The 56,545-nt window shown below is 74.5% G+C and carries 49 protein-coding genes (2 of these 49 running past the window's edge); 29 read left to right on the top strand and 20 right to left on the bottom strand.

Annotated features, from left to right (window positions below):
- Positions 1 to 236 carry the 3' portion of a ferredoxin gene (gene fdxA / locus ACH4J0_RS28700; RefSeq protein ID WP_030287402.1) on the top strand. 91 nt of this gene lie to the left of the window's left edge, so the window shows 236 of its 327 coding nt (coding positions 92-327); its start codon lies off the left edge, out of view; the stop codon is at positions 234 to 236.
- A 20-nt stretch (positions 237 to 256) separates the two neighbouring features.
- Positions 257 to 1,405: a succinyldiaminopimelate transaminase gene (dapC, locus tag ACH4J0_RS28705; RefSeq protein ID WP_396243519.1), complete on the top strand. Its 1,149-nt coding sequence runs from the start codon at positions 257 to 259 to the stop codon at positions 1,403 to 1,405.
- 58 nt (positions 1,406 to 1,463) lie between these two features.
- Here dapC and ACH4J0_RS28710 read toward each other — a convergent pair whose 3' ends face one another.
- Both ACH4J0_RS28710 and ACH4J0_RS28715 read right to left on the bottom strand, forming a co-directional pair.
- Positions 1,464 to 2,261, bottom strand: a complete 798-nt coding sequence (locus tag ACH4J0_RS28710) for a hypothetical protein (RefSeq protein WP_396243521.1) — start codon at positions 2,259 to 2,261, stop codon at positions 1,464 to 1,466.
- A 307-nt stretch (positions 2,262 to 2,568) separates the two neighbouring features.
- On the bottom strand, positions 2,569 to 3,651 hold the full coding sequence (locus ACH4J0_RS28715) for a hypothetical protein (RefSeq protein WP_396243522.1): 1,083 nt from the start codon (positions 3,649 to 3,651) through the stop codon (positions 2,569 to 2,571).
- A 130-nt stretch (positions 3,652 to 3,781) separates the two neighbouring features.
- Between ACH4J0_RS28715 and dapE the strand changes: the two genes are divergently transcribed.
- Both dapE and ACH4J0_RS28725 read left to right on the top strand, forming a co-directional pair.
- Positions 3,782 to 4,858 (top strand): succinyl-diaminopimelate desuccinylase, encoded by a 1,077-nt coding sequence (gene dapE, locus ACH4J0_RS28720; RefSeq protein ID WP_396243523.1) that lies wholly within the window; start codon positions 3,782 to 3,784, stop codon positions 4,856 to 4,858.
- 124 nt (positions 4,859 to 4,982) lie between these two features.
- A complete protein-coding gene (locus tag ACH4J0_RS28725; RefSeq protein WP_396243524.1) occupies positions 4,983 to 5,792 on the top strand; it encodes a TIGR00730 family Rossman fold protein in 810 nt (269 codons plus the stop codon).
- Positions 5,793 to 5,853: 61 nt separating this feature from the next.
- Here the strand turns inward: ACH4J0_RS28725 and folP are convergent, their stop codons facing one another.
- Positions 5,854 to 6,666: a dihydropteroate synthase gene (gene folP, locus ACH4J0_RS28730; RefSeq protein WP_396243571.1), complete on the bottom strand. Its 813-nt coding sequence runs from the start codon at positions 6,664 to 6,666 to the stop codon at positions 5,854 to 5,856.
- Between the two features lie 180 nt (positions 6,667 to 6,846).
- Between folP and ACH4J0_RS28735 the strand changes: the two genes are divergently transcribed.
- Together ACH4J0_RS28735 and ACH4J0_RS28740 are read left to right on the top strand one after the other, a co-directional pair.
- Positions 6,847 to 7,275 (top strand): DivIVA domain-containing protein, encoded by a 429-nt coding sequence (locus tag ACH4J0_RS28735; protein WP_396243525.1) that lies wholly within the window; start codon positions 6,847 to 6,849, stop codon positions 7,273 to 7,275.
- A complete protein-coding gene (locus ACH4J0_RS28740; protein ID WP_396243526.1) occupies positions 7,272 to 7,886 on the top strand; it encodes a DNA-3-methyladenine glycosylase I in 615 nt (204 codons plus the stop codon). Before ACH4J0_RS28735 ends, ACH4J0_RS28740 begins: the two co-directional genes overlap by 4 nt.
- Positions 7,887 to 7,889: 3 nt before the next feature.
- Here ACH4J0_RS28740 and ACH4J0_RS28745 read toward each other — a convergent pair whose 3' ends face one another.
- Positions 7,890 to 8,690 carry an enoyl-CoA hydratase/isomerase family protein gene (locus ACH4J0_RS28745; RefSeq protein ID WP_396243527.1) on the bottom strand — a complete coding sequence of 267 codons (801 nt, stop codon included), beginning with the start codon at positions 8,688 to 8,690 and terminating at the stop codon, positions 7,890 to 7,892.
- A 296-nt stretch (positions 8,691 to 8,986) separates the two neighbouring features.
- Between ACH4J0_RS28745 and ACH4J0_RS28750 the strand changes: the two genes are divergently transcribed.
- Positions 8,987 to 9,154 (top strand): DUF3117 domain-containing protein, encoded by a 168-nt coding sequence (locus ACH4J0_RS28750; RefSeq protein ID WP_070043274.1) that lies wholly within the window; start codon positions 8,987 to 8,989, stop codon positions 9,152 to 9,154.
- 121 nt (positions 9,155 to 9,275) lie between these two features.
- On the opposite strand, the gene ACH4J0_RS28755 is transcribed toward ACH4J0_RS28750, so the two are convergent.
- The gene (locus tag ACH4J0_RS28755; protein ID WP_207809516.1) at positions 9,276 to 9,908 is read right to left on the bottom strand and encodes an O-methyltransferase; all 633 of its coding nucleotides are present in this window, start codon (positions 9,906 to 9,908) and stop codon (positions 9,276 to 9,278) included.
- Positions 9,909 to 10,196: 288 nt separating this feature from the next.
- Between ACH4J0_RS28755 and sigE the strand changes: the two genes are divergently transcribed.
- The 4 genes from sigE (at position 10,197) to ACH4J0_RS28775 (ending at position 13,411) form a co-directional block, all read left to right on the top strand.
- Positions 10,197 to 10,925, top strand: coding sequence for an RNA polymerase sigma factor SigE (gene sigE, locus ACH4J0_RS28760; protein ID WP_396243528.1), 729 nt, complete (start codon positions 10,197 to 10,199; stop codon positions 10,923 to 10,925).
- Positions 10,922 to 11,935 (top strand): anti-sigma factor family protein, encoded by a 1,014-nt coding sequence (locus ACH4J0_RS28765; RefSeq protein WP_396243529.1) that lies wholly within the window; start codon positions 10,922 to 10,924, stop codon positions 11,933 to 11,935. The genes sigE and ACH4J0_RS28765 overlap by 4 nt, the downstream gene beginning before the upstream one ends.
- 156 nt (positions 11,936 to 12,091) lie before the next feature.
- The gene (locus ACH4J0_RS28770) at positions 12,092 to 12,526 is read left to right on the top strand and encodes a sec-independent translocase (protein WP_396243530.1); all 435 of its coding nucleotides are present in this window, start codon (positions 12,092 to 12,094) and stop codon (positions 12,524 to 12,526) included.
- Between the two features lie 210 nt (positions 12,527 to 12,736).
- Positions 12,737 to 13,411, top strand: a complete 675-nt coding sequence (locus ACH4J0_RS28775; RefSeq protein WP_396243531.1) for a hypothetical protein — start codon at positions 12,737 to 12,739, stop codon at positions 13,409 to 13,411.
- 61 nt (positions 13,412 to 13,472) lie between these two features.
- Here ACH4J0_RS28775 and ACH4J0_RS28780 read toward each other — a convergent pair whose 3' ends face one another.
- The 4 genes from ACH4J0_RS28780 to ACH4J0_RS28795 form a co-directional block, all read right to left on the bottom strand.
- On the bottom strand, positions 13,473 to 14,633 hold the full coding sequence (locus ACH4J0_RS28780) for an Mrp/NBP35 family ATP-binding protein (protein WP_270144365.1): 1,161 nt from the start codon (positions 14,631 to 14,633) through the stop codon (positions 13,473 to 13,475).
- A 56-nt stretch (positions 14,634 to 14,689) separates the two neighbouring features.
- Positions 14,690 to 15,238, bottom strand: a complete 549-nt coding sequence (locus tag ACH4J0_RS28785; RefSeq protein ID WP_396243572.1) for a DUF1003 domain-containing protein — start codon at positions 15,236 to 15,238, stop codon at positions 14,690 to 14,692.
- Positions 15,239 to 15,314: 76 nt separating this feature from the next.
- Positions 15,315 to 16,601 carry a magnesium transporter MgtE N-terminal domain-containing protein gene (locus tag ACH4J0_RS28790; protein WP_396243532.1) on the bottom strand — a complete coding sequence of 429 codons (1,287 nt, stop codon included), beginning with the start codon at positions 16,599 to 16,601 and terminating at the stop codon, positions 15,315 to 15,317.
- A 129-nt stretch (positions 16,602 to 16,730) separates the two neighbouring features.
- Positions 16,731 to 17,270 carry a hypothetical protein gene (locus ACH4J0_RS28795; protein WP_396243533.1) on the bottom strand — a complete coding sequence of 180 codons (540 nt, stop codon included), beginning with the start codon at positions 17,268 to 17,270 and terminating at the stop codon, positions 16,731 to 16,733.
- A gap of 153 nt (positions 17,271 to 17,423) precedes the next feature.
- Here ACH4J0_RS28795 and ACH4J0_RS28800 point away from each other — a divergent pair, with 153 nt between their 5' ends.
- Positions 17,424 to 18,353, top strand: a complete 930-nt coding sequence (locus ACH4J0_RS28800; RefSeq protein WP_396243534.1) for a DMT family transporter — start codon at positions 17,424 to 17,426, stop codon at positions 18,351 to 18,353.
- 52 nt (positions 18,354 to 18,405) lie between these two features.
- On the opposite strand, the gene ACH4J0_RS28805 is transcribed toward ACH4J0_RS28800, so the two are convergent.
- Positions 18,406 to 19,527 (bottom strand): magnesium and cobalt transport protein CorA, encoded by a 1,122-nt coding sequence (locus ACH4J0_RS28805; RefSeq protein WP_396243535.1) that lies wholly within the window; start codon positions 19,525 to 19,527, stop codon positions 18,406 to 18,408.
- A 403-nt stretch (positions 19,528 to 19,930) separates the two neighbouring features.
- On the opposite strand from ACH4J0_RS28805, the gene ACH4J0_RS28810 reads away from it, so the two are divergent.
- The gene (locus ACH4J0_RS28810; RefSeq protein ID WP_396243536.1) at positions 19,931 to 20,572 is read left to right on the top strand and encodes a suppressor of fused domain protein; all 642 of its coding nucleotides are present in this window, start codon (positions 19,931 to 19,933) and stop codon (positions 20,570 to 20,572) included.
- A 101-nt stretch (positions 20,573 to 20,673) separates the two neighbouring features.
- Here the strand turns inward: ACH4J0_RS28810 and ACH4J0_RS28815 are convergent, their stop codons facing one another.
- From ACH4J0_RS28815 to ACH4J0_RS28835, 5 genes are all read right to left on the bottom strand, one after another.
- On the bottom strand, positions 20,674 to 21,534 hold the full coding sequence (locus ACH4J0_RS28815; protein ID WP_396243537.1) for a PHP domain-containing protein: 861 nt from the start codon (positions 21,532 to 21,534) through the stop codon (positions 20,674 to 20,676).
- A 61-nt stretch (positions 21,535 to 21,595) separates the two neighbouring features.
- Positions 21,596 to 22,234: a DUF6758 family protein gene (locus ACH4J0_RS28820; RefSeq protein ID WP_396243538.1), complete on the bottom strand. Its 639-nt coding sequence runs from the start codon at positions 22,232 to 22,234 to the stop codon at positions 21,596 to 21,598.
- Positions 22,235 to 22,591: 357 nt separating this feature from the next.
- Complete coding sequence (locus tag ACH4J0_RS28825; protein ID WP_188305309.1) at positions 22,592 to 22,750, bottom strand: hypothetical protein; 159 nt, start codon at positions 22,748 to 22,750, stop codon at positions 22,592 to 22,594.
- Positions 22,751 to 23,129: 379 nt separating this feature from the next.
- Positions 23,130 to 24,014, bottom strand: coding sequence for an alpha/beta fold hydrolase (locus ACH4J0_RS28830; RefSeq protein ID WP_396243539.1), 885 nt, complete (start codon positions 24,012 to 24,014; stop codon positions 23,130 to 23,132).
- A gap of 326 nt (positions 24,015 to 24,340) precedes the next feature.
- The gene (locus ACH4J0_RS28835; RefSeq protein WP_396243540.1) at positions 24,341 to 26,305 is read right to left on the bottom strand and encodes a DEAD/DEAH box helicase; all 1,965 of its coding nucleotides are present in this window, start codon (positions 26,303 to 26,305) and stop codon (positions 24,341 to 24,343) included.
- A gap of 701 nt (positions 26,306 to 27,006) precedes the next feature.
- Between ACH4J0_RS28835 and ACH4J0_RS28840 the strand changes: the two genes are divergently transcribed.
- Entirely contained in the window at positions 27,007 to 27,732 is a 726-nt protein-coding gene (locus ACH4J0_RS28840) for a ferritin-like fold-containing protein (protein WP_396243541.1), read from the top strand.
- A 19-nt stretch (positions 27,733 to 27,751) separates the two neighbouring features.
- Here ACH4J0_RS28840 and ACH4J0_RS28845 read toward each other — a convergent pair whose 3' ends face one another.
- The 3 genes from ACH4J0_RS28845 to ACH4J0_RS28855 form a co-directional block, all read right to left on the bottom strand.
- A complete protein-coding gene (locus ACH4J0_RS28845; protein ID WP_396243542.1) occupies positions 27,752 to 28,078 on the bottom strand; it encodes a hypothetical protein in 327 nt (108 codons plus the stop codon).
- Between the two features lie 132 nt (positions 28,079 to 28,210).
- Entirely contained in the window at positions 28,211 to 28,438 is a 228-nt protein-coding gene (locus tag ACH4J0_RS28850; RefSeq protein WP_396243543.1) for a DUF3107 domain-containing protein, read from the bottom strand.
- 134 nt (positions 28,439 to 28,572) lie between these two features.
- Positions 28,573 to 29,232 carry a TetR/AcrR family transcriptional regulator gene (locus ACH4J0_RS28855; protein WP_396243544.1) on the bottom strand — a complete coding sequence of 220 codons (660 nt, stop codon included), beginning with the start codon at positions 29,230 to 29,232 and terminating at the stop codon, positions 28,573 to 28,575.
- A 222-nt stretch (positions 29,233 to 29,454) separates the two neighbouring features.
- Here ACH4J0_RS28855 and ACH4J0_RS28860 point away from each other — a divergent pair, with 222 nt between their 5' ends.
- The 5 genes from ACH4J0_RS28860 (at position 29,455) to moeZ (ending at position 35,917) form a co-directional block, all read left to right on the top strand.
- Positions 29,455 to 30,372, top strand: a complete 918-nt coding sequence (locus ACH4J0_RS28860) for an alpha/beta fold hydrolase (RefSeq protein ID WP_396243545.1) — start codon at positions 29,455 to 29,457, stop codon at positions 30,370 to 30,372.
- Between the two features lie 269 nt (positions 30,373 to 30,641).
- Positions 30,642 to 32,333 (top strand): DUF3492 domain-containing protein, encoded by a 1,692-nt coding sequence (locus ACH4J0_RS28865; RefSeq protein WP_396243546.1) that lies wholly within the window; start codon positions 30,642 to 30,644, stop codon positions 32,331 to 32,333.
- Positions 32,333 to 33,427 carry a hypothetical protein gene (locus ACH4J0_RS28870; RefSeq protein ID WP_396243547.1) on the top strand — a complete coding sequence of 365 codons (1,095 nt, stop codon included), beginning with the start codon at positions 32,333 to 32,335 and terminating at the stop codon, positions 33,425 to 33,427. The genes ACH4J0_RS28865 and ACH4J0_RS28870 overlap by 1 nt, the downstream gene beginning before the upstream one ends.
- 90 nt (positions 33,428 to 33,517) lie before the next feature.
- On the top strand, positions 33,518 to 34,507 hold the full coding sequence (locus tag ACH4J0_RS28875) for an NAD-dependent epimerase/dehydratase family protein (protein ID WP_396243548.1): 990 nt from the start codon (positions 33,518 to 33,520) through the stop codon (positions 34,505 to 34,507).
- Between the two features lie 231 nt (positions 34,508 to 34,738).
- On the top strand, positions 34,739 to 35,917 hold the full coding sequence (moeZ, locus tag ACH4J0_RS28880; protein ID WP_396243549.1) for an adenylyltransferase/sulfurtransferase MoeZ: 1,179 nt from the start codon (positions 34,739 to 34,741) through the stop codon (positions 35,915 to 35,917).
- A gap of 59 nt (positions 35,918 to 35,976) precedes the next feature.
- Here moeZ and ACH4J0_RS28885 read toward each other — a convergent pair whose 3' ends face one another.
- Positions 35,977 to 38,691 (bottom strand): flippase-like domain-containing protein, encoded by a 2,715-nt coding sequence (locus tag ACH4J0_RS28885; protein WP_396243550.1) that lies wholly within the window; start codon positions 38,689 to 38,691, stop codon positions 35,977 to 35,979.
- 134 nt (positions 38,692 to 38,825) lie between these two features.
- On the opposite strand from ACH4J0_RS28885, the gene ACH4J0_RS28890 reads away from it, so the two are divergent.
- From ACH4J0_RS28890 to ACH4J0_RS28905, 4 genes are all read left to right on the top strand, one after another.
- Positions 38,826 to 39,203, top strand: a complete 378-nt coding sequence (locus ACH4J0_RS28890) for an MGMT family protein (protein ID WP_396243551.1) — start codon at positions 38,826 to 38,828, stop codon at positions 39,201 to 39,203.
- Positions 39,204 to 39,361: 158 nt separating this feature from the next.
- Positions 39,362 to 42,712: an ATP-dependent helicase gene (locus ACH4J0_RS28895; protein WP_396243552.1), complete on the top strand. Its 3,351-nt coding sequence runs from the start codon at positions 39,362 to 39,364 to the stop codon at positions 42,710 to 42,712.
- Positions 42,713 to 43,025: 313 nt separating this feature from the next.
- On the top strand, positions 43,026 to 46,235 hold the full coding sequence (locus ACH4J0_RS28900; protein ID WP_396243553.1) for a UvrD-helicase domain-containing protein: 3,210 nt from the start codon (positions 43,026 to 43,028) through the stop codon (positions 46,233 to 46,235).
- Between the two features lie 194 nt (positions 46,236 to 46,429).
- Positions 46,430 to 47,614, top strand: coding sequence for a PP2C family protein-serine/threonine phosphatase (locus ACH4J0_RS28905; RefSeq protein ID WP_396243554.1), 1,185 nt, complete (start codon positions 46,430 to 46,432; stop codon positions 47,612 to 47,614).
- A 3-nt stretch (positions 47,615 to 47,617) separates the two neighbouring features.
- Here the strand turns inward: ACH4J0_RS28905 and ACH4J0_RS28910 are convergent, their stop codons facing one another.
- Positions 47,618 to 48,589, bottom strand: coding sequence for an endonuclease/exonuclease/phosphatase family protein (locus ACH4J0_RS28910; protein WP_396243555.1), 972 nt, complete (start codon positions 48,587 to 48,589; stop codon positions 47,618 to 47,620).
- 67 nt (positions 48,590 to 48,656) lie between these two features.
- Here ACH4J0_RS28910 and ACH4J0_RS28915 point away from each other — a divergent pair, with 67 nt between their 5' ends.
- From ACH4J0_RS28915 to ACH4J0_RS28940, 6 genes are all read left to right on the top strand, one after another.
- Entirely contained in the window at positions 48,657 to 49,289 is a 633-nt protein-coding gene (locus tag ACH4J0_RS28915) for a PadR family transcriptional regulator (RefSeq protein ID WP_396243556.1), read from the top strand.
- A gap of 114 nt (positions 49,290 to 49,403) precedes the next feature.
- Positions 49,404 to 50,168, top strand: a complete 765-nt coding sequence (locus ACH4J0_RS28920) for an ABC transporter ATP-binding protein (protein ID WP_396243557.1) — start codon at positions 49,404 to 49,406, stop codon at positions 50,166 to 50,168.
- On the top strand, positions 50,165 to 53,095 hold the full coding sequence (locus tag ACH4J0_RS28925; protein WP_396243558.1) for an FtsX-like permease family protein: 2,931 nt from the start codon (positions 50,165 to 50,167) through the stop codon (positions 53,093 to 53,095). The genes ACH4J0_RS28920 and ACH4J0_RS28925 overlap by 4 nt, the downstream gene beginning before the upstream one ends.
- Before the next feature lie 210 nt (positions 53,096 to 53,305).
- The gene (locus ACH4J0_RS28930; RefSeq protein WP_396243559.1) at positions 53,306 to 54,709 is read left to right on the top strand and encodes a dipeptidase; all 1,404 of its coding nucleotides are present in this window, start codon (positions 53,306 to 53,308) and stop codon (positions 54,707 to 54,709) included.
- Between the two features lie 67 nt (positions 54,710 to 54,776).
- Positions 54,777 to 55,718: an NAD(+) diphosphatase gene (gene nudC / locus ACH4J0_RS28935; protein ID WP_396243560.1), complete on the top strand. Its 942-nt coding sequence runs from the start codon at positions 54,777 to 54,779 to the stop codon at positions 55,716 to 55,718.
- A 287-nt stretch (positions 55,719 to 56,005) separates the two neighbouring features.
- On the top strand, positions 56,006 to 56,545 hold the 5' portion of the coding sequence (locus ACH4J0_RS28940) for a GntR family transcriptional regulator (protein WP_396243561.1). The gene runs 300 nt beyond the window's last position; the window shows 540 of its 840 coding nt (coding positions 1-540); its start codon is at positions 56,006 to 56,008; its stop codon lies off the right edge, out of view.

Genomic DNA, 56,545 nt, shown 5'->3' on the forward strand with positions numbered 1-56,545 from the left:
GTTCCCTCTACATCCACCCGGATGAGTGTGTCGACTGTGGTGCTTGCGAGCCGGTCTGCCCGGTCGAGGCGATCTTCTACGAGGACGACACTCCGGAGGAGTGGAAGGACTACTACAAGGCGAACGTCGAGTTCTTCGACGACCTGGGTTCGCCCGGTGGCGCCTCGAAGCTCGGCCTGATCGAGCGGGACCACCCGTTCATCGCGGCGCTGCCGCCGCAGAACGCCGACCACTGACGATCGGTGGCTACTGAGCTGTGAGCACGAACAGCACGCGCGCGCCGTTCCCGGGTCACCCGGGGGCGGCGCGCCGCGTTTCCGACCGGCTGCCCGTCTTCCCCTGGGACAAGCTGGAGCCCTACAAGGCCACCGCCCTCGCCCACCCCGGCGGCCTCTGCGACTTCTCCGTCGGCACCCCCGTCGACCCGGTCCCCGAGGTGATCCAGAAGGCGCTGGCCGCACACACCGACACCCCCGGCTACCCGACCGTCTGGGGACCGCTGGAGCTGCGCGAGGCGATCGCCGGCTGGCTGCACCGCCGCTGCGGCGCCGAGGTCGGCCCCCGGGCCGTCCTGCCGACCGTCGGCTCCAAGGAGCTGGTGGCCTCGCTGCCGACCCAGCTCGGCCTCGGCCCGGGCGACCAGGTCGCCTACCCGCGGCTGGCCTACCCGACCTACGAGGTGGGCGCCCGGCTGTGCGGCGCCGAGGCGGTCGAGTACGACTCGGTGGACGAGCTGGACGGCTCCCGGGTGCGCCTGCTCTGGGTGAACTCGCCGTCCAACCCGACCGGCCGAGTGCTCGGCGCGGACGAGTTGCGCCGCGCCGTCGAGTGGGCCCGGGAGCACCGGGTGCTGCTGGTCAGCGACGAGTGCTACTTCGAGCTGGGCTGGGAGGCCGAGCCGGTCTCCGTCCTGCACCCGGACGTCTGCGGGGACGACCACGAGGGCCTGCTGGCGGTCCACTCGCTCTCCAAGCGCTCCAACCTGGCCGGCTACCGCGCCTCCTTCGTGGCGGGCGACCCGGTGGTGGTGGCGGAGCTGCTGGGGCTGCGCAAGCACGGCGGCATGATCGTGCCGGCGCCCGTCCAGGCGGCGACGATCGCGGCGCTGACGGACGACGCCCACGTGGCCGAGCAGCGGGAGCGGTACGCGGCCCGGCGCTCGGCGCTGCGGGCGGCGCTGGAGGCGTACGGTTTCCGCGTCGAGCACTCCGAGGCGAGCCTGTACCTGTGGGCGACCCAGGACCGCCCGTGCTGGGAGACCGTGGCCGAACTGGCCGGGCTGGGCATCCTGGTGGCGCCCGGTGACTTCTACGGGCCGTCCGGCGACCGCTTCGTCCGGGTCGCGTTCACCGCGACCGACGAGCGGGTCGCCGCGGCCGTGGAGCGGTTGACCGCGGCGCGCTGACGACAGGCCGAAGGGGCCGGTGCTTAGAGCGCCGGCCCCTTCGGCTCACCCGGAAGGGTTACAGCGGCAGGCCGTTGAGGTTGCCGCCGTTCACGCCGTGCAGCAGGCCGCCGACCGGGCCGAGCATGCCGGTCAGGCCGGAGAGCGGGTTGTTCGGGCCGAGGTCGGCGCCGCCGAGCCGGTTGGCCGAGCCGTGCTCCGCGAGGCCCAGGACGTCAGTGGCGGGCAGGCCGCCGGGCAGCGTGTGCTCGACCGGGCCGAGCGGCAGGGCGCGGTCCACCGCGCCGGTCGGCAGCGCGTCGGTGACGGTGTTGGTGCCGGGGACGGCGCCGGAGAGCTTGTCGGCGCCGGGCAGGCCCTGGGTGAGCGCGCCGGTCTGGGCGAGCCCGCCGACGGTGTCGGCGGTGGCGCTGCGGGTGCCCGCGCCCTTGCCGGTGACGGCCTCGCCGAGCTTGCCGGCCAGGGTTGAGGCGACCTTCGGGGTGACGCCGGAGAGCTGGCCGGTGGTGGCCGCGGTCTGGTCGACCGGGGCGGTGAGCGAGCTGGCCTTCTCGTTCGCCTCGGGGAGCTGGTGAGCGACGATGTTGCCCGCGGCGTCGGCGGAGGCCGGCACGCCCGCGGCGACGGTGGCCGCACCGGTGGCGCCGGCCGCCTGGCCGAGCTGGTGGGTGGTGTGCTGCAGGGTGGAACCGGTGTCGGTGTTGGTCAGCTGGCCCAGCGGCGCCGCGAGGTCGCTCTTGGGAAGCAGGGCGTCCCCGCCCAGGGCGGACGCGGAGCCGGCCGCGACCAGCGGGGTCGCTCCGGCCGCCACGACGAGCGCGGCCTGGGCGATCCGGCGCGTGAGGGGGTGAGACATGGGGCTCCTCAGGGGTCTGGGTCCGTCCCGTCCGCCGGGTGGACGATCCGGGCGTGGACGGGACCTGGCGGACGACGTTGTTACCGCTTGAGGAGCCAGAAGGTTTCGGCCCGGGCGGGAAAGTGCCTGGCCGATGATCGGATCGTATGACCGCAGCAAGGACGCCCCCCCGGGTCCGTCGGACGGCGCCCGACCGGCTCCGGACAAGGGAAGTGACGGTTCGCCACCCCGGTTCGCCGGAACGGGCGGCCGGTCCACCGGGGTTGACCGGAATCACCCGTCCGGCGGCAACCCGAACGACTGTGCGTCAGCCCTTGCCGGACGGCGCCAGGGTGACCTGGACGAGCTTGGTCGACGTCCCCGAGGTCTGGGTCTGCCAGCCGTCCTCGGACTCGGTCTTGCGCCAGATCTTCCCGTCGTAGGCGACCGTCGCGATGCCCAGCTGCTGCGCCTGGGCGACCGCCCAGTGGGCCACCTCCCAGCCGCTGGTCCGCTCGGCGCTCGCCCCGGCGTCGGCCCCGGAGTCCGCCGAGGAGGTGAGCGCGGCGGTGGCCGGGTCCGGGGTCAGCGCGACGGCGTTCTGGGCGCCCTTTATCGTCGAGGCGTAGCCGACGGCCGGGGTGACGGTCCGGCCGAACTCCCGGCGCACCCGGTCCGACAGCACCTGGGTGCGATCCGGCAGCGCGACCGGAACCGCCGAGGCGCCCGCGCTCGGCGAGGGCGAGTCCGCCGGGTCCGGCTTGGCGTAGTCGTGCACCACGCAGTTGAACGAGGCGGGCTCGCGGCCGGCCAGTGCCGAGGTGAGCAGCGTCGCCTTGGTCTCGTGCTTGGCGTACGCCTGGGGGTAGCCGCTCTTCTGCACCGCCTGGGCCGCGTCGGTCAGCGGCATCCGGGTGTAGCCCGGGACCTTCACCAGACCGTCCAGGAACTTGTTGGTCGCGTAGACCGGGTCGGCGATCTGGTCCGGGGTGCCCCAGCCCATCGAGGGCCGCTGCTGGAACAGGCCGATCGAGTCCCGGTCACCGCCCGCGAGGTTGCGCAGCTTGGACTCCTGCATCGCGGTCGCCAGCGAGATCGCGGTCGCCCGGTCCGGCAGCCCGCGCGAACGCGCCACGGCGGCGATCGTCGCGGCGTTGGCGGCCTGCGGCAACTCCAGCGTGCCGCTGCCGGCCGCCGTCTTCACGGTGCACTCCTCCGAGGCGCCCTGCCGGAACCCGAACCACCAGATCCCGACCACGGCCAGGCCCGCGACCATCGCCAGACCGAGCAGTCCGACCAGCACGAGCAGCAGCGCGCGCACCGGGCCGCGGCGGCGGGGCGCCGCATCGTCGCCCGGCTCCTCGCCCAGCTCCTCGCTGTGCCTTCTCCTGGCCACCCTCGCCCCTCTCATGCCCGGCTTCTTGATCCGACACCGTACCCACTCGGACGGGTGTACGGCGCACTCCGGTTGCCGATCCCGGGGCGTCCCGCGTCACAGCACGACCACACAGGGCACACGGCCACGCGACTAGGCTGGCGCCATGAGCAGCCCGAACCCGACGCCTCTGGACCTGACCCTCGACGGTGGCACGCTGACCGCCCGCCTCGTCGACTTCCCCTCGGTGAGCGGCGACGAGCAGGCGCTCGCCGACGCCGTCGAGGCCGCCCTGCGCGGCTACCCGCACCTGACCGTGGACCGCTACGGCAACAACGTGGTGGCCCGGACGAACCTGGGTCGAGCCGAGCGCGTCGTGCTGGCCGGCCACCTGGACACCGTACCGATCGCCGACAACCTGCCGTCGTACGTCGAGGGCGACCTGCTCTACGGCTGCGGCACCTCGGACATGAAGTCCGGCGTGGCCGTCGCGCTGCGGCTCGCCGCCACCCTGACCGAGCCCAACCGCGACCTCACCTACGTGTTCTACGACTGCGAGGAGGTGGAGGCCCACCGCAACGGCCTCGGCCACCTCGCCAAGGACCGTCCGGAGTGGCTGGCCGCCGACTTCGCGGTGCTGATGGAGCCCAGCGGGGCCACGGTCGAGGGCGGCTGCCAGGGCACCCTGCGGGCGCAGGTCCGGCTCACCGGCGTGCGTGCCCACTCGGCCCGCAGCTGGCTCGGCGACAACGCCATCCACCACGCCGCCGAGGTGCTCACCCGGCTCGCGGCGTACGAGCCCCGCCGGGTGGAGATCGACGGCCTGGAGTACCGCGAGGGCCTCAACGCGGTGCGGATCGACGGCGGCGTGGCCGGCAACGTGATCCCGGACGAGTGCGTGATCACCATCAACTTCCGCTACGCGCCCGACCGCGGCGAGGCCGAGGCGGAGAAGCACGTCCGCGAGGTCTTCGACGGCTTCGAGCTGACCGTCACCGACTTCGCCCCCGGCGCCCTCCCCGGTCTCGCCCAGCCCGCCGCGAAGGCCTTCCTGGCGGCCACCGGCGGCCGGGCCCGCGCCAAGTTCGGCTGGACCGACGTGGCCCGGTTCAGCGCGCTCGGGATCCCGGCGGTCAACTACGGCCCCGGTGACCCGAACTTCGCCCACAAGCGGGACGAGCACTGCTCGCTGACCGCCATCGCCGAGACCGAGGACCGGCTGCGCGCCTGGCTGACCAGCTGAATCGAAAGCGGTCGGGACCGATCGAACCGGGGGTCGGGCCGGCGGTCGAACGCCACCTTCCGGTTGCCCAACCGACCTTCCCCCGTTGCCTGAAAACGGGGGAAGGCGGGCGTAGGGTTTCGTCATGACAGGCACAGGAGACGACAAGCACTACGGTCACGGCCCCGAGCAGGTCGGCGTGCCGCGGAAGAAGAAGGCCTGGCCCGAGAAGCAGAAGGGCCCGGTGCTGGTGCGCCGGGACCAGGTCGGCACCAGCACCACGGACCAGCGACTGCTGGACACCACCGGTCCCACCGACTGGCTGCACACCGACCCCTGGCGGGTGCTGCGGATCACCTCCGAGTTCGTCGAGGGCTTCGGCGCCCTCGCCGAACTCCCGCCCGCCGTCAGCGTCTTCGGCTCGGCCCGGACCCCGGCCGGCTCGCCCGAGTACGAGGCCGGGACGGCGATCGGCCGGGCCCTCGCCGAGGCCGGCTACGCGGTGATCACCGGCGGCGGCCCGGGCGCGATGGAGGCCGCCAACCGCGGCGCCTCGGAGGCCGGCGGCCTCAGCGTCGGGCTCGGCATCGAGCTGCCCTTCGAACAGGGCCTCAACGAGTTCGTCGACCTCGGGCTGAACTTCCGTTACTTCTTCGTCCGCAAGACGATGTTCGTCAAGTACGCGCAGGGCTTCGTGGTCCTGCCCGGCGGGCTCGGCACCCTGGACGAGCTGTTCGAGGCGCTCACCCTGGTGCAGACGAAGAAGGTCACCCGCTTCCCGGTGATCCTCTACGGCAGCGCCTACTGGGGCGGCCTCTACGAGTGGCTGAAGAACACCCTGGTCGCGCAGGGCAAGGCGGCCCCGCAGGACCTGGAGCTGTTCCACATCACCGACGAGGTCGACGAGGTGCTGAAGATCCTCGCCGAAGCCCGTCGGCCCGTGAACGAGATCTAGCGCGGGCGGGCCGGGCGCCATCGGGGAGCGCCCCGGGGCGGGCCGAGCGCGGTGGAGATCCCTACGCCAGCCCCCGGCGGGCGACCGCCGGGGGGCGGGTGCCCCGGATCGAGGCGACCATGTCCAGCACCTGGCGGGTCTCCTCGACCTGGTGCACCCGGTACACCTGGGCGCCCAGCCAGGCCGAGACCGCGGTGGTGGCCAGGGTGCCGAGCAGCCGCTCGTTCAACGGCCGGTCCAGGGTCTCGCCGACGAAGTCCTTGTTGGAGAGCGAGACCAGCACCGGGAAGCCGGTCGCGGTCATCTCCGGCAGCCGCCGGGTGGCCTCCAGCGAGTGCCGGGTGTTCTTGCCGAAGTCGTGCCCCGGGTCGATGATCACCGAGTCCCGGCGGACGCCCAGCTCCACCGCCCGCTCGGCGAGTCCCACGGTGACGCGCAGGATGTCCGCCATCACGTCCTCGTAGCCGACCCGGTGCGGCCGGGTGCGCGGCTCGGCACCGCCCGCGTGGGTGCAGACCAGCCCGGCGTCGTGGCGGGCGGCCACCTCGGCGAGCTTGGGGTCCACCCCGCCCCAGGCGTCGTTCAGCAGGTCCGCGCCCACCTCGCAGACGGCGTCGCCGACCTCGTGCCGCCAGGTGTCGACGCTGATCACCGCGTCGGGGTGGCGCTTGCGCAGCTCGGCCACGAAGGGCACGGTGCGCCGCAGCTCCTCCTCGACCGTGACCTCGTCGCCCGGGCCGGCCTTCACCCCGCCGATGTCCAGGATCGCCGCGCCCTCGGCCATCGCGCGGTCGGCGGCGGCGAACGCGGCCTCGTCGGCGAAGGTCGCGCCCTTGTCGAAGAACGAGTCCGGAGTCCGGTTCACGATCGCCATGATCACCAGCTCGTCGTCACCGAATTCGCGCGGTCCCAGGCGCAGTGCCACCGATGTCTCCTCCTCGGCTCCTACGGGTGCGATGATGGCCCCCGGCCTCACTAGGGACCATGCTGTCATGATCAGCCCGGTTCCCTGGCACCTCGGAGGAGGCCGACCGGGAGTTCGGGAGGACAGCTCGTGTTCTGGGTGATCGTGGTCGCCATGGCCGTGGTGGTCGGCGGCGCCGCGCTGGTGGCGCTCGGCGGGGGCGGCTCGATGCCGGAGGCGGTGCCGGACCGCATCGCCGCGCGGCTGCCGCGGGACCGCCCGCTGAACAAGACGGACGTCGACGACCTGCGCCTGCCGATGGCCGTGCGCGGCTACCGGATGGACGAGGTGGACGACGTCCTGGACCGCCTCGGCGCCGAACTCGCCTACCGCGACTCGCGGATCGCCGAACTGGAGGCCGACGCCCACCTGCGCGGCGCGGTCGAGGCCACCACCGCCCCCGACCCGGCCGCCGAACCGCTGCCCGGTCTGGAGTCCTTCGCCCAGGTGGTCGAGCCCGCCGTCGCGCTCGTCAAGAAGCCGGCCCCCGAGGACGCGAAGCCGGTGAAGGACCAGTGACCGAGGCCTCCCACGGCGCCGTCCTCGGCGCGGACGGCCTGCGCCGCTGCGGCTGGGGCGACTCCACCGACGACTACCGCGTCTACCACGACACCGAGTGGGGCCGCCCGGTGCACGGCGACGACGCGCTGTTCGAGCGGGTCTGCCTGGAGGCCTTCCAGTCCGGCCTGTCCTGGCTGACCATCCTGCGCCGCCGGGAGGGCTTCCGGGCCGCGTTCGCCGGCTTCGAGATCGGCAAGGTCGCCGAGTTCGGCGAGGCCGACAAGGACCGGCTGCTCGCCGACACCGGCATCATCCGCAACCGGGCCAAGATCGAGGCGGCGATCGCCAACGCCCGGGTCGCCCGCGACCTGGACGGCGGACTGGACGCGCTGATCTGGCGGTTCGCCGCCGACCCGGACCGGCCGGCCCCCCGCACGCTGGGCGAGGTGCCGGCCGTCACCCCCGAGTCGACGGCGCTGGCGAAGGCGCTGAAGAAGGAGGGCTTCCGCTTCGTCGGCCCGACCACCGCCTACGCCCTGATGCAGGCCTGCGGCCTGGTCGACGACCACCTGGCGGACTGCCACGTCCGCACCGGCGGTCACGTCCGCACCGGCGGCCGGAAACGGTAGGCGTCAGCGCCCGAGGTACTTCGGCTTCTCCTTGGCGATGAACGCGCGCACCGCGATCAGGTGGTCCTCGCTCTCCCCGGCCATGGTCTGCAGCTCGTCCTCCTTGTCGAGCAGTTCGTCCAGCGAGTGCGAAGTGCCGTACGCCAGCGACTCCTTGACGGCGCCGTAGGCCACCGTCGGGCCCTCGGCCAGCTCGCGGGCGAACACCCTTGCGGTGGCGGCGAGTTCGTCGGCCGGCACGACCTTGGTGGCCAGGCCGAGCTCCATCGCCTCGGCGGCCTTGACCGTCCGGGGCAGCATCAGCAGCTCGGTGGCCTTGGCGTGCCCGACCAGCCGGGGCAGCGTCCAGGACGCGCCGGAGTCGGCGGTCAGGCCGATCCCGGCGAAGGCGGTGTTGAAGCCGGCCCGGTCGGACAGGATCCGGAAGTCGCAGGCGAAGGCGAGCGAGGCGCCCGCCCCGGCCGCCACCCCGCCGACCGCGGCGACGGTCGGCTTGCGCATCCCGGCCAGCGCGCGGGTCAGCGGGTTGTAGTGCTCGGCGACGGTCCGCAGCGCGCCCTCGCCGGTCTCCTCGAACCTCTTCAGCAGCGCCAGGTGCTCGTTGAGGTCCTGCCCGACGCAGAAGGCCCGCTCGCCCGCGCCGGTCAGCAGCACCGCCCGCACGGCAGGGTCCCCGGCGGCCTCGGTCACGGTGTCGCGCAGCGCCACCTTGGTGGCGACGTCCAGGGCGTTCATCGCCTCCGGGCGGTTGATGGTGATGACGGCCAGGCCGCCGTCCAGCTCGTACAGCACGGAATCCGACATGGGCGAGGGCTCCCTCGGTGATCGTCGCGTGGGTGGTGGTGCCAGGATGCCGGAGCACGGGCCGGGCTGGGGAGTGTGAGCTATCGCACCTTCCGGCCGTTCCGCAAGCGCCGCCACGCCGGGGCTTATGACGCCAATTGCGGTGGTTGCGGCCGGTCCGGCCGTGGTTGCACCGAGAGTGATGTTGGTCATCAGGCCGTGGCATGCGGGATAATGGCTTCCGATCAATGCGTTCGATACCGGCGGTGGACGGACTGCCGGTGCGTAGCTGAGCGGTTGCAGGAAGGGGAACGAGCATGGCGGCCATGAAGCCGCGGACGGGTGACGGCCCGCTCGAAGTCACCAAAGAGGGGCGGGGCATCATCATGCGCGTTCCGCTCGAAGGCGGCGGACGCCTCGTGGTGGAGCTCACGCCTGACGAGGCCAAAGCCCTGGGCGATGCCCTGATGGAGGTCACCGGCTGACCGCAGCGGGTGCTCGTCGTCTCCTGGAGACGTACCGCCGGGCCCGGGCACGACGTCATGTCGGCCCGGGCCCGCGCGTTCTCCCGGAGGGCGCGCGGGCACGTGGTCCCGGGGGTCGCCCCTAGCGCTTGACGGCGCAGAGCAGCCCGTCCGAGACCGGCAGCAGTGCGGGCAGCAGCGCCTCGCTCTCCCGCACGTCCCGGACCAGGTCCCGCACGGCGCCGGTCTGCGGGTCCTGCAGCTCCGGCTCGGCGAGGCGGCCCTCCTGGAAGACCCCCTCGAAGCAGACCATCCCGCCCGGCCGCAGCAGCCGCAGCGACTCCAGCAGGTACTCGCGCGACTCGGCCGGGTCCCCGTCGCAGAACACCAGGTCGTACTGGCCGTCGGCGAGCCGGGGGAGCACCTCCAGGGCCCGGCCCGGTATGAACCGCGAGCGGTTGGCCGCGAACCCGGCCGCCTGGTAGGCCTCGCGGGCCAGTTGCTGGCGCACCGGCTCCGAGTCCACCGTGGTGAGCACGCCGTCCGGCCGCATCCCGCGCAGCAGGTAGACCCCGGACACCCCGGTGCCGGTGCCGATCTCGGCCACTGCCTTGGCGTCCAGCGCCGCGGCCAGCAGCCGCAGGCACGCCCCGCCGCTCGGCCCGATGGCCCGTATGCCGGTGCGCGCGGACTGCGCCCGGGCGTAGGTCAGCACCGCGTCCTCGCCCACGTAGGTGTCGGCGAGGGCCGCGCGCGCGGGCCCGAACTCGCTGATGGCTGCCTCTTTCGGAGCCCCGGGTGGAGGCCCGGCGCGGGGGGATGTCGATATTTCCTGCCACAGATTACTGGCCGGGCGGGAACCGCGTACGGCGGCGGGCCGTTGTCACTGACGACCGGGCGCACAAGACCTCCCGGGCACTTTTATCCGGGCTTGACGGGTGAGGTGGATATGGTGGTGGCCCTGCTGGGCAGAAGAGCCGACCGAGGAGGTGTGGCCGAGGGCGACGTCCCTGTGCGGCGGCACTTCCGCGGCACCGCGTCGGCCCGTACGCCGAAGCCCGTGATGAACCAGCCTGCGCACTCCGACCTGGACCAGCCCGCCGCCGAGACGTCGGCCGCCGGTACCACCGAGGCCCCTGTCCTCGCGACCTTCGCCGAAGGTCCCGACGCGCAGACCTGGACCCCTCCCACGTGGGAGGAGATCGTCGAGGCCCACAGCGCCCGCGTCTACCGCCTCGCCTACCGTCTGACGGGCAACCAGCACGACGCCGAGGACCTCACTCAGGAGGTCTTCGTCCGGGTGTTCCGTTCGCTGTCCACCTACACCCCCGGCACGTTCGAGGGCTGGCTGCACCGGATCACCACCAACCTGTTCCTGGACATGGTCCGCCGCCGCCAGCGCATCCGCTTCGACGCGCTCGGCGAGGACGCGGCCGAGCGGCTCGCCTCCCGTGAGCCCAGCCCGGCCCAGCACTTCAGCGACACCCACTTCGACGCCGACGTGCAGCAGGCCCTGGACACCCTCGCCCCGGAGTTCCGCGCCGCCGTGGTGCTCTGCGACATCGAGGGCCTGTCCTACGAGGAGATCGCCGCCACGCTGGGCGTCAAGCTCGGTACCGTCCGCAGCCGCATCCACCGCGGCCGCTCCCACCTGCGCGCCGCGCTCAAGCACCGCGCCCCCGGCTCGATGCCGGGCCGCGAGCGCCGCGGCGGCTCGGAGGAGCCGGTGCCGGTCGGCGCCGTCGCCGAGGCCGCGGCCGCACCGGGCGGGCGCGGACGGAGGCGATCGTGAGCGGAACCAGCCGGTCCGGTCCGGACCGTTCGGATGCGTCCGAACGGTCCTCGGCCTGGCGGGGCTGGGCCCTGCCGGGCCGCCGCGGCGCCGGGGATCCGGCGGGTGACGAACCCGGTGACCCCCTGCTGCCCGCCGCCCCGCTGCCCGCCGACACGACGATGCGCGCGGTGCCCGTACGGCCCGCCGAACCCGCGGCCGAGGAACACCACCTCGGCGACCGGCTGTCCTCCTTCCTGGACGGCGAACTCGGCCACGACTCCCGCGAGCGGGTGCTGGCCCACCTGGCGACCTGCCCGCAGTGCAAGGCCGAGGCCGACGAGGGCCGGTCGGTCAAGCACCTGCTGACCCGCACCGACACCCCCGGCCCCTCCTCCGCGCTGATGGCCCGGCTGATGGCCGTCGGCAGCCTGCCGGAGGACGCCCCGGCGGACGGCGACTGGCCGCGCGGGCGCGGACGCGACGACGACGACCTGCCCGGTGGCGGGGGCCCCGCCACCGGCACCTTCGGCGGCAGTCGGCTCACCGGCGGCTCCTTCGGCCGCGGCGCCGGCGCCTCCTTCGGCGCGGGCGCGCTCGGCGCCGGCACCCCGGTGCCCGGGATCGACCCGCGCGCCTTCGGCCGCGGCTCGGTGCTGCGGCCGCTGATGGGGCGGCGCACCGCCCGTCCCGAGGCCGCTGCCCGGCCGCAGCCCGCCGTGGCCGCCGTCCGCCCCCCGGCGGCCCGCGGACGCCGGCTGGTGTTCGCCGCCGCGGGCGCGTTCTCGGTCGCCGCGGTGACCCTCGGCGGCGTCGGCGGGCTCACCCAGGGCGACGAGCAGCACGGCACCTCGGTCAGCCCGGTCGGCGGCAGCGGCACCAGCGGCCGCACCGGCCTGGTCCCGATGACCGCGCAGGTCCCGGTGGACTTCCCGGGCCGCCCGGTGGCCGCGAACCGCGACGCGAACCCGTCCACGTCCCCGGAGCGCTTCCCGGGCAACATCGCCGCCCTGCGCCAGCAGATCCGCTAGGGCCGTCCGGCAGGATCCGCCGGACAGGCCCTGGCGCACCGCCCTTGCCCCGCCACCGGCTGGTCTTTACCACGGCTTCATCCCGCTGTGGACCAGGGACTCGCCGGTGGCCATTACCCTGTAGGGACCGTCGTCCGACGAGCTAGGGAGCAAAGGTTGTTCAGCGATGTAGGTGGGCTGGAGATCCTGACCCTGATCGTGATGGCGATCATCATCTTCGGCCCGGACAAGCTGCCGAAGCTGATCCAGGACACCATGGGCTTCATCCGGAAGATCCGTTCCTTCGCCGACAGCGCGAAGGAGGACATCCGCAGCGAGCTGGGCCCGGAGTTCAAGGACTTCGAGTTCGAGGACCTCAACCCGAAGACCTTCGTCCGCAAGCAGCTGATGGGCGACGACCAGGACCCGCTGGGCCTGAAGGACATGAAGGAGTCGCTCGACATCCGCTCCGTCCTGGACGACAAGCCCGCGGCGCCGGTGAACGGCCGGGCGGGCAGCGTGAGTTTCGAGAAGGCCGCCCCGGCGCCCGCCTCCGCCGGAGCCCCCCTGCAGCCCGGCGAGCGGCCCCCGTTCGACCCCGACGCCACCTGAGCCCACCGGGCGCGGACCCGCCGCCGCCCCGCCCGGCCGCCCGGCTGAGCGGGGCGGCGGCGTGCGCGCCGCTATTGTGCTGATTGTTCCCGCTGAGCCGTCCGTCACATCCGCGTCCGCGCGGACCAGGAACGGCCCCCGGGGACGCCGAGGTACGCCACCATGGGAGCGCGCCACGGCAGGCACACGTGCGTTTGAGGAGGCCCGGGGATGGACGCGACGAGTCAGGCGGGAGGGGCGACGGCCACGGCCGGCGGCCCGGTGGTCGGCGGGCAGGCCGGCCCGGCGGACCCGCTGCTGCCCTACCTGTCCGCCGACTTCCCCTGGTACGGCCTGGACGAGGGCTGGACCGGCCGCCGCTTCCTGATGCAGGCCGGAGCCGGAGGCCACCGCGCCGGAGCGGCCGGCGTCGACTACGGCACCCTCGGCCACGGCGACGAGCCGGCCAGGCAGTACGAGCCGCGCGACGTCCGGAAGTTCGCCGTCGTGGTCACCGTCGCCCGCCGGGACAGCCGCCGCAGCGCCGACAACACCGGCACGCTGGAGGCGACCTCCGCCTCCTCCGCCGCCTGGCTGGCCGGCTCCGGGCTGCTCGCCGCGACCTGGCCCGGCCAGCTGGACCGGACGCTGCGCCAGGACTGGCTGGACCAGCAGAGCACCCTCGCGTGGGACCTCGCCGACGACCTGGCCGGTCCCGGCTGGTCCACCCTGAGCCTGCCGGTCAACGGCCTGCCGCAGACCTTCCGCTACCGCGAGTCCGAGTACGGCTGGGTGCTCGCGGGCGAGGCCCCCGGGGTGCTGCTCGGCGCCTTCGGCCGGGGCGTCAGCGCCTACGGCATCGGCTTCTCCACCGTCCCGGACCTGGTCTCCTACGCCCGGCCGTAGCGGCCGCGCAAACGCCGGGGGCCGGGTGGTCGGTACCACCCGGCCCCGAGGGGACGTCCGGTCAGAACTTGTTCTTGGGCGTCAGCCCGAGCGACATGCCCGACAGCCCGCGCTGGCGGCCGCCGAGCTTGCCGGCCACGGCGCGCAGGGCGGCACCGGCCGGGGAGTCCGGCGCGGCGAGCACGACCGGGCGGCCGTCGTCGCCGCCCTCGCGCAGCCGGACGTCGATCGGGATCGAGCCGAGCACCGGCACGGTCGCGCCGACGGTGCGGGTGAGCGCGTCCGCGACGGTCTGACCGCCGCCGGTGCCGAACACGTCGATCATCTCGTCGCAGTGCGGGCACGGCATGCCGGACATGTTCTCGATCACGCCGACGATCTTCTGGTGGGTCTGCACCGCGATGGTGCCGGCCCGCTCGGCCACCTCGGCGGCGGCCATCTGCGGGGTGGTGACGATCAGGATCTCCGCGTTGGGGACCAGCTGCGCCACCGAGATCGCGATGTCGCCGGTGCCGGGCGGCAGGTCCAGCAGCAGCACGTCCAGGTCGCCCCACCACACGTCGGCGAGGAACTGCTGGAGCGCGCGGTGCAGCATCGGGCCGCGCCAGACGACCGGGGCGTTGCCCGGGGTGAACATGCCGATCGAGATGACCTTCACGCCGTTCGCCTGCGGCGGCATGATCATGTCCTGGACCTGGGTCGGCCGGCCCTCGACGCCCAGCATGCGGGGCACGCTGTGGCCGTAGATGTCGGCGTCCACGACGGCGACCTTCAGCCCGTCCGCGGCCATCGCGGCGGCCAGGTTGACCGTCACCGAGGACTTGCCGACCCCGCCCTTGCCGGAGGCGACGGCGTAGACCCGGGTCAGCGTGCCTGGCTTGGCGAACGGGATCTCCCGCTCGGGGGCGCCGCCGCGCAGCAGCTGGGAGAGTTCCTTGCGCTGCTCGTCGCTCATCACGTCGAGTTCGACCTCGACGCCGGTCACACCGGCGACCCTGCCGACCGCCTCGCGGACCCGGGTGACGATGGTGTCGCGCATCGGACAGCCGGAGACGGTCAGGTAGACCGCGACGCGCACCGCGCCGTCCTCGGCGATCTCGACCGATTTCACCATGCCGATCTCGGTGATCGGACGGTTGATCTCCGGGTCGTTGACGGTCGCCAGCGCCTGGCGTACGGAGTCCTCCGTGACGCCGGCCGCGACCTCTGTCTCGTTGGCCATGTCTTGATGGTACGGCGCCGGGCGATCCGCTTAACCGGTCGGTAGCGTGCCGCCGGTCACAAGGACCCGGCGGCGTCCCGCCGTTCGTCGATCTCCTTGAGCAGCGACTGCAGCTCCGAGCGGATGAAGTCGCGGGTGGCCACCTCGCCGAGCCCGTGCCGCAGGGCCGCGACCTCGCGGGCGAGGTACTCGGTGTCGGCGATGTTGCGGTCGCTTCGGGCCCGGTCCTGCTCCATGTTGACCCGGTCCCGGTTGTCCTGGCGGTTCTGCGCCAGCAGGATCAGCGGCGCCGCGTACGAGGCCTGCAGCGACAGCGCCAGGGTCAGGAAGATGAACGGGTACTCGTCGAAGCGCACGCCGGGCGGCAGCAGGGTGTTCCACCCTATCCAGACCACGACGAACACCGTCATCCAGACGATGAAGCGCCCGGTGCCGAGGAAGCGGGCGATCCGCTCCGACAGCACGCCGAAGGCCTCGGGGTCGTAGGAGGGCAGGGTGAGCAGGCCGGGGCGGGCGGTGCGCGGCTGGTCGAGCCGGATGCGGTTGGAGCCGGTGATCGGGGAGGTCTCCAGCCGGTCCCGGCCGCCGCCCTCACGGGTGCGCAGTTCGCGCAGCTGGCGCAGCTCCCGCAGCTCGCCCTGCAAGCGCCGGCGCGCGGAGTCGCTCGGCCGTGCGTTGCGGTCACCGTCCACCGTGCATCCCCTCTCTGTCGTCGTCCCCGGCGTGCAGCGCGGCGTCGCGCCAGTCCTCGGGCAGCAGGTGGTCCAGGACGTCGTCGACGGTCACCGCGCCGAGCAGGTGGTCGGCCTCGTCCACGACCGGCGCGGCCACCAGGTTGTACGTCGCCAGGTAGCTGGTGACCAGCGACAGCGGGGTGTCCGGCGGCAGCGCGTCCAGGTCGTCGTCCACCAGCTCGCCGACCAGGACGTACGGGGGCTCGCGCAGCAGCCGCTGGAAGTGCACCGCGCCCAGGTACTTGCCGGTCGGGGTCTCGTTCGGCGGCCGGCAGACGTACACCTGGGCGGCCAGCGCGGGCTTGTGGTCGCGGATCCGGATCCGGGCCAGCGCCTCGGCGACCGTCGCGTCCGGCTCCAGGACGATCGGCTCGGTGGTCATCAGACCGCCGGCGGTGTCCTCCTCGTAGGACAGCAGGCGGCGGACCGGCGCGGCCTCCTCGGGCTCCATCAGCCCGAGCAGCCGCTCGGCCTCGTCGCCGGGCAGCTCGGAGAGCAGGTCGGCGGCGTCGTCCGGGTCCATCGCCTCCAGGACGTCGGCCGCCCGCTCCTCCTGGAGCTTGCCGATGATCTCGACCTGGTCGTCCTCGGGCAGCTCCTCCAGGACGTCCGCGAGCCGCTCGTCGGGCAGCGCGGCGGCCACCTCGGCGCGGCGCTTGGCGGACAGGTGGTGCATCACGCTGGCGAGGTCGGCCGGGCGCAGCTGTTCGAAGGTGGCGAGCAGGTTGGCCGCGCCCTGGTCCTGCTCGGGCAGTGCGAAGCCGGTGACGTCCTGCCAGTCCAGGGTCAGCCGTTCGCCCTTGCCCTTGCGCAGCCGGGAGGTCCGGCCGACCTGGACGAAGACCTTGCTGACCTCCCACTCGCGCAGCCGGGTCTGCACCATGCCGACGTCCAGCACGGTCACCTCCTCACCGGTCTTGGACCAGGTGAGGGTGCGGTCGAGCAGTTCGGCGAGCACCAGGGTCTCGGCCGGGCGCTGCTCGAAGCGGCGCAGGTTGATCAGGCCGGTGGTGAGCACCTGGCCGGACTCCAGGCTGGTCACCCTGGTCATCGGCAGGAAGATCCGGCGCCGGGCGACGACCTCGACCACCAGACCGAGCACCCGCGGCGGGCGGCCGCCCAGGCCCAGCGAGACGACCACGTCCCGGACCCGCCCGACCTGGTCGCCGTTCGGGTCGAAGACCGCGATGGCGGAGAGATGGGAGATGAAGACCCGGGTGCCTGGCCCTGCCATGAACTCCCTCGACTCGCTCGATGCCGTCCTGCGTGCGCCGGGGCGCACGTTCGGCCAAGGCTACCCGTGCGCAGTACGCCCGGCCCGGTGGGGCACGTCAGCGGCCGCAGGCGTCCCGGGCGTGAACCCTCAGCGGCGCTTGAAGAGCAGTTTGGGCAGCCCGGCCGGGACCGGCCGACGGGTGGTGGCCGGGGTGGGCATCGGCCGGGCGGCGTGCGAGCCGTCCGGCATCGCGCCCGGACGCTCGGTCAGCGCCCCGGCCGGCTGCAGCCGCAGCACCCGGCACTCGCGCGCCCAGCGCTCGGCGATCGCGTCGGTGTCCGGCGCGTTCAGCCGCTTGCCCTTGAGCTCCTCGACGGCGCCCAGCCAGGCCTCGCCGTTCGGCGCCAGCTCGACGACCTCGGCGTTCCAGCCGGTCAGCCGGCCGCCCTTGTCCTTGCTGCGCACGGTGATCACGGCCCCGGCTCCCGCGGTCAGGCCGTGCAGCGGCTGCTCGGCGCCCCCGCCGACCACCACCACCGCGCCGTCGTGCCAGGCGTGCCAGAGCGGACGGGCCTGGGACTCGCCGTCCGCGCGCACCCACAGCAGCCCGGACTTCTTCGCGGCCTCCTCCAGCAGGGCCTGGTCGAGGAAGTCGTCGGCGGTCGTGGCGGCGGAGTTGCGGTCCATGGCGGACAGCGTACGGGTTTCCGACCCCCGCCGGTCGGCCGGATGTCCACGGACGCCCCGCCGGACGTCTCAGCCTCCGATCGACAGTTCCATTGACCGGCCACGGGCCTTACCGTATGACCGCCCCACCCCCGCGAACAGCGAAGGAGCGCCGTGCCCGCCGCCCGGCCCGCGACCGCCCCTGCCCCAGCCACCGCCGCCGGCCCTCGGCCCGCGCAGCCGCTGCCCGCCCTCGACCTGCTGCTGCTCGCCGTCTCGATCGGCGGCATCTCCTTCTCCGGCCCACTGATCTCCGCCACCGCCGCGCCCGCCCTGGCCATCGCCTTCTGGCGCAACGTCATGTCGGTCGGCGCCCTCGGCCCGTACGCGCTGCTGCGCCACCGCGCCGAACTGCGGGGGATCGGCCGGCGGGCGCTGTCGCTCGCGATCGCAGCCGGAGTGCTGCTCGCGGTGCACTTCGCGCTCTGGATGCCCAGCCTGCGGATGACCTCGGTGGCCTCCGCCACCGCCCTGGTCACCACCACGCCGCTGTGGACGATCCTGCTGATGCGGCTGTTCGGCGTCCGCGTGCCTCGGACGGTCTGGCTCGGCACCGTCGTCGCCTTCGCCGGCGTGCTCGTGCTGACCGGCGTGGACCTCTCGATGTCCCCGCGCGCGCTGCTCGGCGACGCGCTCGCGCTCGCCGCCGGCCTGGCCGCGGCCGGGTACGTGCTGCTGGGCGCCGAGGTCCGCAGGACCGTCAGCACCACGGGGTACACCCTGGTCTGCTACGCCACCACGGCGGTCGGCCTGCTGGCGATCTGCCTGGTCACCGGGACGCGGCTGTCCGGCTGGTCGGCCGGCGCCTGGTGGCAGATCGTGCTGCTGATGGTCACCGCGCAGTTGCTCGGGCATTCGCTGAGCAACCGGGTGCTGCGCAACCTCGGCCCGTCGATCACCTCCACCGCGATCCTGCTGGAGACCCCGGGTGCGGCGCTGATCGCCGCGGTGTGGCTCGGCCAGTGGCCCCCGGCGGCCGCCTACCCGGCGGTGGTGCTGATCCTGCTCGGCCTGGTTCTGGTCGCCTGCGGCGGGCGCAGGTAGCGGCGGGGGCGGGTCCGGTGACTCGCGCGCCGGCGGGAACCGCCGGGCACGCCTACAGCCAGCCGTTGCGGCGGAAGCCCCGGTACATACCCGCGCAGATCAGCGCGATCGCACCGAGCACCATCGGGTAGCCGTACTCGAACTTCAGCTCCGGCATGACCTCGAAGTTCATGCCGTACACGCCGGTGATCATGGTGGGCACCGCGAAGATCGCCGCCCAGGCGGTGATCTTGCGCATGTCCTCGTTCTGTGCCACCGACACCTGCGCCAGGTTCGCCTGCAGTAGCGAGTTCAGCAGCTCGTCGAAGCCGTGCACCTGCTCGGCGACCCGGGCCAGGTGGTCGGCGACGTCCCGGAAGTACTTCTGCATGTCCGGGTCCACCAGCCGCTGGAGCGGCTCGGACAGCTGCTGCACCGGGCGCAGCAGCGGTACCACCGCGCGCTTGAACTCCAGTACCTCGCGCTTGAGTTGGTACACCCGGCCGACGTCCGCGCTGCGCGCCCCCTTGGCCGAGAAGACGCCGTACTCGATCTCGTCCACGTCGTTCTGCAGCCGCTCGGCGACCAGCAGGTAGTTGTCCACCACGTGGTCGGCGATCGCGTGCAGCACCGCGGCCGGACCCTTGGCGAGCAGCCCGGCCTCGTCCGCGTCCGCCTCCAGCCGGTGCCGCAGCTCCTGCAGCGAGCCGTGGCCGCCGTGCCGCACGGTGATCACGAAGTCCCGCCCGGCGAAGACCATCAGCTCGCCGGTCTCCACCACCTCGCTGGTGGGCGTGAGTTGGTCGTGCTCCACGTAGCGGATGGTCTTGAAGACGGCGAACAGGACGTCGTCGTAGCGCTCCACCTTGGGCCGCTGGTGCGCGTGCACCGCGTCCTCCACCGCGAGCGGGTGCAGGCCGAAGCGCTGGGCGATGCCCTCGAACTCGGCCCCGGTCGGCTCGTGCAGCCCGATCCAGCTGAACGAACCTGCGCTGTCAGGGAGTTGGTGCGCCACCTTGACCCGGTGGGCGGCCTCGCGCGGGCTGCAGGACTCGCCGCTGCGCCGGCCGTGCTGGTACACCGCGCAGTCCACGACCGCCGAGCCGCTGCCCTCCGGCACGGCGTCGTACGCGCCGGTGGCGCCCCGACGACGGTTGGTGCGGACGGCGGCACGCAGGCTGTTGATCATCGACATGGCAGGCTCCCTGGGGCAGGAGCCGTCGCACGGCGGCGTGGGGGACGCACGGGCAGGGCCGTGGTGCGACGGCGAGGAACACCGGTGAAGGGGATGAGAGTGCTCTCCCGGCCGGTCCGTCCGCCGCCGAGCCGCGCCCGGGCCACTACGGCTGGATCAGCCGCCGAGGCCTGCGAGGCGAGGGGTGCGGGGAATTCGGGGCCGGGCAGAGCTGCCGGTACTGCATGGTCGGCCGGTATCCACCGCAACCACCTCCTTCGCGCCGCCGCCCCGGGATGAAGGATCCCGGTGGCCAGTCGCTCACCCTAACACCTGACCGAGCATCGGCGCCCACGGGTTTCCCGGGCCTTCGCCCGTACGCCCCCGCGCGGACGCGACGACCACGCGGGTTACGCTCACCGGCATGGCGCACGACTTCCCGTCCTTCGGCGACCCCCACGGCGGCAGCTCCCCGGAACTCTCCCGGGAGGCGGTGCTGGCCGCCGTCGAGGCCCGGCTGATCACCACCTTCGGCGAACCGAGCGGACGCGCCGCCGTCACCTTCCTCGGCACCGACCGGATCGAGGTGCTGCGCTTCGGGCCGGACGCCGAGGGTCTGGTCCGCTACGCCACGCTCGGGATGTCCGCCGCCCCGATGGCCGACCCGACCGCGCTGGTCGCCGACCAGCTGCGCGGGCCGCGCGCCGAGCTGGTGCTGACGGTGCGCGGCGGGCGCGACGGCGTGCTGCGCAGCCTCGCCACCTTCGCCGCGACCCCGCAGGTCGAGGGCCTGGTGGTGGCCCCGGGCGGCTCGCTGGACCTCGGTGCCCCGCTCTGGGACGGCGCCCCCTTCACCTCGGTGCTGGCCGCCGAGCCGGGCGGCCTGGTCGAGGACCTCGAACTGGCCGAGCCCGCCGAGCCGGTGCGCTTCCTGCCGCTGCTGCCGATGACGCCCAACGAGGCCGGCTGGAAGCGGGTGCACGGCGCGGCCGCGCTCCAGGAGCGCTGGCTGGACCAGGGCACCGACCTGCGCGACCCGCAGCGGCGGGGCGTCAGGCTCGACTGACGTCCGGGCTCCGGCCCCTCCTGCTTCCCTGAGAGGGCGCGCGGCTGCGCCCGCACGCCCGTGCCTCGCCCCGGTACGCCGGAGCGCGGCCTCACGCGCCGTCAGCGCGCGATCGGCTTCGCCCCGGTCGCCTGGGCGAGCAGCGCCTCGTACACCTCCGGGTCGGTGGTGTGCTCGCCGAGCCGGACGGTCTTGCGGCCGCCGTGGTAGTCGCTGGAGCCGGTGACCAGCAGGTCGAGCTCGCCGGCCAGACCGCGCAGCCGCCGCCTGGTCTCCTCGTCGTGGTCGGTGTGGTCGACCTCCAGCGCGGCCAGTCCGGCCGCCGCGAGGTCGGCGATCACCTGGTCCGGGACGGTCAGGCCGCGCTTGACCGCGCCGGGGTGGGCGAACACCGGCACCCCGCCGGCCGCCCGGACCAGCCGGATCGCCCGCACCGGGTCGGTCTCGTGCTTGCGGACGTCCGCCCGGCCGCCGTTGGCCAGCCAGTCCGGGGTGAAGGCGTCCGAGACGGTGGTCACCACGCCCGCCTCGACCAGCGCGCTGGCGATGTGCGGGCGCCCGACCGATCCGGTCCCGGCGATCTGCCGCACCTGCTCCCAGCCGATGTCCGCCCCGAGCTCCCGACAGCGTTCGACGATCGCCCGTCCGCGCCGGAACCGGTCGGTGCGCACCAGCTCCCGCTCGCGCGCGAACTCCGGTTCCTCCGGGTCGAACAGGTACGCCAGCAGGTGCATGCTGATGCCGTCCACCACGCAGGACAGCTCGGCGCCCGGGACGACGGTCAGCCGGGTGCCGTCCGGCAGGGCGTGCACCGCGTCGGCGGCCCCGGCGTGCCCGGCGACGGTGTCGTGGTCGGTCAGCGCGACCACGTCGAGGCCGGCGACGACCGCCGCCGTGACCAGCTCGGCCGGGCTGTCGGTGCCGTCGGAGGCGTTGCTGTGGGCGTGCAGGTCGATGCGCACGGGGCGGACTCCTGGGTGCTCGTGGATGCCGCCCAGGATAGGCCGTCCGGCTGTCCCGCGGTCAGCCCAGCAGGCGGGGGGAGAGCGCCCCGCAGGGCAGCAGGTCCAGTTCGGCGCCGGCCTCGCGCAGGTCGGTGAGCACCAGCTCGTCGTACATCACCAGGGCGGACTGCTCGGGCCAGGCGACCGCCCAGAGCCAGAGCCCGCGGGCCTCGCCGACGAACACCGCGCGGTCGACCGGGGCGTCCGGGACGTGGAACATCGGGGTGGGCCGCCCGGCCGCCATCAGCTTGGCGTCGGCGGGCTTGTACAGGCCGACCGAGTCGCCCGGGTCCGGCCCCGGGAGTCCGGCGTAGCGGGCGCCGAGCCCGACCCCGAGCTCCTCGGCGACCAGCACCAGCTCGCCGAAGCCGCCGAGCGGGGCGGGCCCGGAACAGGCGACGGCGGTGGCCCGGGCGCCGGAGACGTCGTCGCCGACGTGGGCGATGCCGGTGTAGAGCCAGCCGACCGGGAGCGGCCAGGGCAGCCAGACGGGGACCTGTGAGCGGGCGACGGCGACACCCAGGGCTTCCACGCTCGGGGGCAGCACGGGCTGCATCGGGTGAACGGCTCCGTGCCGGTCGCACTGCCAGGTGTCCGAAAAAAGACCGGGGGCGCGGACCCGACCGGCGCACCTCGGGCAGCTTGGCTCGCCCCTCATAGCCGACAACGCTCCTCCCTCCGGACCGCCGCGTCAAGGACGATCACCCGTACGGACGGCTCGGCGGCACCTGCCGGTGCTGGACGCCCGGCCGGCGTGGGTGGGTTGCGGCGCGGGCGGCGGTTCCCGTTGGGGGATGTCCCGTGGCGGGTGGCGGCAAACGTCCCCGGGCCGGGGCGGGTTGGGCTCCGGGGCCGGGAACCGGTCAGGGCCGATCCGGGGCCGAACGCACTGACGCCCCGTCATCTGCGTTGGCGATGACGGGGCGTCAGTCGGGTATCGGTACGTCCGGGTCGGACGCTCCCGGTTCGTCGTCGGCGGCGGGTGAGGCCTCCCGGTCGGAGGCGCCGCGCTGGGTCAGACGGTCGGGCACGGGCGGATGAGCAGGCGTTCGCCGGTGCGTGCGGCGTCCTGGACGAGCTCACGGACGGTCTCGGCGTCGGCGATCACGCGGTCGGTGGCGGAGCCGTTGGCGTCGTCCAGTCGGAGGATCTCGAAGCGCATGGGCTTGGTCATGGGCGTCTCCTTTCCGGGCCCCGACGTGCGGGGCGATTGCGGCTGAGTGGGTATCAGCCCTTTCGGGGTCTTGCGGATCCGGCGCTGAAGCCGGACCGGGCGGGTCGTACGTGCGGCGGTCTGCTGCGGCAAGGGCTCCCCCTGCTTGCCTGGTGCGTCCAATGCCTCGTGAACCACGGTGTCGTGGCGGTGCTACTGGGCCGTTGCCCGTCCGTGACATCCAGGTTTCGGCTGATCGGTCCCGTGGGCGGGCCGGCGATGATTCCCGGACAGAATCAAAGATTACCGTAACTAACGAATTTTGTCCTGCGCCGAGACCGCTCGGACTTCCGAAAGTGGTAGAGACCACTTCGGTCGGGGGTGCCGCCCGGGGCGCCGCTCAGGCCCAGAACCCGGCCAGCGCCTCGGCCGTGGCGGCCGGCCGCTCGGCGTTGGGGGAGTGGCCCGCGCCCGCGACGACCACCCGGTGGGCGCCCAGCCGCTCCGCCATGCCGCTCTGCTCCGGCACCGGCCACGCGTAGTCCCGCTCGCCGGACAGCACCAGCACCGGCAGTGCCCCGGCGGTCACCGCGGCCAGCTCGTCCACCCGGTCCGGTGCGGCCACCAGGTGCCCGCCGGTGACGGCCAGCGCCCGCGGCACATGGGCCACCCAGCGACGGTGCAGGAACGTGGCGACGGCCGGCTCCAGGACGGGCTGCGGCTCCCCGCTGCTCTCGTCCATCTGCCGCATCACCTGCCAGATCTCCTCCAGGCTCATCACCGGCAGGACGTCCAGCAGCAGCTTGGTCCGGGCCGCCTCGGCCGGGTCGATCGCCCCCGGGCCGGTGGCCATCAGGGTCAGCGAACGCCACGGCAGCGGGCCCTCGGCCGCCGCCGCGAGCACCGCCTCGCGCACCACCTGGCCGCCGAAGGAGTGCCCCAGCAGGTGCACCGGGACGTCCGGGCCGTCCTGCGCCAGCAGCTCGGTCAGCGCCCGGACGTCGGCGCCCAGCGCCTCGACTGCGTACGCCGCGGCGTCGTCCGGCCCGCCGGTCTCGTACTGGCCCCGCTGGTCCACGGCCGTCACCCGGTACCCGGCGGCCGCCAGCGGTTCGAGCAGCCCGATGAAGTCCTCCTTGCTGCCGGTGAACCCCGGCACCAGCAGCGCCGACCCGCGCACCGGCCCGTCCGGCTCCGCCCGCAACGCCGCGAACTCCCCCCGCGCGGTCACCAGGCGCTCGGCCCGGGCACAACCGGGCAGGGTCAGGAACGGCGGAGTACTCATGAACGGCTTCCCTCCCGCGACGGGCGACACCCCGAGCCTATGCCGTCCGGGCACCCCGCCCCACCAGCCGGGACACCCGTGGCGGGCCCGGTGTGGGCGATTCGGGTCACGTCCGGGAGGCGGTCCCGCCGCGGCCGGCCGCCGCGCGGAGCGAGCGACCGCCGAAGAACCCGAAAGGGGGTGGGCGTGTCGGCTTCGGACCGGGGCGGACGGGCGCGCGCTGCCGGGGCCCGCGGGAGCGCGACGTCCAGGGAGGTGGGGCGGGAAACGCCCGAGGGGGCGGGCCGGGCTGGTGGCCCGGTCCGCCCCCTCGGGGGTGGGGTGTGTCAGCCCTCCGGAGTGGTCTCCGGGGTGGCCGCGGCCTTGCGGGCGCGGGTGCGCTTGCGCGGGGCCGGCACCTCGGCGGCCGGAGCCTCGGCGGCCGGGGCCTCCGGGGCGGTCTCTGCGACGGCCTTCGGCTTGCGGGCGCGGGTCCGGGGAGCCGGCTTCTCCTCGGCCGGGGCCTCGGTCGCCGGAGCGGCCTCGACGGCCTCGGCCTTGGGCTTGCGGGTCCGGGTGCGCGCCGCGGGCTTCTTCTCGGCCGGGGCCTCGGCGGGAGCCTCGGCCACGGCGGCGGCCTCGACGGCCTCGGCCTTGGGCTTGCGGGTCCGGGTCCGCGGGGCGGGCTTCTTCTCGGCCGGGGCCTCGGTCACCGGAGCGGACTCGACGGCCTCGGCCTCGGCCTTGGGCTTGCGGGTGCGGGTCCGGCGCGGCTTCTCCTCGGCCGCCGGCTCCGCCACGACCACGGCGGCCTCGACGACCGCGGCGGCCTCGGCCACGACCTCGGCCGCCACCGCGGCGGTCTCGCCCACCGAGGCGCCACCGCGCGAGCGGCGGCGACGGCGGCGCGGTGCGGCGTCGCCCTCGGTGCCTTCGACGGCCGGGGCCGCCTCGGTCACCGCGACGGCGGCAGCGGCCTCGCCCTCGGCGACCTCCGCGCCACGGCGGGTGCGGCGGCGCTCACGGGTGCGGCGCGGCTTCTCCTCCGCCGCCGGGGTCTCGACGGCGGGGCGGCCCGGACCGCTGCGCCCACCGCGGCCACCGCGGGCGCCCCGTCCGCCGGTCTCGCCGAGGTCCTCGATCTCCTCGGCGCCGAGCCCGGCCCGGGTGCGCTCCGAGCGCGGCAGCACACCCTTGGTGCCCGGCGCGATCTTCAGCAGCTCGTACAGGTGCGGCGAGGTGGAGTAGGTCTCCTCCGGCTCGTTGAACGGCAGGTCCAGCGCCTTGTTGATCAGCTGCCAGCGCGGGATGTCGTCCCAGTCGACCAGGGTGACGGCGGTGCCCGAGGCACCGGCCCGGCCGGTGCGGCCGATCCGGTGCAGGTAGGTCTTCTCGTCCTCGGGGCACTGGTAGTTGATGACGTGGGTGACGCCCTCGACGTCGATGCCGCGGGCGGCCACGTCGGTGCAGACCAGCACGTCGACCTTGCCGTTGCGGAAGGCGCGCAGCGCCTGCTCGCGGGCGCCCTGGCCGAGGTCGCCGTGGACGGCGCCGGCCGCGAAGCCGCGCTGGGTCAGCTGGTCGGAGACGTCGGCGGCGGTGCGCTTGGTGCGGCAGAAGATCATCGCCAGCCCACGGCCGTCGGCCTGGAGGATGCGCGAGACCATCTCGACCTTGTCCAGCGAGTGCGCACGGAAGATGTGCTGCTCGATGTTGGCGACGGTGGTGCCGGTGTCGTCCGGGGCGGTGGCCCGGATGTGGGTGGGCTGGCTCATGTACCGGCGGGCGAGGCTGATGACCTGGCCCGGCATGGTGGCCGAGAACAGCAGGGTCTGCCGCTTGGCGGGCAGCATGGTGATGATCTTCTCGACGTCGGGCAGGAAGCCCAGGTCGAGCATCTCGTCGGCCTCGTCCAGGACCAGCGCGCGGACCTTGGACAGGTTCAGCTTCTTCTGCCCGGCGAGGTCCAGCAGGCGGCCCGGGGTGCCGACCACGATGTCGACGCCCTTGGTGAGCGCCTCGACCTGCGGCTCGTACGCCCGGCCGCCGTAGACCGCGAGCACGCGGACGTTGCGGACCTTGCCGGCGGTCTGCAGGTCGTTGGTGACCTGGGTGCAGAGCTCGCGCGTCGGGACGACGATCAGCGCCTGCGGGAAGTCGGTGAGCTGCTCCTCGGTGGCCCGGCCGGCGTCCACGTCGGCGCGCACGGTGACCCGCTCGATCAGCGGGAGGCCGAAGCCGAGGGTCTTGCCGGTGCCGGTCTTGGCCTGGCCGATGACGTCGTGGCCGGTCAGCGCGACCGGGAGGGTCATCTCCTGGATCGGGAAGGGACGGACGATGCCGACGGACTCGAGCGCCTCGGCGGTCTCCGGGAGGATCCCCAGTTCCCGGAACGTCGTCTTGATGGGTTCAGCGGTGGTGGACAGGGTGCTGCCTCTTCCGTTTTCGGAGGGGCCGAGAGCGAGCGGCGGGCGGGCAGCCGCGCGGCTGCGTACGGGCCTGGCGGCCCTGATGACAGCTGCGCGGACGCACAACCGCGCCGGTCCCTGCGGCCGGCCGGTGCGCGCGGCCCGGTGGCGGGGCGCGTCGCCGGCGGCGTCGGGGAGGGTTCCCGTGAGGGACCTGCGCGGGACCTCCGCCAGGGGGGCGTGGTCTCGGCGGCCCTCGCTCGGCCACTGATGCGGTGCCAAGGCTTGAAGTCCAAGCCATGGTCGGAGCCGATCGGCTCTCCGACCGGGCATCCGCGTACGTGAGTACCCGTGCCTCCGGTGCGGACACGTCCGAGGGGACGGTGCCGCTACGGAGCGGGCTCGTGCGGGTCACCGAGACGGCGGTGACACCGTGCGAACACGACGGGGCTCCGTACCACCATACAGTCAGGCGACGAGTCGAACACGTGACGCGTCTGACATGGCCCCCGGCGACCGGCCCGCGACCGGCCGAACCGGCAGGTCACCCGGGTGCGCCGGGTGGTGGGGCGGGAGTTCCGGGACAGGCCTTAGGGTGGCGGGTCATGGAGACCCATGGTGAGACGCAGGACGGCGCCGGCTCGATCGGCGACTGGGCCACGTGCTCGGCCGAGCCGGGCTACCGCGCGGCGGTGCTGGATCTGCTCGGCGCGCTCGCGTACGGCGAGCTGAGCGCCTTCGAGCGGCTCGCCGAGGACGCCAAGCTGGCGCCCGACCTCGCCGACAAGGCGGCCCTGGCCCGGATGGCCTCCGCCGAGTTCCAGCACTACCAGCGGCTGCACGACCGGCTCGCCGAGATCGGCGCCGACCCGCAGGAGGCGATGCGCCCCTTCGTCGAGCCGCTGGAGCTGTTCCACCGGATGACGGCGCCCTCGGACTGGCTGGAAGGCCTGGTCAAGGCCTACGTCGGCGACGCCATCGCGACGGACTTCTACCGCGAGGTGGCCGTCCGGCTGGACGACGACACCCGCGAGCTGGTCCTCGGCGTCATGTCCGACACCGGCCACGGCCAGTTCGCCGTCGACAAGGTCCGCCAGGCCATCGAGGCCGACCCCCGGGCCGGCGGCCGGCTGGCGCTGTGGGGCCGGCGGCTGATGGGAGAGGCGCTCAGCCAGGCCCAGCGGGTCGTCGCCGAGCGGGACGCGCTGTCCAACCTGCTGGTCGGCGGCGTCCACGTGAAGGGCTTCGACCTGGTCGAGGTCGGCAAGATGTTCAACCGGATCACCGAGGCGCACACCAAGCGGATGGCCGCCCTCGGCCTGGCTTCCTAGACCCGCCCCGGGGCGGCCCTCAGGCCGGCCGGTGCCGCCGCGGCGTGCGGTGGGCGCCGGCCCGGTGCGGGCGGTGCCGGTGCGCCGGGGCCCGCCCGGCGGCCAGGTCCGGCCGGGCCAGCAGCGAGGTGAGCACGCCCGCGGCCAGCGCCGAGAACGCCACCGCGACCACCGGGGAACGCCCGTCCAGGCAGAAGTGCGCGACCACCCCGCCGAGCAGCGCCGCCGCCAGGGCCGTCCCCACCACCGTCAGGCGCGAGGCCCGGAAGTACCCCGGCAGTCCCAGCAGCGCGGTCGCGGCCGCGACCAGGCCCACCAGCGCGAAGACGATCGATTCCACCAGCAAGGCGGCCTCCCCGGGACGGGCGTACGGCACCGGTGCCGTCCCTGTCGCCGTACCCAGGCCGATCCGTCCGTACACACGACGGTGCCCCGCTCCCGGCGGGGAACGGGGCACCGAAGGATGAGCGGTGGCGCCTCAGAGGGTGCCGAAACCGACCTTGCGGGCGGCCTGCTCGCCGATCTCCACGTACGCCAGGCGCTCGGCCGGGACGATGACGCGGCGGCCGTGCTCGTCGGTGAGCGAGAAGAGCTTGGTGGAGCCCTCCAGCGCCTTCGCGATCGCGCTCTCGACCTCATCGGCAGTCTGCGAGCTCTCGATCACGATCTCGCGCGGCGCGTTCTGCACGCCGATCTTGACCTCCACGGCTTCCGTCCCTCCGGGGTTGCAGCCTCCACGCGCGGGCACCGGACCGCCTGGAACAAGCGTTCGCGACGACCGCGCCGTACGGCTTCACCATAGAGCACCCGATCACCGCCCCGGCGAAGGTCAGCCGATCGTCAGCGCTGAGCGGAACCCTCCGCCGCGAGGTCGCCCGGGTGCATCGGGAAGCCCTTCAGACCCCGCCACGCCAGACTGGCGACCAGCCGCACCGCCTCGTCGCGCGGGATCTCCAGGCCCTGCGACAGCCAGTACCGGGCGGTGATCTGGGCCAGGCCGCAGACGCCGGCGGCCAGCAGCTTGGACTCCGCCTCCGGCAGGTCGGTGTCCTCCTGGATCACCTTGCTGACCAGCGTCGCGCTCGCCTCGGACGCCCGCTCCACCCGCTCGCGCACGGCCGGCTCGTTCGTCAGGTCCGACTCGAACACCAGCCGGAAGGCGCCCGACTCGCTGGAGACGTAGTTGAAGTACGCCTCCATCGTCGCGGCCACCCGCAGCTTGTTGTCGGTGGTCGTGCCCAGCGCCTCGCGGGTCGATTCCACGAGGGCGTCGCAGTGCTTGTCCAGCAGCGCCAGGTAGAGCTCCAGCTTCCCCGGGAAGTGCTGGTACAGCACCGGCTTGCTCACCCCGGCGCGGTCGGCGATGTCGTCCATGGCGGCCGCGTGGTAGCCCTGCGCGACGAACACCTCCTGGGCGGCACCGAGCAGTTGTTCACGGCGGGCGCTTCGCGGCAGGCGGGCACCGCGCGGGCGCTCCTGCGCCTCCTGGATGGCCGTCACGGCGCTCCTCACTTCGGGATTGTTCGGGGCTGGCAAGAGGGCCGATTCTACTTTTCGGTAACCGCGCCCGCGTTCGGCGAAGGCGAGAAAAGCTGTCCGGTCCCCTTGTCAGGAGCCCACAATACGGCGCTGACCTCGGCCTCGGCAGTGGTGCGACGAAGGGATGGGACAGCCGCACCACCCCCGCCGCCCCCGGCCCGGGGCTCACTACCATCGTCCACCATGAGCAGCGCTGAGCAGCAGGTACGTACGGTCGAGGTCCCCGGCGCGGTGCTCGCGGTGCACCGGCCCGCCGAGGCGCCCCGGCTCGCATCCGGCGGTGCCGACGGGCGCGAGCCCGGGCTCTTCGTGCACGGACTCGGTGGCTCGGCCGCCAACTGGACCGCCCTGATGGACCGGCTCTGCGGCCTCGTCGACGGCGAGGCCGTCGACCTGCCCGGCTTCGGCCGCTCCGCCCCGCCCACCGACGGCAACCTCAGCCTCTCCGGCCACGTCCGCGCCGTCATCGGCTACCTGGAGGCCGCCGGACGCGGCCCCGTCCACCTGTTCGGCAACTCGCTCGGCGGCGCCGTCGCCGTCCGCCTCGCCGCGCTGCGCCCCGATCTCGTCCGCACCCTGACCCTGGTCTCGCCCGCCCTGCCCGAACTGCCCCCGCAGCGCACCGCCTGGTCCACCGGCCTGCTCGCCCTGCCCGGCGTTCCCACGCTGCTGCGCCGGCTGCCGGGCGGCCGGCGCGACGCCGAGGCGGCCACCGAGGACCTGCTGCGCCTGGTCTACGGCGACCCGGCCGGTCTGAGCGCGGTCGCCCGGGCCGAGGCGGTGGCCGAGTACCGGCGCCGACTGGAGCTGCCGCACGCCATGCCGGCGCTGATCGGCTCGGCCCGCGGCATCGTCTCCGCGTACACCGAGCGCGGCGAACAGGCGCTGTGGCGCCAGGCAGAGCAGGTGACGGCGCCGGTGCTGCTGGTGTACGGGCTGCGCGACAAGCTGGTCGCCTACCGCTCCGCCCGCCGCGCCTGCGCGGCCTTCGCGGACGCCCGGCTGCTGGTGCTGCCCGAGTCCGGGCACGTGGCGATGATGGAGCACCCCGACGCGGTCGCCCGGTCCGTGTGCGAGCTGCTCGCGTCCACCGCCCGCTGAGGCGGGCGGGGAGACCGCGCACAGCGCCCGCTAACGCCCCGGTCCGGGGCGAGGTCACGGCGGTTCACTCGTTCAGGTGGCGCGCAGGCATGTGAGCGATGGGTGACCGGAAGCCGGTCCTACCGTTCTGCTGCCGGACCGAACAGGTGTGGGGGAGAGCCGCAGACACCGGACCGCTCGGTGGGTGGCGGGCAACAGTACGGGTCCCGGCGTACGCCCCGCGGCTCCGGTAGCCCCTCGGAGGGGATAGCAACCAGAGGAGGTCTTCCGTGCGCGTCGCCCTGCTCACCGAGGGTGCCCGTCCGCATCCCGAGCGTGGTGCCGGAGCCTGGTGCGACCGGCTGGCCGAGGGCCTGCCGGAGCACGAGTTCGAGCTGTACCTGCTGACCGGCCAGGCGGCCGCCCGGCGGGTGTCGCCCGCCTGGCGGGGCGCCCACGACCTGGCGCTGTGGGGCCGCCGCCCGCGCGGCCGGGCCCCCGGGGCGCTGCGCGGACGGCAGTACGCCCGGGCGTACGAGGAACTGGTGCGGGCGCTGGTGCTGCCGGGGGAGCGGGCCGGCTTCGGCGCCGGGCTGTACCGGCTGGCCGCGCTGGCCAGGGAGGACGGGGGCACCCTGCCGACCTTCCTCGCCTCCGCCCACGCCCGGCGCGTCCTGGAACGGACCTGGCGGCTGCCCGGCGCGCAGACCTCGGCCGGACAGCCGCTGGTCCGCGACGTCCTGGTCGCCGCCGACCTGCTGGAGCAGTGCCTGCGCCCGCTGTCCGCGCCCTGGTACGGCACCGCGCCCGGCGGCCTCGGCGCCGCCGACGTGTGCCACGTGGTCGGCGGCGGCCCGGCCGCGCTGCCCGCCCTGGTCGCCCGGCAGCTGCACGGGGTGCCGTTCGTGGTCACCGAACACGGGCCGTACCTGCGCGAGCAGTACCTCGGCCACCGCGAGGCGCCGTACACCTGGCCGGTCCGGGCACTGCTGCTGTCCTTCTTCCGGGCGCTCACCGGGGAGACCTACCGGCAGGCCGCGATACTCACCCCGGGCAGCGCCCACGACCAGCAGTGGCAGCGCCGCTGCGGGGCCGATCCGGCGCGCACCCGGGTGGTGTACGAGGGAACCCCGGCCGTGGACCGCCCGGCGGCCGGACCGGAGCCCCGGCGGCCGACCCTGGTCTGGGCGGGCGCGCTGGAGCCAGGGCGCGACACCGAACTGATGCTGCACGCCTTCGCGCGGGTCCGCGCCGAACTGCCCGCGGCGCGCCTGGTGGTGCACGGCGAGGAGGTGGCGCCCGGCTACCTGGCGCACTGCGCGGCGGTCGCCGAACGGCTGGGGGTGGCCGGGGCGGTGGACTTCGCCGGGCGGCCCGGCTCGCTCGCCGAGGCCTGGCAGGGCGGCACCGTCGCCGTCTTCTCCGCGCTCTCCCAGCGCAGCCCCCGACTGCTCGCCGACGCCATGCTCAGTGGCCGCGCGGTGGTCTCCACCGATGTCGGGGTGGCCCGCGAGGTGGTCGGCCCGACCGGGCTGCTGGTGCCGGCCCGCGATCCGCGGGCCCTGGCCGGGGCCTGCCTGGCCCTGCTGCGCGACGAGGAGCGGCGCTCCCGGCTAGGCCTGGCGGGACGGCTGCGGGCGCAGGAACGCTTCGCCGTCGAACCGGTGATCGGCGCCTTCCGGGAGATCTACCTGGAGCTGGTCTCGCAGCACCCCGCCTTTCCGGAGGGCGGCGGCACCGGCGGGGGCGGCCGGGCGCCGCGCCCCTTCGCCCGCCCCGCGGAGTACTGGCTAGCCGACGGCGCACGCGGCCGGGACGACCGGGACGGCCCGGACGGGCGGCGCGAGGCCGGGGGCGGGGGCGCGGGGGCGCGGCCGCCCGCCGACGGCAGGCACGGACCGCTCGCCGCCCTCCCGGCCGCCGCCGGACCCGGGCCCGAGGTGACGAGACCCGCCGGGCCGGCCCTCGCGGAGGCCGTCTGATGCCCGGCTCCGCGGTCGGCAGCCCCAGCGCCGATCCGGTGCGCGAGGTGATGGCCGAGCACCGGGAGCTGTGCGAGCGCGCCGTCGACCCGCTGGAGATCGCCGCGGGGCTGGAGGAGGCCGGGTTCGGCCCGGAGACCGCCGCGCGCTGTCGGCACGCCGACCTGTTCTCACTGGCGGAGGAGCTGTACGCCCGGGTGCCCCGTCGACCGCCGGTGCCGGCGCCGGAGCCGGCCGCGGAGCGTCGGGGCGGGGCCGCCGGTCGGGCGGCGCTGACCGCTGCCGCACTGGCCGTGCTGCCCTGCGCAGGGGTGGTGGCCTTCGGCGCCCGCTGGCCGGTGATGCTGCCCGCCGCCGTACCCCTGGTGCTGCTGCCCGCGCTGACCTCGCCGTCCCCGGCCGAGCCCGGTCCGGCGCCGTGCGGCCCGGCCCGCCCGGGGGAGCTCGGCCCGGTGCGGGGGCCGGTCGGGCCGGCCGGTTCCCGGTGGCGCCCGGCCGCGCTCGGGCACGGGCTGGGCCTGGCCGCGCTGCTGCTGCTCCCGCTGGCGGCGCCGGGCGCGGACCGGCCGCTGGCCGCCGGGCTGGTGCTCGCCGCCGCGGTGTCGGTGGGCGCGGCGGAGCGGGCGGCCCGCTGGTACCGGCAGGTCGGCCGGGGGCACCTCGGGGCGGCCCGCACGCTGGCCGGGTTCCGTGCCCGGATGCGGCCGGTGCTGCCGGTCGCGGTCGCGCTGCACCTGGCGGTGCTCGCGGTACTGACCTACGCCGCGCTGGCCGTCCTCGCGATCGTCGCGCCGCGCCCCGGACCGGGCCACGGCGGCGGGCTGCTGCACCTGGCCGCCGAGCGGGCCGGCGCCGCGGCGTGGGCGGCGCAGGGCGTGCTGGGCCTGCTGCTGGTGCTGCCCGCGCTGCTGGCGCGCTGCGGCCGGTCGGCGGACGCCGTGCTGGGCGCCGTGGCCGGGCCCGCCGCGGCGGCGGTGCCGCTGGCCCTGGGCCGCCCCTGGCCGTCGGCCGTCCTGCTGGGCGGCGGAGCGGTCGCGGCGGTGCTGCTGGCCCACGGCTGGGCGGTGCTCGGCCGGGCCGGCTCGCACCGTTGAGCCCGGCCCGATGAACCCTGTCAGATCTCGTTCGCTGTTTTTCAGTCCGCCAGGTCGTCCCCGACCTCGCTTCGTGGAAGGACGCCCCCGATGAGGGTGCTGCTGCTGGGCGCCGACGGCTTCATCGGCCGCCGGGTGACCGATCGTCTGCTGATGGACCAGGAGTTGCAGGTGACGGTGCTCGGCCGGCGCGACTCGGCCGACATCCGCTTCGACCTGACCACCGGGAGCCCGGGCGCGCTGGCCCGCTTCCTGGACGCGGTCGCGCCGCAGGTGGTGATCAACTGCGCGGGTGCCACCTACGGCAGCTCGCGCACCCTGATCCGGTCGAACACGCTCGCCGTCGCGACCGTCTGCGAGGCGATCCGGCGCAGCCGGGAGCCGGCCCGGCTGGTGCACGTCGGCTCGGCCGCCGAGTACGGGCCGGTGCCCGGCGGGGTGCCGGTGTCCGAGCAGGCCGAGCCGCGGCCGGTCGGCCCCTACGGGGTGTCCAAGCTGGCCGGGACGGAGCTGGTGCTGGCCTCCGGGCTGGACGCGGCGGTGCTGCGGGTGTTCGACGTGGTGGGTCCGGGGGCGCCGACGGCCTCGCTGTTCGGGCGGCTCGCGGAGGGCCTGCGGCGGGCGCTGGAGCGGGACGAGAACCAGGTCCGGATGCCGGACCTGTCCGGATACCGGGATTTCGTGGACGTGCGGGACGTCGCGCGGGCGATCCAGGCGGCGGCGGTCTCGGCCGCGACCGGGGTGATCAACGTGGGCAGCGGGCACGCGGTGCGGGCCCGGGACGCGGCCCAGCTGCTGGTCCGGGCGTCGGGCTTCGAGGGGGCGATCGTGGAGGAGAACCGGCAGGTCCTGCTGCCCGCGCAGGTCGGCGGGCAGGGCGGCGACCACCTGCCGGGCCATCACCTGCCGGGGCACCGGGTGGAGGAGCGGCGGCCGGAGGGCCGACCCGCCCCGGGCGAGCCGGTGCCGTGGCGGCAGGCGGACGTGCGCACCGCCCGGGACCGTCTCGGCTGGCGGACACAGGTGCCGCTGGAGGAGTCGCTGGGGGACGTCTGGCTGGAGACGGCCTGCCGGGTCTGAGGCCGACCCCGATGGCGCCCCGGGCCCGGAATCAAGGGCCCGGGGCGGCCTCACCGGCCCGGCGGCCGGTTCCACGATCCGGCGCGGCCCGTCTCGCCCATCGGACGAGCTGTCTCGGAATACCGGAGGGACGTGACACTGTTGGCCTAGAGAGCCACCCGCGTGGCGGAGCAACAACCCCGTCCGAGGCTGGCCCTTGGCCACCTGAACAAGACACCCATCGGAGTCCCCGTGTCGTTGCCACCCCTGGTCGAGCCGGCCGACGAGCTCACCGTTGACGAGGTCCGCAGGTACTCCCGCCACCTGATCATCCCGGACGTCGGGATGGCCGGGCAGAAGCGGCTGAAGAACGCCAAGGTGCTGTGCGTCGGCGCCGGCGGCCTCGGCTCGCCCGCGCTGCTGTACCTGGCCGCCGCCGGTGTGGGCACCCTGGGCATCGTCGAGTTCGACGTGGTCGACGAGTCGAACCTCCAGCGCCAGGTCATCCACGGCCAGTCGGACGTCGGCCGCTCCAAGGCGGAGTCGGCCCGCGACTCGGTCAAGGAGATCAACCCGTACGTCGACGTGGTGCTGCACGAGGAGCGCCTCGACAACTCCAACGTGATGGAGATCTTCTCCGGCTACGACCTGATCGTGGACGGCACCGACAACTTCGCGACCCGGTACCTGGTGAACGACGCGGCGGTGCTGCTCGGCAAGCCGTACGTGTGGGGCTCGATCTACCGCTTCGACGGCCAGGCCAGCGTGTTCTGGGCCGAGCACGGCCCCTGCTACCGCTGCCTCTACCCGGAGGCCCCGCCGCCGGGCATGGTCCCGTCCTGCGCCGAGGGCGGCGTGCTGGGCGTGCTGTGCGCGTCCATCGGCTCGATCCAGGTGAACGAGGCGATCAAGCTGCTGGCCGGCATCGGCGACCCGCTGGTCGGCCGGCTGATGATCTACGACGCCCTGGAGATGAACTACCGCCAGGTGAAGGTCCGCAAGGACCCGAACTGCGCCGTCTGCGGCGAGAACCCGACGGTCACCGAGCTGATCGACTACGAGGCCTTCTGCGGCGTCGTGTCGGAGGAGGCGCAGGCCGCCGCCGCCGGTTCGACCATCACCTCGCAGCAGCTCAAGCAGTGGCAGGACGACGAGGAGGACATCTACCTCATCGACGTCCGCGAGCCGGGCGAGTACGAGATCGTCAACATCCCCGGCGCGGTGCTGATCCCGAAGAACGAGTTCCTCATGGGCGACGCCCTGGAGAAGCTGCCGCAGGACAGGAAGATCGTGCTGCACTGCAAGTCGGGCGTCCGCTCGGCCGAGGTGCTGGCCGTGGTCAAGGCCGCGGGCTTCGCCAACGCCGTCCACCTGGGCGGCGGCGTGCTCGGCTGGGTGAGCCAGATCGAGCCGCACAAGCCGGTCTACTAGGTCGCCGGTACACCGGGGAGGGCCCCACCGCTCGGCGGTGGGGCCCTCCTTCGCGCGTCTCAGAGCGCTTGCTTGCGCTGCAGCACGTTGTAGGCGATCCAGCCCGGCAGAACCGGCAGCCAGAAGGTCAGCGCCCGGTAGAGGAAGACCGCCGGGGTGGCGACCGCGGGGGAGACGTCCGCGACGGTCAGCGCACCGATCAGGGCGACCTCCACCGGGCCGATGCCGCCGGGGGTGGGGATCGCCGAGCCGGCCGCGTTGGCGGTCAGGAAGACCACCGCGACGGCCGAGAAGCTGACGTCGCCGCCGAAGGCCTGCACGGAGAAGTCCAGGCAGGCGGTGAAGGAGAGGGTCAGCAGCAGGATGCCGCCGAAACCGGTGACCAGCTTGCTGGGCGTCTGCATCAGGTCGAGCATGCGCGGCACCACGCCGAAGAACAGCGAGCGCAGCCGGCCCAGGACGAAGCGGCGCAGCGGCGCGACCGCGGCCACCACCAGGGCGAGCACCGCGGCGGTCAGCACCCCGATGATCACGGCCCGGGAGGCGGAGAGGTCGCCGTTGGTCTGGCTGCCGGTGATCAGGCCGAAACTGAACAGCAGCAGCAGGTGCCCGGCCAGGCCCGCCAGCTGGGAGGCGCCGACCGAGGCGACCGCCTGGCCGGGCCGGACGCCGGCCTTCTGCAGGTAGCGGGTGTTGAGCGCGATGCCGCCGATCGCGGCCGGTGCGACCAGCTTGACGAAGGAGCCGGCCAGCTGCGCCGCGACGGTGCGCCGGAAGGGCAGCCGCTCGGGAACGAAGCCGGTCAGGCTCATCGCCGCGGCGACGTAGCTGAACGCGGCCGCCAGCAGGGCCGCCGCCGCCCACGCCCAGTTCATCTGGGACAGCTTGAGCTGGGCCGGCTTGATGGTGGTGAGCGCCAGGTAGGCGGCGAAGGTGAGCGCGATCACCATGATCAGGCTCTTGGGCTTCAGCCGCTCCAGCTTGGCCGGCTCCATCGGTGCCTCGGGGGCGATCTGGAGGATCTGCCCGCGGATGCGGCTGAGCAGGTCCTCGCCGGCCGCCGCGATGTCCTCCTCGGCCTGCTGCTGGGTCCGCTCGCCGGCCGCGACCTGCTCCAGCGCCCTGGCCCGGGCGGCGGCCTTGCGCTCCTTGGTGAGCTTGGCGAGGTCGATCCGGGTGGAGCGGCTCATCCCGACCGGCTGGAGCAGCGGCAGCGCCTGGGCGACCCGGTCCGCGCCGAGCACCGCGTTGGCGGTGGCGACGGCCCGCTCGGGGCCGATCCGCAGCGCGAAGGTGGTGAGCAGCTGGGCGACGTCGATGCGCAGCGTCAGGTCGGTGGCGGCGATGTCGCCGCCGGACAGGTTGACCAGGCAGGCCGCCTTGTCGTCCACCACGAGCAGCGACTCGCCGGTCAGCCGGCGGTGGGCGATCCGGCGCTCGTGCAGGGCGGCCACCGAGCTCCACAGCGAGGCCATCACCAGGTCGGTGACCTCCTCGTCGGCGAGCTCGTCGAGGGTCCGGCCCTCGACGTTCTCGTACACCAGGATCGCCGCGTCCGGGCCCAGCTCGGAGGTGGCGACCAGCTGGGGCGCGCGGGCGCCCGAGGCGGCCGCCGCGTACGCGATCAGGGCCTCCTGCTCCAGGGCCTGGCGCAGCGACTGGGGGCTGCGGCGCACCGCGACCGAGCGCAGCCGCAGCCGCCGCCAGGCCCGGTAGAAGAAGCCGGAGGCCTGCTGCTCGCGGTCGATGATGTGGACGTCCAGCGGCGGGCCGTCCTGCTGGGTGACGTGGTAGCGCCGGGTGCCGCCGGGGGCGTCCGGGGCGCGGTGGGCGCCGTCCGGGGTGAAGCCGACCTTGCGCAGGCCGATCATCAGGTGCTGGCCGGTGGGGCGGATGTTGGGGGAGCCGATCGCGTACAGCGTGCCGTACGCGACGGACCAGCCGATCAGCACGGTGAGCATCAGCGACAGCGGGGTGGTGTAGCCGCCGAGCAGCTCGGTGACCCCGCTGAAGACCACCACCACCCACAGGGCCACCCGCCACCGCGGTCTGCTCGACATGCCGACCGCGGTCATGTAGGCGATCACCGGGGCGAGGTAGCCGTGCACCGGGTCGGTGAGAGTGCTGTTGCTGTCCAGCGGCAGCCGGGTCAGTGCCTCGCGGAGGTGCTCCGAGGCGCCCTCGGCCACCCACCAGTCGATGCCCAGCGAGACGCCGTACGCGAGCACCGAGGCGAGCACGCCGTCGGCGACCCGCAGGCCGTCGCGCTTGATCAGCCGCTCGACGGCGAAGGCCAGCGGCACGGCGAGCACCGCGACGCTGGAGACCAGGCCGGTGATGGTGGACAGCACCGCGGAGAAGTGCGGCGCGTTGGTGGCGATGTCCTGCTCGATGCCGCTGGTCGTGGAGGTGGCGATGCCGGCCAGGACGAAGACCGCGACTATCCCGAGGACCCCGGCCAGGAAGCGGATCAGGTCGGACGGGCGGTGCGCGCGGGCGGCGAGCAGCGGCTCGTCGACGTCCAGGTGCGGGGCGTCGTCCAGCGGGTCGTACTCGGTCCGCGGGGCGGGCGGCGCCGGAGCGGGGGGCTGCGGCGGCGACTCGGGGGCCTTCTCGGGCGTGGGGGTCTTGATCGTCAGGTCCTTGATCAGGGAGACTTCCGGCGTCGGCCCGCTCGCGGGCCGCCCTTCGGGCTCGTCACCGGGAGCCGGGGGCACGGCGGAGCCGGACTCGTCGGAGTCCCTGTCCACGCCCACGTCAGCCGTCCCGGTCATCTGGTCTTGTCCTCGTATCACCACTCACCGCCCCGAAGATGGTGGCATGCCCCGACCCCCCGTGCTGGACAGGGGCCGGATCGGGCGCGGCGGGTCGTTCGTCCGGGGCCGCGCGCGCGTCCCTGTAAGGAAGAATGCCGCAGGTGACGGACGTAACAGACGACGGCCTCCCGGACGCCCTACCGCCGTTCGCCGAACTGGTGCTCGATCTGACCGAGCGGATTCCACCCGGCCGGGTGATGACCTACGGCGACGTCGCCGAGTACCTCGGCCAGGGCGGGCCCCGGCAGGTCGGGCGGGTGATGGCCCTGTACGGCGGCTCGGTGCCCTGGTGGCGGGTGATCCGCGCCGACGGGCGCTTCCTGCCCGGGCACGAACACCGCGCCCTCGCCCACTACAGCGAGGAGGGCACCCCGCTGCGCGAACTCGCCGACCCGCCCCGCGTCGACCTCGAACGGGCCCGCTGGGACGGCGGGGAGAATTCACCGAACGCCGCGCACGGTCTGGATTGACGGGGCAGGATCGTAGGCTCGATGCGGGCGGGCCCCGACGGCCCGCCCCGGCCATGCCCCTGCACTACCCCAGGACCATCCGTGAGTGAGCGAAGCGAGCGATCCGTCGAACGGCGCGTGCGGGCGAACGCCCCTGTCGAGCGCGGCGGGGCGGGCGCGTGAGTTCGCCGTACCGGCTCGTGCGCAGCCCGCTCGTCCAGCCCGACCCCCCCGTGCTGGACGCCTACCAGCGCGCCGTGGTCGAGCACACCGGCGGCCCGCTGCTCGTCCTCGCCGGACCGGGCACGGGCAAGACCACCACCCTGGTCGAGGCGGTCGCCCGGCGCGTCCAGGACGGCACCGACCCCGAGCGGATCCTCGTCCTCACCTTCAGCCGCAAGGCCGCCGTGGAACTGCGCGACCGGATGTCCGGCCGGCTCGGCAGCTCGGCCGCCGCCCCGCAGGCCACCACCTTCCACTCCTTCTGCTACGCCCTGCTGCGCGCCCACCAGGACCCGCAGGACTACGCCGAACCGCTGCGGCTGCTCTCCGGCCCCGAGCAGGACGTCATGGTCCGCGAACTGCTGGCCGGCGGCGCCGAGGACGCCAAGCGCGGCAGTACGCGCATCCAGTGGCCGCTCGACCTGCGCGCCTGCCTGACCACCCGCGGCTTCGCCGACGAGGTCCGTGCCGTCCTCGCCCGCAGCCGCGAACTCGGCCTCGGCGAGGCCGAACTCGAACGCTTCGCCCAGGGCGTCCAGCGCCCCGACTGGGCCGCCGCCGCGCACTTCCTCGCCGACTACCTCGACGTCCTCGACCTGCGCGGCGTCCTCGACTACGCCGAACTCGTCCACCGCGCCGTCCTGCTCGCCGAACGCCCCGAGGTCGGCGAACAGCTCCGCGAGCGCTACCAGGTCGTCTTCGTCGACGAGTACCAGGACACCGACCCCTCCCAGGTCCGGCTGCTGCGCCAGCTCGCCGGCGGCGGACGCGACCTGGTCGCCGTCGGCGACCCCGACCAGTCGATCTACGCCTTCCGCGGCGCCGACATCAACGGCATCCTCGACTTCCCCCAGGCCTTCCGCCAGGCCGACGGCGGCCCCGCCGACGTCAAGGTGCTGCGGGTCTCCCGCCGCTCCGGCGCCGTCCTGCTCGCCGCCTCCCGCGAAGTCGCCCGCCGGATGCCGATGGGCCGGCTGCCCGCCGACAAGCTCGCCCAGCACCGCGCCCTGCTGCCCTCCCGCGAAGGCGGCCGGGTCGAGGTCTACACCTACCCCACCCCCGGCGCCGAACTCGACTCGATCGCCGACCTGCTGCGCCGCGCCCACCTGGAGGACGGCGTGCCCTGGGGCGAGATGGCCGTCCTCGTCCGGGCCGGCGCCCGCTCCATCCCCGGCGTGCGCCGGGCCCTGAGCGCGGCCGGCGTCCCGCTGGAGATCGACGGCGACGACCTGCCGCTGCGCGAGGAACCCGCCGTCGCCCAGCTGCTGCTCGCCCTGCGGGTCTGCGCCGAACAGGCCGCCCGCGACAAGCAGGGCGACCCGGACGCCCCCGACCCGCTCACCACCGAGCTGGCACACACCCTGCTGACCGGCCCGCTCGGCGGCCTCGACGGCTCCGACCTGCGCCGCCTCGGCCGCGCCCTGCGCGAGGAGGAACGCGCCGCCCTGCGCGAGGAGGAACGCGCGGCCCTGCGCGCCGACGGCCTCGGAGCCCGTCCGGCCGCCGCCCCGCGCCCGGCCGGCGACCTGATCCGTGAGGCCCTCGCCGAACCCGAGCGCCTGGTCGCCCTCGACCCGGCGACCGCCCGCCGCGCCCGCGACCTCGGCACCCTGCTGCGCAAGGTCCGCGAACGGCTGGCCGGCGGCTGCACCGCCGAGGAAGCCCTCTGGGAACTGTGGGACGGCAGCCGCCGCTGGCGCGAACGCCTGGAGCGGGCCGCCCTGCGCGGCGGCGCCGCCGGCCGCAACGCCGACCGCGACCTGGACGCGCTGTGCGCCCTGTTCGAGACCGCCGCGCGCGCCGAGGAACAGGTCACCGGCCACCGCAGCGCCCTCGACCTGCTCGCCGAACTCGAGGCCCAGGACATCGCCGCCGACACCCTCACCGTCCGCACCGTCCGCCCCGAGGCGGTACGGCTGATGACCGCCCACCGCTCCAAGGGCCTGGAATGGCGCCTGGTCGTCGTCGCCGGCGTCCAGGACGGCCTCTGGCCCGACCTGCGCCGCCGCGGCTCCCTGCTGGAGGCCGACCGGATCGGGCGCGACGGCCTCGCCGAACCGCTCTCCCCGGCCGCCCTGCTCGGCGAGGAACGCCGCCTCTTCTACGTCGCCGCCACCCGCGCCAGGGAACGGCTGATCGTCACCGCCGTCAAGGCCCCCGCCGACGACGGCGACGAACCCTCCCGCTTCCTGCGCGAGCTCTACCGCGAGGACGTCGACCCGCGCACCGGCAAGGTGGTGCGCCGCACCCCGCCGGTCACCGTCGAGGACGTCACCCACCGCCCACGCCGCCCGCTGTCGGTGGCCGCCCTGGTCGCGGAGCTACGCGCCGTCACCGTCGACCCCGCCCGCTCGCCCGAACTGCGCCGCGCCGCCGCCGAACGCCTCGCCGTCCTCGCCGCCGCCGCCGACGAGGACGGCCTCCCCCTGGTGCCCGCCGCCCACCCCGACCGCTGGTGGGGCCTGGACGACCCCACCGCCGCACCCGAGCCGCTGCGCAGCGCCGACGCGCCCGTACGGCTGTCCGGCAGCGGCCTGGAACAGCTGGAGAACTGCTCGCTCCAGTGGTTCCTGGACAAGGAGGTCAGGGCCCGCGGCGTCGGCACCGCCGCCCAGGGCTTCGGCAACGTGGTGCACGCCCTCGCCGACGAGGTCGGCTCCGGCCGCACCCCCGCCGACCTCGCCGTCCTCATGGCCCGCCTGGACACCGTCTGGGACGCCCTCGCCTTCGACGCCCCCTGGAAGTCCCAGCAGGAGAAGACCCAGGCCCGCGCCGCCCTGGAGCGCTTCCTCAACTGGCACGTCCTGGAACGCGGCCGCGACCTCGTCGCCACCGAGCACGGCTTCGACGTCACCCTCGACGTCGGAGGCGTCTCGGTGCGCATCCGCGGCTCCATGGACCGGGTCGAGAAGGACCACGCCGGACGCGCCTACGTGGTCGACTTCAAGACCGGCAAGCAGATCCCCACCGACAAGTCGCTGCCCGAGCACAAGCAGCTCGCCGTCTACCAGCTCGCCGTCCGGGCCGGCGCCCTCAACGAACTGCCCGGCTTCACCGAACGGCCCCCGGCCGCCGGCGGCGCCGAACTCGTCCACCTGCGCGAGGCCGCCGCCAGGACCGCCCCGGACGCCCCCAAGGTGCAGCGGCAGGAGCCGCCCGAGGGCGAACCGTGGATCGAGAACCTGCTCGCCGAGGCCGCCGGCAAGGTCCTCGCCGAACGCTTCGTCCCGCAGACCGGCGGCGGCTGCGACCGCTGCACCTTCCGCCGCAGCTGCTCCGCCCAGCGCGAGGGGGCACAGATGCTGTGACTCGTCCGCTCGCCTCCGGGGCGCTCGGACCCGGTGCCGACGGTCGTCGCTCCGATGCCCTCGTTCCTCGGGTCTCCTCGCTCCTCCCTTTCGGCACCGGCGCGCCCCTTCGGCTCGGGGCGGGTGCTCGTCCGCTCGCCTCCGGGGCGCTCGGACCCGGTGCCGACGGTCGTCGCTCCGATGCCCTCGTTCCTCGGGCCTCCTCGCTCCTCCCTTTCGGCACCGGCGCGCCCCTTCGGCTCGGGGCGGGGAGTAGCCAGGGTCACGGCGGACAGGCGTCCGGAGTGTCCGCCGCGCCCGTTAACGTTGCGGGGTGACCGCCGTGCTCAGCCATCCCGACCAGCTCAAGGAGCTGCTGGGCATCCCGTTCAACCGGGAACAGATGGCGGCCATCGGCGCCCCCCTCGCCCCGGCCGTCATCGTGGCCGGCGCCGGCTCCGGCAAGACCACCGTGATGGCCGCCCGGGTCGTCTGGCTGGTCGGCTCCGGCGCCGTACGCCCCGAGGAGGTGCTCGGCCTCACCTTCACCAACAAGGCCGCCGGTGAACTCGCCGAACGCGTCCGCACCGCCCTGGCGCGCGCCGGCGTCGCCGACCGGGACGACACCGAACCGCTCGGCGAACCCGAGATCTCCACCTACCACGCCTTCGCCGGCCGCCTGCTCAAGGAACACGGCCTGCGCGTCGGCATCGAGCCGGACGTCCGGCTGCTCGCCGACGCCACCCGCTTCCAGCTCGCCGCCAAGGTGCTGCGCACCGCCCGCGGCCCCTTCCCCGCCCTCACCGGCACCTTGGCCAACCTGGTCGCCGACCTGACCGCCCTGGACGGCGAGCTCGCCGAACACCTGGTCGAACCCGCCGCGTTGCGCGCCCACGACGAGGAACTGCTCGACACCCTCGCCACCGTCAAGCTAAGCAACGACGACCTGCGGGCCGTCCCCGCCACCGCCCGCGCCCGGCTGGAACTGCTGCGCCTGGTCGAGGACTACCGCCGGCGCAAGCAGAGCGCCGGACTGATGGACTTCGGCGACCAGATAGCCGCCGCCGCCCGCCTCGCCCAGCAGCGCCCCGAGGTCGGCGCCCTGCTGCGCGGCCAGTTCCGGGTCGTCCTGCTGGACGAGTACCAGGACACCTCCGTCGCCCAGCGGCTCATGCTCGCCGGCCTCTTCGGCGCCGGCCCGGACGGCACCGGCGGCGGCCACCCGGTGACCGCCGTCGGTGACCCGTGCCAGGCCATCTACGGCTGGCGCGGCGCCTCCGTCGCCAACCTCGACGACTTCCCCCGGCACTTCCCGAAGGCCGGCGGCCGCCCCGCCGACCGCTACGCGCTCAGCGAGAACCGCCGCAGCGGCGGGCGCCTGCTCGCCTTCGCCAACGAACTCGCCGCCCCGCTGCGCGCCATGCACGAGGGCGTCGAGGCGCTGCGCCCGGCCCCCGGCGCCGAACAGGACGGCTACGTGCGGGCCGCGCTGCTGCCCACCCACGCCGAGGAGGTCGACTGGCTCGCCGACTCGATCGCCCACCTGGTGCGCACCGGCACCGCGCCCGGCCGGATCGCCGTGCTGTGCCGGGGCGGCGCGGCCTTCCCGGACATCCACGCCGCGCTCGTCGCCCGCGAGGTGCCGGTCGAGGTGGTGGGCCTGGGCGGGCTGCTGCACCTGCCCGAGGTGGCCGACCTGGTGGCGGTCTGCGAGGTGCTCCAGGACCCGACCGCCAACGCCGCCCTGGTGCGCCTGCTGGTCGGCCCGCGCTGGCGGATCGGCCCGCGTGACCTCGCCCTGCTCGGCCGCCGGGCCGCCGAACTGGTGCGCACCGAGCGGCCCGAGGGCGTGGAGGCGCTGGCCGCGGCCGTCGCCGAGGCCGACCCGACGGAGGTGGTCTCGCTGGCCGACGCGGTGGAGACCTTCCTCGACGCGGACCAGGTCGACGACCTGCCGTTCTCCGCCGAGGCCAGGGTGCGCTTCGCCCGGCTCGCCGCCGAGCTGCGCGAACTGCGCCGCTCGCTCGCCGACCCGCTGATGGACGTGCTGCACCGGGTGCTGACCGTCACCGGCCTGGAGGTCGAACTCGCCGCCTCCCCGCAGGCGCTGGCCGCCCGGCGGCGGGAGACCCTGCACGCCTTCCTGGACGTCGCCGCCTCCTTCGCCGACCTGGACGGCGACCCGGGCCTGGCCGCCTTCCTCGGCTTCCTGCGCGCCGCCCAGGAGTACGAGCGCGGCCTCGACAGCAGCCTGCCCGGCGGCGAGGACACCGTGAAGGTGCTCACCGCGCACAAGTCCAAGGGCCTGGAGTGGGACGTGGTCGCCGTCCCCGGCCTGGTGAGGGGCGCCTTCCCGTCCGGCTCCGCGCGCGAACGCTGGACCAGCACCAAGCGGGTGCTCCCGCACGCGCTGCGCGGCGACGCCGCGACCCTGCCCGACGTGCGCGGCGGCTGGACCGGCAAGTCGATGGCCGCGTTCAAGAAGGAGCTGGCCGAGCACTCCGGCACCGAGGAACTGCGCCTGGGCTACGTCGCCTTCACCCGCCCCCGCTCCCTGCTGCTGGCCTCCGGGCACTGGTGGGGGCCGAGCCAGAAGACCGTCCGCGGCCCGTCCGCCTTCCTGGAGCAGCTGCGCGCGCACTGCGAGCGGCCCGGCGCCGGCGAGGTCGAGCACTGGGCCGAGCAGCCGGAGAAGGGCGCCGTGAACCCGGCCCTGGCCGCCGCCGTCGAACGCCCCTGGCCGCTGCCGCTGGACCCGGACGCCCAGCACGCCCGCCGTCGGGTCGCCGAGGTCGTGCGCTCCCGCGTCGGGGGAGCCCCGGCCCCCGAACCGGAACCGATGGCCGTCGAGGACCAGCGCCAGGTCGCCTCCTGGGATCGCGATCTGACCGCGCTGCTGGGCGAGTTGGAGCGCTCCCGGCGCACCGCTCGGGAGGTGCCGCTGCCGCCCGCGCTGTCCGCGACCCAGCTGCTGCGGCTGGCCGCCGACCCGGACGGCTTCGCCCGCGACCTCGCCCGTCCGATGCCCCGCCCCCCGCAGCCCGCGGCCCGGCGCGGCACCCGCTTCCACGCCTGGGTGCAGTCCCGGATCGAGCCGCTGCTGCTGATCGAGCCCGGCGCGCTGCCCGGCGCCGACGACGACGGCATCGAGGACGAGCAGGACCTGGAGCGGCTCAAGGAGGCGTTCCTGCGCACCCCGTACGCCCGGCGCCGGCCCCACCGGGTCGAGGCGCCGTTCCAACTGGTGCTGGCGGGGCGGGTGGTGCGCGGCCGGATCGACGCGGTCTACCGGGACGGTGAGGGGGTGACGGAATCCGGTGGTGTGTCACGCTACGAAGTGGTGGACTGGAAGACCCACCGCGAGGAGACGGCCGACCCGTTGCAGCTCGCGGTCTACCGGCTCGCCTGGGCGGAGCAGGCGGGCGTCGATCCCGAGCAGGTCACGGCTTCGTTCCTGTACGTCCGCAGCGGACGGATCGTGCGTCCGGAAGGACTTCCCGACCGAAAAGAGTTGGAACGGCTTCTGATCGGGAACAGTGACTAATGAGTCACGCAGAGCATCCAAGTCATCACGCCGACGCCCGAAACCTGTGCGTCGTGCACGTTTCGTGCCTATTGTGGGGTCGGTAACCGGTCAACCCCCGTGCTCCGGCCGCCAGCGAGGCCCGCATTCCCTGACCCTCAGTCATCACCGCAGGTGCCCCCGGGCACCGGCGTCTTCTGCTGGAGAGACCGAAGTTGAGCGCGACCGGATGGATCACAGAGCGGTTCACCGGGCCGACCCCGGGACCCGCTCCGGGCACGACCGGCACCTGGCCGAGGACGGCGCTCGCGCTGCCCTTCATCGGCATGGCGCTGATCGTCGTCCTCGACCACCTCAGCGGTACCGCGGTGACGGTCGAACCCGCCCTCACCGCCGTACCCGCGCTGGCCGCCGTGGTCAGCCACCGCACCTGGTACCCGCTCGCCATCGGCCTGTGCACCGAGGCGGCGGCCTTCCTGATGGCCTTCCGCGGCGACGCGCTCGGCGAGTCCGTGCACGCCGCCAGCGTCATCGCGATCCTGCTGGTCGCCGCGATCGGCTGGGTCAGCGCCACCCTGAGACTGCGCCAGGAACGCGCCCTGGCCGACGCCCAGCTGGTCGCCTCGATCGCCCGCCGGGTGCTGCTGCGGCCCGTCCCCGACCGGGTCGGCAGCGTGCGCGCCGCCGTCCACTACGAGGCCGCCGCCGCCCACGCCCGGATCGGCGGCGACCTGTACGAGGTCGTCAACACCCGGCACGGCGTCCGGGCCGTGGTCGGCGACGTGCGCGGCAAGGGCCTCGGCGCGGTCGAGACCGCCGCCGCCGTCCTCGGCGCCTTCCGCGAGGCCGCCCACCAGGAACCCGCCCTCGACCGGGTGGCCGGCTGGCTCGCCGTCAGCCTCGACCGCGCGCTGCACGAGAACGACCACCCCGGCGTGGAGGAGGAGTTCGTCACCCTCGTCCTGATCGGGGTGCGGTCCGACGGCACCGCCGAACTCGTCAACTGCGGCCACCCCTCGCCGCTGCTGCTGCGCGGCGGCCGGGTCCGCCCGCTCGAACTCGCCGAAACCGTACCGCCCTTGGGCGTCCTCGATCCGGCCGACGTCCACCCCCCGGTGCACCGGGTCCCGCTGCACGGCGACGACCGGGTGCTGCTGTTCACCGACGGGGTGATCGAGGCCCGCGACCGGTCCGGCGCCTTCTACCCGCTCGCCGAACGCTTCCCGCGCTGCGCCGACGGCCGCCCCGCCGACGTCCTCCAGCGCCTGCACGAGGACGTGGTGCGCCACGTCGGCCGCCAGCTCGGCGACGACGCCGCCATGCTGCTCCTGCAGTACGACCCGACCCCGCCCGCCCTCGCCCACCTGCCGCAGCAGGCGGGCGTCCTGACGAACAGCTAGGCGCTACAGCGAGACCCGCACCAGCAGCGGCCGGTGGTCCGACACCGCGGCGCGCGGCGCCGCCGCCGGGCCCACCGCCGCGCGCGGCACCCCCACCGCCAGCACGTGGTCGAACTGCACCGCCGGCCGGTGCGAGGGGTAGGTCGGCGTGCGCGCCAGGTCGTACCAGCCCTGCAGCCGGGCCCGCGGCTCGCGCATCCGCCGCCGGCGCGGCTCGGCCGCCGCCGGCCGGGCCCGCCGGGCCGCCCGCAGCTCCCGCACCCGCACCCGCGGCGCGGTGCGCTCCAGCGCCGTCGCCCCGCCGAGCACCGTGCGCGGCACCGCGCCGACCAGGTTGAAGTCGCCCAGCACCAGGTACGGCTGCGGCAGGTCGGCGATCCAGCGCCGGATCCCGGCCAGCTGCGCCATGTTCCAGCCCGGCACGAAGGACAGGTGCGCGGCGACCACCGTGAACGGCCCGCGCTCACCCTCCAGCACCGCCGCCAGCGCCGCCCGTGGCTCGTCCGGCACCGGGGTCAGTCCGCGCCGCCCGGCCACCCGCAGCGGCAGCCCGAACGGCGCCGGGGCGAAGCGCCGGGCCCGCCAGTGCCGCACCGGCAGCCGGGTCAGCAGCGCCGTCCCGTACGAGGGCGGGGCGCCGTCGCCGACCTCCCCCGGCCCGTACACCCGCAGGCCGTTCGGCCCGGACGGCTCCGGGACCCAGCCGGCCACCGGCGCCGGGCGCCCGTGCAGCGCGGCGGCGAAGCGCCAGTCGCCCGCGCCCATCGCCTCGGCCGCCACCGCCGCCTGGTCGGTGCCGCCCGAGCGCTCCTGGTGCCGGTCCACCTCCTGGAGGGCCAGCACGTCGGCGTCCAGTGCGGCGATCGCCCCGGCCAACGGAGCCCCCGCCTCGACCGGGTAGGGCCGCGGCGCGCCGTCCGGGGCGAGCGGCTGACCGTGCAACAGGTTGAAGGTGGCGATGCGCAACTGGCTCACACCGCACGACGGTACCCGAGGGGGCGCGGCTTGAGGCCGTAGGGCATACCGGGTATACATACTGAGTATGTCCATCCGTCACGGTCTGCTCGCCCTCCTCGACCAGGGGCCCCGCTACGGCTACCAGCTGCGCACCGAGTTCGAGGCGCGCACCGGTGCCACCTGGCCGCTCAACGTCGGGCAGGTCTACACCACGCTGTCCCGACTGGAGCGCGACGGCCTGGTCGAAGCCGCCGGCGAGGACGAGGAGGGCCACCAGTTCTACGCCGTCACCGACGCCGGCCGCGCCGAACTGCGGGCCTGGTTCGACACCCCGGTGCCCCGGACCAGCCCCCCGCGCGACGAACTGGCGATCAAGCTCGCCATGGCCGTGACCGTCCCCGGAGTGGACGTCTCCGCCGTCGTCCAGGGCCAGCGCCGGCACAGCATCAAGGCGCTGCAGGACTACACCCGGCTCAAGGGCCGCGCCCTCGCCGGCGAGACCAGACCCGGCACCGTGCCCTCCGAGAGCAACGACCTCGCCTGGCTGCTCGTCCTCGACCAGCTGATCTTCCAGACCGAGGCCGAGATCCGCTGGCTCGACCACTGCGAGACCCGGCTCGCCCAGCAGGCCGAACTCCAGCAGACCCGCGCCGCCGAGGCCGCCCGCGACGGCGCCGCCAGGAAGCCCGGCCGACTCGGCCGCCGCACCCGCGCCTAGGACCCGTCGGGGGCCCGGCCGAGCCGGCCGCCGCACCCGCGCCCCAGGGCCCGCCACTCGATCCACAGGGCCGACGCCCCGAACGTCCGGCCCGCACCCAGCAAGGGGGGAACCGTGTCCCACACCGACCAGTCCCGGCAGGCGCCGGTACTGCACCTGGAGGACGTCACCCGCGTCCACGGCCAGGGCGCCGCCGAGGTCCAGGCCCTGCGCGGCGTCGACCTCAAGGTCCACCCCGGCGAGTTCGTCGCCGTCATGGGCCCCTCCGGCTCCGGCAAGTCGACCCTGCTCACCCTCGCCGGAGGCCTTGACACCCCGACCACCGGCCAGGTCCTGGTCGAAGGCGTCGCCCTCGGCGCCCTCAGCCGCAAGAAGCTCGCCCAGGTCCGCCGCCGCTCCGTCGGCTACGTCTTCCAGGACTACAACCTGATACCGGCCCTCACCGCCGCCGAGAACATCTCGCTGCCGCGCGAACTCGACGGCCTGTCCGCCCGCGCCGCCCGCCGCGAAGCCCTCGCCGCCCTGGAGGAGCTCGGTATCCCCGAACTCGCCGACCGCTTCCCCGACGACATGTCCGGCGGCCAGCAGCAGCGCGTCGCCATCGCCCGCGCCCTGATCGGCGACCGCCGCCTCGTCCTCGCCGACGAACCCACCGGGGCCCTCGACTCCACCACCGGCGAAGCCGTCCTCGCCGTCCTGCGCGCCCGCTGCGACGCCGGCGCCGCCGCCATGATGGTCACCCACGAGGCCCGGCACGCCGCTTGGGCCGACCGGGTCGTCTTCCTGCGCGACGGCCGCATGGTCGACGAGTCCGTCAGCCAGGACGCCGCCAGCCTGCTCGTCAGCGCCGCCGCCAACAGCAAGCAGGTGGACGAGTGAAGCCCAGCGCCTGGCGGCTCGCCCTGCGCATCGCCCGCCGCGACGCCCTGCGCGCGAAGGGCCGCAGCGCGCTGGTGATCGCCATGGTCGCGCTGCCCGTCCTCGGCGTCACCGGCGCCGACGTGTTCTACCGCAGCTCCACCCTCGAACCCGCCGAACGGATCGTGCGGATCATGGGGCAGGCCGACGCCGAACTCGACCTGACCGAACGCGGTTCCACCGTCAAGCAGGCCCCCGACCCCAACGACGGCGTCTTCACCGACAATCCCAAGTACGACGCCAAGGACGGCGCGGCCCCGGCCTACAACCCCGCCCAGCAGCGCTCGCTCGCCACCGAGCCCGCCGAGCTGGTACGGCAGTTGCTCCCGGCCGGCACCACCCTGCTGCCCGAGCGCGACGGCCCCGGCAGCGCGGCCAGCAGCGCCGAGGGGCTGCTCAGCACCCAGACCAGCGAAGCCGACCTGAACGACCCGGTCTGGCACGGCCGGGTCAACCTGGTCCGTGGCAGCGCCCCCGCCAACGACCACGAGGTCGCCGTCACCCGCGAGTTCCTCGCCCGGTCCGGCCTCAAGGTCGGCGACCGCACCACCGTGCGCGGGCTGGAGTCCACCCCGTTCACCATCACCGCCGTCGTCGAGTACCCCGGTGACCTCAAGGTCACCCAGATCATCGCCCGGCCCGGCGCCCTGGTCGGACCGCTGGCCGGCGCCCGCGGCACGGACCAGGGCCAGAACCCCGGCCAGGACCCCGCGCCGACCGCCGCCCGCAACCCCGCTCAGAACCCGGCCCCGGCGGCCTCCACGGCCCCCGACACCGCCACCCGCTGGCTGGTCAAGCTCCCCGCCGGTGCCACCCTCGACTGGGCCAAGGTCACCGAACTCAACGGCTACGGCTTCACCGTCGCCTCCCGCACCGTCCTGCTCGACCCGCCCGCCCGCGCCGACGTCCCCTTCTACGTCGAGATGGACAAGCGCACCGGCGGCGCCGGCACCGCCTTCTTCGACCGCACCGCCGTCGTGATCGCCGGCACCGTCGCCGGTATGGCCCTGCTGGAGATCGTGCTCCTCGCGGGCCCCGCCTTCGCCGTCGGGGCCAGGCGCTCCCGGCGGCAGCTCGGCCTGCTCGCCGCCGCCGGCGGTGACCGCGGCAACGTCCGCGCGGTGGTCCTCGGCGGAGGCATCGTCCTCGGCGTCACCGGCGCCGCCATCGGCCTGGGCCTCGGCGTCGCCCTGGTCGCCCTGCTGCGCACCCAGGCAGAGGACTACGCCGGCCAGCGCTTCGGCCACTTCAACCTCCAGCCGCTCGACCTGCTCGGCGTGCTCCTGGTCGGTCTGGTCACCGGGCTGCTCGCGGCCGTCGTGCCCGCCGTCCAGGCCTCCCGCCAGGACGTCGTCGCCGCGCTCACCGGCCGCGACTCGCTCAAGCCCCCGAGCCGCAAGCTCGCCCTCCTCGGCCTGGTGATGCTCGCCGCCGGCGCGGCCCTCGCCCTGCTCGGCGCCACCAGCGGCTTCGCCAGCCGCAGCATCGCCGTGCTGGGCGGCTCCGTGATCGCCGAACTCGGCATGGTCGCCCTCACCCCGTACCTGGTCGGGCTGTTCGGCAAGCTCGGCCGCTGGCTCTCGCTCGGCCCCCGGCTCGCTCTGCGCGACTCCGTCCGCCACCGCGGCCGCACCGCGCCCGCCGTCGCCGCCGTCATGGCCGCCGTCGCCGGCTCCGTCGCGGTCAGCATCTACCTGGCGAGCTACGACGACCAGCAGCGCCGCGAGTACGTCGCCAGCGGTCCCGCGGGGGCCGTCATGCTCGGCGGCTACATCAGTGACGACGACGCCAAGCTGCTGCCCCAGCTGCGCGACACCGTGGAACGGTCCATCCCGGACCTCGGCCCGCGCGCCGACGTCGCCCGGGTCACCTACAAGGGCGACTGCACGGGGGGCACGCCCTGCGGCTACATCCGGGTCGAACTCCCCAAGGAACTGCGCTGCCCCGCCTACGAGAGCGACAGCCCGCTCGGCATCGAGGAGATGAACCGGATCATCTCCTCCGACCCGCGCTGCAAGGTCCGCGAACGCGGCAGCAACCACTTCAGCAGCCTGACGGCCGGTGACGCCACCCTGCTGCACAACCTCTACGGCGTCACCGACCCGGCCGTCGGCAAGGCCCTCGCGGCCGGCAAGGCCGTCGTCTTCGACCCGCGCTACCTCAAGGACGGCAAGCTGATCCTCGAGATCAGCGAACCGCTCGACCCCAACGCCGGCGGTTCGAGCAAGCCGGTGCGCACCGAGCGCGCCATCGACGCCGTCCTCGCGTCCGCCACCGTCCCGGTCTCCGGCCAGGCCGTGCTCAGCCCCGAGACCACCGCCCGGCTCGGCCTCGGCACGACCCCGGCCGGCTCGGTCTGGCTGCCCGCCTCCCCGCCCACCGACGCCGCCGAGCAGAAGGCCAACGGCGCACTGGCCAAGGTCAGCGACCACGACCAGTTCTCGGTCGAGCGCGGCTACCAGTCCCGGGCCGGACTGATCGGACTCGGCCTGTCCGGCTTCGCCTCCCTGGTCGCCCTCGGCGCCGCCGGCATCGCCACCGGGCTGGCCGCCGCCGACTCCCAGCGCGACCTGACCACCCTGGCCGCGGTCGGCGCCGAACCGCGCATCCGCCGCTCACTGTCCGGTTTCCAGTGCGGGGTGATCGCCGCCATGGGGACCCTGCTCGGCACGGTCTGCGGGGTGCTGCCCGCCGTGGCCCTGCGCAAGGTCCAGGGCCTGGCGAGCACCTACCCGGGCATGAGTCCCGAGGAGATCGCCCAGAGGTCGTCGGTGGTCTTCCCCTGGCCCACCGTCGCCGCCACCGTCGTGGTGCTGCCGCTGCTCGCCGCGGGCCTGGCGGCGGTCCTCACCCGCTCGCGGATCTCACTGCTGCGCCGCACCGGCTGAGGCCGACGCTCCCTTCCCGTCACCCCCGTCCGCGCGGCCGTCGCCACGGGGGTGACGGAGCTTGCGGGGGCTGCGAGGGGTTGCACGGAGGCCGCGGGGGTGACGGACGTTGAGAGGGGCGACGGAGGTGACGGAGGTTACAGCCCCGACGGGGTCCGGCACCCGGGCGGCCGGGTCCCGCACCCGCACGGGCGAACTACAGTCGTCGGTATGACGAGAACCCCGGACAGCGCCGTCCGCTCCTTCATCGACCAGCACCAGGCCGCCTTCCTCGCCGACCTCTCCGACTGGCTGGCCATCCCCTCGGTCTCCGCCGACCCCGAGCGGGCCGGCGAGGTGCGCCGCTCCGCCGAGTGGCTGGCGGCCAAGCTGCGCGCGACCGGGTTCCCGGTCGCCGAGGTGTGGGAGACCGACGGGCTGCCGGCGGTGTTCGCCGAGTGGCCGTCCGGGGACCCGTCCGCGCCGACCGTCCTGGTCTACGGGCACCACGACGTGCAGCCCGCCGCCAAGGAGGACGGCTGGGACACCGAGCCCTTCACCCCGACCGTGGTCGGCGGGCGGCTGTACGCGCGCGGCGCGGCCGACGACAAGGGCCAGGTGTTCTTCCACACCCTCGGCGTGCGCGCCCACCTGGCCGCCAGCGGCCGCACCGCCCCGGCCGTCAACCTCAAGCTGCTGGTCGAGGGCGAGGAGGAGTCCGGCTCGCCGCACTTCGCCGACCTGGTCCGGCGCGAGGCCGAGCGGCTGGCCGCCGACGTGGTGGTCATCTCCGACACCGGCATGTGGTCCGAGACCACCCCGACCGTGTGCACCGGCATGCGCGGCCTCGCGGACGCCCAGCTCGACCTGTACGGGCCGGACACCGACATCCACTCCGGCTCCTTCGGCGGCGCCGTCCCCAACCCGGCCCAGGTCGCGGCGGAGCTGGCCGCCGCCCTGCACGATGCCGACCGTAGGGTCGCGATCCCGGGCTTCTACGACGGGATCGTGGAGCTGACGGAGCGCGAGCGCGAGCTGTTCGCCGAGCTGCCCTTCGACGAGGCGCAGTGGCTGCGCGTCGCCAAGTCGTACGGCACCCGTGGCGAGGCCGGGTACTCCACGCTGGAGCGGGTCTGGGCCCGTCCGACCGCCGAGGTCAACGGCATCTGGGGCGGTTACACCGGCCCCGGCGGCAAGACCATCGTGCCGTCCTCGGCCCACCTCAAGCTGTCCTTCCGACTGGTCGCCGGACAGGAGGTGGAGAAGGTCCGCGAGGCCGTCCGGGCCTGGGTCGCGGAGCAGGTCCCCGAGGGCATCCGGTACGAGCTGGTCTTTCCGGGCGCGACCCGGCCCTGCCTGACCCCGCTGGACCACCCGGCGCTGCAGTCCACCGTCCGCGCGATGGGCCGCGCCTTCGGGCAGAAGGTCCTCTTCACCCGCGAGGGCGGCTCCGGGCCCGCGGCCGACCTCCAGGACGTGCTGGGCGCGCCGGTGCTGTTCCTCGGCATCTCGGTGCCCTCGGACGGCTGGCACTCGGTCAACGAGAAGGTCGAGCTGGACCTGCTGGCCAAGGGCGTCGAGACCGCCGCCTACCTGTGGAGCGACCTGGCCGAGAACTTCCGGCCCGGCGCGTGAGCCCGTCCGCGCACCACCGCAGTCAGACCACTCATCCGGATGATTCACCACGTGGGGATGGAACGAAGTGAGCACCGTGCCTGAGACCGAGCGCCCGCAGGCCCTGGCCCTGGCCAGGGCGGGGGTGGACCGGGCCGCCGAGCACCGGTTCGACGAGCCCTGGCTGGCCGCGGCCTGGAGCCACCCCGCCACCCGGGTGCTGCCGATCGCCGGCGGTGAGGTGTTCGTCGTCGACACCGCGCAGGGCACCGAACTCGTCCTGCTGCCCTCCTTCGAGGCGCCGCAGACCGGGGACCGCTACTTCCTCGGCACCGACGAGGACGGCGTCTCCTACTTCGCGCTGGCCGGCGAGAGCCTGCCCGGCCGACTGGACGGCGACGCCCGCCCGGCCGGACTGCGCGAGGTCGGCGCGCTGCTGTCCGACCGCGACGCCGGCCTGCTGGTGCACGCCGTCGCCCTGGAGCACTGGCACCGGCTGCACAGCTTCTGCTCGCGTTGCGGCCACCCGACCGAGAAGGCCGGCGCCGGGCACGTGCGGCGCTGCACCTCCTGCGCGGCCGAGCACTACCCGCGCACCGACCCGGCGGTGATCATGGTGATCACCGACGAGCAGGACCGCTGCCTGCTCGGCCGCCAGGCGCTGTGGCCGGAGGGCCGCTGGTCCACGCTGGCCGGCTTCGTCGAGCCGGGGGAGTCGATCGAGCAGGCGGTGGCCCGCGAGGTCCACGAGGAAGCGGGGGTGCGGGTCGGGGAGGTCCGCTACGTCGCCAGCCAGCCCTGGCCGTTCCCGTCCAGCCTGATGCTCGGCTTCATGGGCAAGGCCCTGCCCGGCGGCACCGAGATCACCGTGGACGGCGAGGAACTGGCCGAGGCGCGCTGGTTCTCCCGCGAGGAGCTGCGCGCCGGGATGGAGGCCGGCGAGATCCTGCCGCCCTCCGGCATCTCGATCGCCCGGCACCTGGTCGAACTCTGGTACGGCGAACGACTGCCGTCGGCGGCGCGCTGGTAATCCTGTCCGAATTTCCGGGCAGGTCCGGCACGTCCAGGCCACGTCCGGGCGGTCCAGGGGGTCCAGGGCTTCCGCGCGGTTCCGCGCCGAGGGGGCGTGCGGCTTATGCCGCGCGCCCCCGATTTCCTTTCCCGCCCGTTCCCGAATCCGCCACGACCAGCTGTTCGTGGCCGGACGGGCCAGTTCTGCTACCACCACGCGCTCCGGGGCCCCCACCGCCGACCCGCGCGGACGACATTGCCGGAAACGGCTGAAACCGCGTCACCGCCCTCGCTACATTCACTCGGGTGACAATCCCCCGGGGCACCGCCCAATCCCCCAAATACCAGCGCCTCGCCGCCGACCTGCGCCGCCGGATCGCCGAAGGCGAGTTCACCACCGACGCCGCCCTCCCGGTCGAGAGCGAACTGGAACGTCAGTACGGCGTCGCCCGCAACACCGTCCGGCTCGCCGTCGACGTCCTGGTCAACGAAGGCCGCCTCGTCCGACTCCAGGGCAAGGGCACCTATCTGCGCGAACACCCGGTCCTCGACCACCACGCCTACGGACCCACCCTGCCCCCGGCTCCCCGCGACTGCCTCGCGGCCCCCTCCGGCGTCTACCTCGGCGAAGCCGCCGAAGCCGGGCGCGAACTCAGCACCGACTTCGAGATGATGATCGTCCGGGCCCGCGTCGACATCGCCGAACGCCTCGGACTGCGCCCCGGCGAGGCCGTCGTCGTCCGCCGCCAGCTGCGCCTGCTCGACCGCGAGCCGTACTCCATCGAGGAGAGCCACTACCGGGCCGGCCTCGCCGCCGGCACCCCGCTGATGGAACCCGACCCCGTC

The sequence above is a fragment of the Kitasatospora sp. NPDC017646 genome (genome assembly GCF_044329365.1).
GTDB lineage: Bacteria > Actinomycetota > Actinomycetes > Streptomycetales > Streptomycetaceae > Kitasatospora.

Bases quoted from the DNA above. Each gene is read 5' to 3' on its own strand.
- ACH4J0_RS28835 (WP_396243540.1), bottom strand. From the start codon at position 26,305: ATGACCCTCCCGGTCGCGCTGACCGGCCACGACGTCATCGGCCAGGCC.
- ACH4J0_RS28810 (WP_396243536.1), top strand. From the start codon at position 19,931: ATGGCGCACGACTTCCCGTCCTTCGGCGACCCCCACGGCGGCAGCTCC.
- folP (WP_396243571.1), bottom strand. From the start codon at position 6,666: ATGGCGATCGTGAACCGGACTCCGGACTCGTTCTTCGACAAGGGCGCG.
- ACH4J0_RS28715 (WP_396243522.1), bottom strand. From the start codon at position 3,651: ATGAGAGGGGCGAGGGTGGCCAGGAGAAGGCACAGCGAGGAGCTGGGC.
- ACH4J0_RS28825 (WP_188305309.1), bottom strand. From the start codon at position 22,750: ATGACCAAGCCCATGCGCTTCGAGATCCTCCGACTGGACGACGCCAAC.
- ACH4J0_RS28840 (WP_396243541.1), top strand. From the start codon at position 27,007: ATGGAGACCCATGGTGAGACGCAGGACGGCGCCGGCTCGATCGGCGAC.
- ACH4J0_RS28710 (WP_396243521.1), bottom strand. From the start codon at position 2,261: ATGTCTCACCCCCTCACGCGCCGGATCGCCCAGGCCGCGCTCGTCGTG.
- ACH4J0_RS28790 (WP_396243532.1), bottom strand. From the start codon at position 16,601: ATGGCAGGGCCAGGCACCCGGGTCTTCATCTCCCATCTCTCCGCCATC.
- ACH4J0_RS28745 (WP_396243527.1), bottom strand. From the start codon at position 8,690: ATGTCGGATTCCGTGCTGTACGAGCTGGACGGCGGCCTGGCCGTCATC.
- ACH4J0_RS28915 (WP_396243556.1), top strand. From the start codon at position 48,657: ATGTCCATCCGTCACGGTCTGCTCGCCCTCCTCGACCAGGGGCCCCGC.
- ACH4J0_RS28820 (WP_396243538.1), bottom strand. From the start codon at position 22,234: ATGAGGGGCGAGCCAAGCTGCCCGAGGTGCGCCGGTCGGGTCCGCGCC.
- ACH4J0_RS28775 (WP_396243531.1), top strand. From the start codon at position 12,737: ATGGACGCGACGAGTCAGGCGGGAGGGGCGACGGCCACGGCCGGCGGC.
- ACH4J0_RS28830 (WP_396243539.1), bottom strand. From the start codon at position 24,014: ATGAGTACTCCGCCGTTCCTGACCCTGCCCGGTTGTGCCCGGGCCGAG.
- ACH4J0_RS28930 (WP_396243559.1), top strand. From the start codon at position 53,306: ATGACGAGAACCCCGGACAGCGCCGTCCGCTCCTTCATCGACCAGCAC.
- ACH4J0_RS28860 (WP_396243545.1), top strand. From the start codon at position 29,455: ATGAGCAGCGCTGAGCAGCAGGTACGTACGGTCGAGGTCCCCGGCGCG.
- ACH4J0_RS28875 (WP_396243548.1), top strand. From the start codon at position 33,518: ATGAGGGTGCTGCTGCTGGGCGCCGACGGCTTCATCGGCCGCCGGGTG.
- ACH4J0_RS28870 (WP_396243547.1), top strand. From the start codon at position 32,333: ATGCCCGGCTCCGCGGTCGGCAGCCCCAGCGCCGATCCGGTGCGCGAG.
- ACH4J0_RS28780 (WP_270144365.1), bottom strand. From the start codon at position 14,633: ATGGCCAACGAGACAGAGGTCGCGGCCGGCGTCACGGAGGACTCCGTA.
- ACH4J0_RS28885 (WP_396243550.1), bottom strand. From the start codon at position 38,691: ATGACCGGGACGGCTGACGTGGGCGTGGACAGGGACTCCGACGAGTCC.
- ACH4J0_RS28890 (WP_396243551.1), top strand. From the start codon at position 38,826: ATGCCGCAGGTGACGGACGTAACAGACGACGGCCTCCCGGACGCCCTA.
- ACH4J0_RS28725 (WP_396243524.1), top strand. From the start codon at position 4,983: ATGACAGGCACAGGAGACGACAAGCACTACGGTCACGGCCCCGAGCAG.
- dapE (WP_396243523.1), top strand. From the start codon at position 3,782: ATGAGCAGCCCGAACCCGACGCCTCTGGACCTGACCCTCGACGGTGGC.
- ACH4J0_RS28795 (WP_396243533.1), bottom strand. From the start codon at position 17,270: ATGGACCGCAACTCCGCCGCCACGACCGCCGACGACTTCCTCGACCAG.
- ACH4J0_RS28750 (WP_070043274.1), top strand. From the start codon at position 8,987: ATGGCGGCCATGAAGCCGCGGACGGGTGACGGCCCGCTCGAAGTCACC.
- ACH4J0_RS28805 (WP_396243535.1), bottom strand. From the start codon at position 19,527: ATGTCGATGATCAACAGCCTGCGTGCCGCCGTCCGCACCAACCGTCGT.
- sigE (WP_396243528.1), top strand. From the start codon at position 10,197: ATGAACCAGCCTGCGCACTCCGACCTGGACCAGCCCGCCGCCGAGACG.